The organism is Rhizobium leguminosarum, from assembly GCF_019798305.1.
Taxonomy (GTDB): Bacteria; Pseudomonadota; Alphaproteobacteria; order Rhizobiales; family Rhizobiaceae; genus Rhizobium; species Rhizobium leguminosarum_U.
In genome coordinates this window covers 225936-283606 of the sequence record NZ_JAAXDD010000011.1, presented here as the reverse complement: position 1 = coordinate 283606, position 57671 = coordinate 225936, and the positions used below count along the sequence as shown (strand labels likewise).

Annotated in this window: 50 protein-coding genes and 6 pseudogenes (1 of these 56 only partly in view); 25 read left to right on the top strand and 31 right to left on the bottom strand. The window is 59.1% G+C overall.

What is annotated here, in order from left to right; translation table 11 throughout:
• On the top strand, positions 1 to 399 hold part of the coding region annotated (locus HFO99_RS21250; protein ID WP_222335829.1) for a calcium-binding protein (this coding region is incomplete at its 5' end). The annotated region extends 538 nt beyond the left edge of the window; 399 of 937 annotated nt are visible.
• A 189-nt stretch (positions 400 to 588) separates the two neighbouring features.
• Here HFO99_RS21250 and HFO99_RS21245 read toward each other — a convergent pair.
• A pseudogene (locus tag HFO99_RS21245) lies at positions 589 to 822 on the bottom strand (ATP-binding protein); the annotation flags it as partial.
• Positions 823 to 1173: 351 nt separating this feature from the next.
• Positions 1174 to 1488 (bottom strand): hypothetical protein, encoded by a 315-nt coding sequence (locus HFO99_RS21240; RefSeq protein ID WP_222363395.1) that lies wholly within the window; start codon positions 1486 to 1488, stop codon positions 1174 to 1176.
• 551 nt (positions 1489 to 2039) lie between these two features.
• Between HFO99_RS21240 and HFO99_RS21235 the strand changes: the two genes are divergently transcribed.
• The 5 genes from HFO99_RS21235 to HFO99_RS21215 all read left to right on the top strand — a co-directional run bounded on the left by HFO99_RS21235 (position 2040) and on the right by HFO99_RS21215 (position 8282).
• Complete coding sequence (locus HFO99_RS21235; RefSeq protein ID WP_222363394.1) at positions 2040 to 3395, top strand: integrase family protein; 1356 nt, start codon at positions 2040 to 2042, stop codon at positions 3393 to 3395.
• On the top strand, positions 3389 to 4303 hold the full coding sequence (locus HFO99_RS21230; RefSeq protein WP_222363392.1) for a hypothetical protein: 915 nt from the start codon (positions 3389 to 3391) through the stop codon (positions 4301 to 4303). The genes HFO99_RS21235 and HFO99_RS21230 overlap by 7 nt, the downstream gene beginning before the upstream one ends.
• A gap of 166 nt (positions 4304 to 4469) precedes the next feature.
• Positions 4470 to 5129 (top strand): hypothetical protein, encoded by a 660-nt coding sequence (locus tag HFO99_RS21225; protein ID WP_222363390.1) that lies wholly within the window; start codon positions 4470 to 4472, stop codon positions 5127 to 5129.
• A 962-nt stretch (positions 5130 to 6091) separates the two neighbouring features.
• Positions 6092 to 6370 carry a hypothetical protein gene (locus tag HFO99_RS21220; protein WP_168264387.1) on the top strand — a complete coding sequence of 93 codons (279 nt, stop codon included), beginning with the start codon at positions 6092 to 6094 and terminating at the stop codon, positions 6368 to 6370.
• A gap of 64 nt (positions 6371 to 6434) precedes the next feature.
• A complete protein-coding gene (locus HFO99_RS21215; RefSeq protein WP_222363388.1) occupies positions 6435 to 8282 on the top strand; it encodes an AAA family ATPase in 1848 nt (615 codons plus the stop codon).
• An 11-nt stretch (positions 8283 to 8293) separates the two neighbouring features.
• Here HFO99_RS21215 and HFO99_RS21210 read toward each other — a convergent pair whose 3' ends face one another.
• The 6 genes from HFO99_RS21210 to HFO99_RS21190 form a co-directional block, all read right to left on the bottom strand.
• Positions 8294 to 8524: a helix-turn-helix transcriptional regulator gene (locus HFO99_RS21210; RefSeq protein ID WP_245315120.1), complete on the bottom strand. Its 231-nt coding sequence runs from the start codon at positions 8522 to 8524 to the stop codon at positions 8294 to 8296.
• 806 nt (positions 8525 to 9330) lie between these two features.
• On the bottom strand, positions 9331 to 10620 hold the full coding sequence (locus HFO99_RS21205) for a hypothetical protein (protein ID WP_222363417.1): 1290 nt from the start codon (positions 10618 to 10620) through the stop codon (positions 9331 to 9333).
• A gap of 19 nt (positions 10621 to 10639) precedes the next feature.
• The gene (locus HFO99_RS33815) at positions 10640 to 10936 is read right to left on the bottom strand and encodes an SPOR domain-containing protein (protein WP_315860492.1); all 297 of its coding nucleotides are present in this window, start codon (positions 10934 to 10936) and stop codon (positions 10640 to 10642) included.
• A 33-nt stretch (positions 10937 to 10969) separates the two neighbouring features.
• The gene (locus tag HFO99_RS21200; RefSeq protein ID WP_315860491.1) at positions 10970 to 11785 is read right to left on the bottom strand and encodes a hypothetical protein; all 816 of its coding nucleotides are present in this window, start codon (positions 11783 to 11785) and stop codon (positions 10970 to 10972) included.
• 361 nt (positions 11786 to 12146) lie between these two features.
• Complete coding sequence (locus HFO99_RS21195) at positions 12147 to 13301, bottom strand: sulfite oxidase (protein ID WP_222363386.1); 1155 nt, start codon at positions 13299 to 13301, stop codon at positions 12147 to 12149.
• Between the two features lie 760 nt (positions 13302 to 14061).
• Complete coding sequence (locus HFO99_RS21190) at positions 14062 to 14907, bottom strand: YybH family protein (RefSeq protein WP_222363385.1); 846 nt, start codon at positions 14905 to 14907, stop codon at positions 14062 to 14064.
• Between the two features lie 347 nt (positions 14908 to 15254).
• Between HFO99_RS21190 and HFO99_RS21185 the strand changes: the two genes are divergently transcribed.
• Positions 15255 to 15872 (top strand): cupin domain-containing protein, encoded by a 618-nt coding sequence (locus tag HFO99_RS21185; RefSeq protein WP_222309212.1) that lies wholly within the window; start codon positions 15255 to 15257, stop codon positions 15870 to 15872.
• A 369-nt stretch (positions 15873 to 16241) separates the two neighbouring features.
• Positions 16242 to 17342 carry a heparin lyase I family protein gene (locus tag HFO99_RS21180; RefSeq protein ID WP_222363383.1) on the top strand — a complete coding sequence of 367 codons (1101 nt, stop codon included), beginning with the start codon at positions 16242 to 16244 and terminating at the stop codon, positions 17340 to 17342.
• A gap of 255 nt (positions 17343 to 17597) precedes the next feature.
• Here HFO99_RS21180 and HFO99_RS21175 read toward each other — a convergent pair whose 3' ends face one another.
• Positions 17598 to 18980 carry a tetratricopeptide repeat protein gene (locus HFO99_RS21175; RefSeq protein ID WP_222363381.1) on the bottom strand — a complete coding sequence of 461 codons (1383 nt, stop codon included), beginning with the start codon at positions 18978 to 18980 and terminating at the stop codon, positions 17598 to 17600.
• An 82-nt stretch (positions 18981 to 19062) separates the two neighbouring features.
• Between HFO99_RS21175 and HFO99_RS21170 the strand changes: the two genes are divergently transcribed.
• Together HFO99_RS21170 and HFO99_RS21165 are read left to right on the top strand one after the other, a co-directional pair.
• On the top strand, positions 19063 to 19338 hold the full coding sequence (locus tag HFO99_RS21170; protein ID WP_105009423.1) for a DUF4242 domain-containing protein: 276 nt from the start codon (positions 19063 to 19065) through the stop codon (positions 19336 to 19338).
• Between the two features lie 298 nt (positions 19339 to 19636).
• Positions 19637 to 19930, top strand: a complete 294-nt coding sequence (locus HFO99_RS21165; protein WP_222309203.1) for a CrpP-related protein — start codon at positions 19637 to 19639, stop codon at positions 19928 to 19930.
• Positions 19931 to 20422: 492 nt separating this feature from the next.
• Here HFO99_RS21165 and HFO99_RS21160 read toward each other — a convergent pair whose 3' ends face one another.
• From HFO99_RS21160 to HFO99_RS21145, 4 genes are all read right to left on the bottom strand, one after another.
• Entirely contained in the window at positions 20423 to 20959 is a 537-nt protein-coding gene (locus HFO99_RS21160) for a hypothetical protein (RefSeq protein ID WP_222363379.1), read from the bottom strand.
• Positions 20960 to 21122: 163 nt separating this feature from the next.
• Positions 21123 to 26579: a DUF4011 domain-containing protein gene (locus HFO99_RS21155; protein ID WP_222363377.1), complete on the bottom strand. Its 5457-nt coding sequence runs from the start codon at positions 26577 to 26579 to the stop codon at positions 21123 to 21125.
• A gap of 279 nt (positions 26580 to 26858) precedes the next feature.
• Entirely contained in the window at positions 26859 to 27071 is a 213-nt protein-coding gene (locus HFO99_RS21150) for a hypothetical protein (protein WP_222363375.1), read from the bottom strand.
• Between the two features lie 498 nt (positions 27072 to 27569).
• Positions 27570 to 27821 (bottom strand): hypothetical protein, encoded by a 252-nt coding sequence (locus tag HFO99_RS21145; protein WP_222363374.1) that lies wholly within the window; start codon positions 27819 to 27821, stop codon positions 27570 to 27572.
• Positions 27822 to 28446: 625 nt separating this feature from the next.
• Between HFO99_RS21145 and HFO99_RS33530 the strand changes: the two are divergent.
• The 5 genes and pseudogenes from HFO99_RS33530 to HFO99_RS21125 form a co-directional block, all read left to right on the top strand.
• Positions 28447 to 28706, top strand: a pseudogene (locus HFO99_RS33530) (hypothetical protein); the annotation flags it as partial.
• Between the two features lie 15 nt (positions 28707 to 28721).
• Positions 28722 to 29354 (top strand): hypothetical protein, encoded by a 633-nt coding sequence (locus HFO99_RS21140; protein WP_222363372.1) that lies wholly within the window; start codon positions 28722 to 28724, stop codon positions 29352 to 29354.
• Between the two features lie 570 nt (positions 29355 to 29924).
• The gene (locus tag HFO99_RS21135) at positions 29925 to 30284 is read left to right on the top strand and encodes a hypothetical protein (protein ID WP_222363370.1); all 360 of its coding nucleotides are present in this window, start codon (positions 29925 to 29927) and stop codon (positions 30282 to 30284) included.
• A complete protein-coding gene (locus HFO99_RS21130) occupies positions 30238 to 30909 on the top strand; it encodes a nucleotidyl transferase AbiEii/AbiGii toxin family protein (RefSeq protein WP_222363369.1) in 672 nt (223 codons plus the stop codon). Before HFO99_RS21135 ends, HFO99_RS21130 begins: the two co-directional genes overlap by 47 nt.
• Positions 30910 to 31333: 424 nt before the next feature.
• Positions 31334 to 31546, top strand: a complete 213-nt coding sequence (locus HFO99_RS21125) for a hypothetical protein (protein ID WP_222363368.1) — start codon at positions 31334 to 31336, stop codon at positions 31544 to 31546.
• Between the two features lie 304 nt (positions 31547 to 31850).
• On the opposite strand, the pseudogene HFO99_RS33525 reads toward HFO99_RS21125, so the two are convergent.
• The 3 genes and pseudogenes from HFO99_RS33525 to HFO99_RS21115 all read right to left on the bottom strand — a co-directional run.
• Positions 31851 to 32033: pseudogene (locus HFO99_RS33525) on the bottom strand (exodeoxyribonuclease III); the annotation flags it as partial.
• Positions 32034 to 32200: 167 nt separating this feature from the next.
• Positions 32201 to 32731: a hydrolase gene (locus HFO99_RS21120; RefSeq protein WP_222363366.1), complete on the bottom strand. Its 531-nt coding sequence runs from the start codon at positions 32729 to 32731 to the stop codon at positions 32201 to 32203.
• Positions 32732 to 32736: 5 nt separating this feature from the next.
• Positions 32737 to 32957 (bottom strand): annotated as a pseudogene (locus tag HFO99_RS21115) (DUF3606 domain-containing protein).
• 234 nt (positions 32958 to 33191) lie between these two features.
• Here HFO99_RS21115 and HFO99_RS21110 point away from each other — a divergent pair.
• From HFO99_RS21110 to HFO99_RS21095, 4 genes are all read left to right on the top strand, one after another.
• A complete protein-coding gene (locus HFO99_RS21110; RefSeq protein ID WP_222363364.1) occupies positions 33192 to 33473 on the top strand; it encodes a hypothetical protein in 282 nt (93 codons plus the stop codon).
• Between the two features lie 154 nt (positions 33474 to 33627).
• The gene (locus HFO99_RS21105; RefSeq protein WP_222363362.1) at positions 33628 to 34242 is read left to right on the top strand and encodes a L,D-transpeptidase; all 615 of its coding nucleotides are present in this window, start codon (positions 33628 to 33630) and stop codon (positions 34240 to 34242) included.
• 58 nt (positions 34243 to 34300) lie between these two features.
• Positions 34301 to 34672, top strand: a complete 372-nt coding sequence (locus HFO99_RS21100) for a hypothetical protein (protein WP_222363419.1) — start codon at positions 34301 to 34303, stop codon at positions 34670 to 34672.
• A 147-nt stretch (positions 34673 to 34819) separates the two neighbouring features.
• A complete protein-coding gene (locus tag HFO99_RS21095; protein WP_261323251.1) occupies positions 34820 to 36847 on the top strand; it encodes an ATP-binding protein in 2028 nt (675 codons plus the stop codon).
• Between the two features lie 129 nt (positions 36848 to 36976).
• On the opposite strand, the gene HFO99_RS21090 is transcribed toward HFO99_RS21095, so the two are convergent.
• The 4 genes from HFO99_RS21090 to HFO99_RS21075 form a co-directional block, all read right to left on the bottom strand.
• Positions 36977 to 37213, bottom strand: coding sequence for a tautomerase family protein (locus HFO99_RS21090; protein WP_222363360.1), 237 nt, complete (start codon positions 37211 to 37213; stop codon positions 36977 to 36979).
• 37 nt (positions 37214 to 37250) lie between these two features.
• The gene (locus HFO99_RS21085; RefSeq protein WP_261323250.1) at positions 37251 to 37823 is read right to left on the bottom strand and encodes a DsbA family protein; all 573 of its coding nucleotides are present in this window, start codon (positions 37821 to 37823) and stop codon (positions 37251 to 37253) included.
• A 132-nt stretch (positions 37824 to 37955) separates the two neighbouring features.
• Positions 37956 to 38666, bottom strand: a complete 711-nt coding sequence (locus HFO99_RS21080) for an SDR family NAD(P)-dependent oxidoreductase (protein ID WP_025398041.1) — start codon at positions 38664 to 38666, stop codon at positions 37956 to 37958.
• Positions 38667 to 39402: 736 nt separating this feature from the next.
• Positions 39403 to 39621: a hypothetical protein gene (locus HFO99_RS21075; protein WP_222363358.1), complete on the bottom strand. Its 219-nt coding sequence runs from the start codon at positions 39619 to 39621 to the stop codon at positions 39403 to 39405.
• A 223-nt stretch (positions 39622 to 39844) separates the two neighbouring features.
• Here HFO99_RS21075 and HFO99_RS21070 point away from each other — a divergent pair, with 223 nt between their 5' ends.
• Both HFO99_RS21070 and HFO99_RS21065 read left to right on the top strand, forming a co-directional pair.
• Positions 39845 to 40882, top strand: a complete 1038-nt coding sequence (locus tag HFO99_RS21070) for an alpha/beta fold hydrolase (RefSeq protein ID WP_222363356.1) — start codon at positions 39845 to 39847, stop codon at positions 40880 to 40882.
• A gap of 184 nt (positions 40883 to 41066) precedes the next feature.
• A complete protein-coding gene (locus tag HFO99_RS21065; RefSeq protein WP_222363354.1) occupies positions 41067 to 42104 on the top strand; it encodes an LLM class flavin-dependent oxidoreductase in 1038 nt (345 codons plus the stop codon).
• A gap of 49 nt (positions 42105 to 42153) precedes the next feature.
• On the opposite strand, the gene HFO99_RS21060 is transcribed toward HFO99_RS21065, so the two are convergent.
• From HFO99_RS21060 to HFO99_RS21030, 7 genes are all read right to left on the bottom strand, one after another.
• Positions 42154 to 42615, bottom strand: a complete 462-nt coding sequence (locus HFO99_RS21060) for a YybH family protein (RefSeq protein ID WP_222363352.1) — start codon at positions 42613 to 42615, stop codon at positions 42154 to 42156.
• Between the two features lie 213 nt (positions 42616 to 42828).
• A complete protein-coding gene (locus HFO99_RS21055) occupies positions 42829 to 44055 on the bottom strand; it encodes a YbfB/YjiJ family MFS transporter (RefSeq protein ID WP_222363350.1) in 1227 nt (408 codons plus the stop codon).
• 153 nt (positions 44056 to 44208) lie between these two features.
• Entirely contained in the window at positions 44209 to 45294 is a 1086-nt protein-coding gene (locus HFO99_RS21050) for an NAD(P)H-dependent flavin oxidoreductase (protein ID WP_222363348.1), read from the bottom strand.
• 131 nt (positions 45295 to 45425) lie between these two features.
• A complete protein-coding gene (locus tag HFO99_RS21045; RefSeq protein WP_222363346.1) occupies positions 45426 to 46235 on the bottom strand; it encodes an SDR family NAD(P)-dependent oxidoreductase in 810 nt (269 codons plus the stop codon).
• Positions 46236 to 46272: 37 nt separating this feature from the next.
• Positions 46273 to 47559 (bottom strand): epoxide hydrolase family protein, encoded by a 1287-nt coding sequence (locus tag HFO99_RS21040; protein ID WP_222363344.1) that lies wholly within the window; start codon positions 47557 to 47559, stop codon positions 46273 to 46275.
• A gap of 333 nt (positions 47560 to 47892) precedes the next feature.
• Positions 47893 to 48825, bottom strand: a complete 933-nt coding sequence (locus HFO99_RS21035; RefSeq protein ID WP_222363343.1) for a LysR family transcriptional regulator — start codon at positions 48823 to 48825, stop codon at positions 47893 to 47895.
• 108 nt (positions 48826 to 48933) lie between these two features.
• Positions 48934 to 49614, bottom strand: a complete 681-nt coding sequence (locus HFO99_RS21030) for a response regulator transcription factor (RefSeq protein ID WP_222363342.1) — start codon at positions 49612 to 49614, stop codon at positions 48934 to 48936.
• A gap of 1083 nt (positions 49615 to 50697) precedes the next feature.
• Between HFO99_RS21030 and HFO99_RS21025 the strand changes: the two genes are divergently transcribed.
• From HFO99_RS21025 to HFO99_RS21010, 4 genes are all read left to right on the top strand, one after another.
• Positions 50698 to 53046, top strand: a complete 2349-nt coding sequence (locus HFO99_RS21025) for a PAS domain-containing sensor histidine kinase (protein ID WP_261323249.1) — start codon at positions 50698 to 50700, stop codon at positions 53044 to 53046.
• The gene (locus tag HFO99_RS21020) at positions 53043 to 53405 is read left to right on the top strand and encodes a response regulator (RefSeq protein ID WP_222363340.1); all 363 of its coding nucleotides are present in this window, start codon (positions 53043 to 53045) and stop codon (positions 53403 to 53405) included. The genes HFO99_RS21025 and HFO99_RS21020 overlap by 4 nt, the downstream gene beginning before the upstream one ends.
• Before the next feature lie 480 nt (positions 53406 to 53885).
• Positions 53886 to 54164 (top strand): hypothetical protein, encoded by a 279-nt coding sequence (locus tag HFO99_RS21015; protein WP_222363339.1) that lies wholly within the window; start codon positions 53886 to 53888, stop codon positions 54162 to 54164.
• A 195-nt stretch (positions 54165 to 54359) separates the two neighbouring features.
• Positions 54360 to 55646: an ABC transporter substrate-binding protein gene (locus HFO99_RS21010; RefSeq protein ID WP_222363337.1), complete on the top strand. Its 1287-nt coding sequence runs from the start codon at positions 54360 to 54362 to the stop codon at positions 55644 to 55646.
• A 78-nt stretch (positions 55647 to 55724) separates the two neighbouring features.
• Here HFO99_RS21010 and HFO99_RS21005 read toward each other — a convergent pair.
• The 4 genes and pseudogenes from HFO99_RS21005 to HFO99_RS20990 form a co-directional block, all read right to left on the bottom strand.
• Positions 55725 to 56028, bottom strand: a pseudogene (locus HFO99_RS21005) (glycosyl hydrolase family 5); the annotation flags it as partial.
• A gap of 20 nt (positions 56029 to 56048) precedes the next feature.
• A pseudogene (locus HFO99_RS21000) lies at positions 56049 to 56213 on the bottom strand (endonuclease/exonuclease/phosphatase family protein); the annotation flags it as partial.
• Between the two features lie 4 nt (positions 56214 to 56217).
• Positions 56218 to 56394 carry a DUF3606 domain-containing protein gene (locus tag HFO99_RS20995; protein ID WP_222363335.1) on the bottom strand — a complete coding sequence of 59 codons (177 nt, stop codon included), beginning with the start codon at positions 56392 to 56394 and terminating at the stop codon, positions 56218 to 56220.
• Between the two features lie 333 nt (positions 56395 to 56727).
• Entirely contained in the window at positions 56728 to 57669 is a 942-nt protein-coding gene (locus HFO99_RS20990) for an NmrA family NAD(P)-binding protein (RefSeq protein WP_222253716.1), read from the bottom strand.
• Positions 57670 to 57671: the final 2 nt, after the last annotated feature.

The window sequence follows — 57671 nt, the reverse complement described above, 5'->3', positions numbered from 1 at the left end:
GGCGCCGGCTCGGACGTCATCATTGGTGGTGCTGGAAGGGACATCATGAGCGGTGGCACCAGCTCGGATACGTTTACCTTCAAGACAGCGACGGAGACCGGGTCCGGCTGGAACCGCGACGTCATCACCGACTTCCAGCATGGCATCGATAAGATCAATCTCTCGGCGATCGATGCGAATGGCTCTGCGCAGGGCGATGCAGCCTTCCATTTCCAGGCGCAAGAGAATGCCTTGTTCGATAAGAAGGCTGGCGCGCTCGCTTGGCACTATCAAGACAATGCTGGATCCGATCACGATATTACCGTTGTCCAGGCCGACCTGAACGGCGACGGCGTTCATGACTTCGAGATTCAGCTGCAGGGCCTCGTCCACCTGGGCGCAGGCGATTTGATCCTGTAACTATCCCTGTTGCGGCGGCCGTCCGATCGCCGCAACAATCGTGCTAACAATCTGAAAATGTGTCGACGGCGGAGTAAAACCCGCCACGCGGCGCGCAAACTTCGACTACTTCAGCGCGTGGATGAGCAAGCTGGGAGGGCGTAGCCCGAGCGGCGACCCCATCCGCGCGCTGCGATTTTTCGACGGCTGTCAGCCGACCTTTCGGGTGCGGACTTGCGCGAGGCGATAACTGTCGCCGTTCATCTCGCGGATGTCGACGTGACGGGTGATGCGGTCCAGCAGAGCGCCGGTCAGGCGCTCGGATCCCAAGGTCCATTCCTCGAACGCAAGGTTGCTGGTGATCAGGTGGCACTCGTCGACGATTTGCGATATCAGTTCAAACGATAATCCGCACCGGTCTCGGACGCCCGTCCGGTGATTGGGCGTCTTTGATTTCTTTATGAATTTTATCCGCCGCCCCTCAATTTCTCCTCGATTGCGGCTCATTTGATCCTTAGATTGACGCTGACATCGAGCCGTGCGCAAATGCTCGCAACGCTCGCTGAGATTGCGGACAGCCTGAGAAATCAAGACGGACCTGATGCTCAAACAACCACGCTTTGGCGCTCGCAAAGAGCACGACAACACGTGGGCAATATTCGACCAGCCACCGACGAGATAGCTGAGCGGATCGGCCTCATCATGGCCTGCCTGAACAAGAGGTTCTGGGGCTCGTCTAGAGCCTTGAACAGATTGAGGACGCGCCGAAGCGAATCTTTTGATCGTTCCTGCCGGCTATTGCGCGCACTTCTGCAGCACACGCGTCGTAATCTCCATCTGCGCGGCATATTCCTTCACTGCCGCATACGCCACCTTTTGCTTGTCGCTGAGCTGCTTCATACTTTCCGCTTCCTCTCCGTCAAAATGGGGAATGGCGACACCATAGGCAGCGTCGGACCGCTTCATTCCTTCTGCGAAAGCCCGCAGACCAGGCAAGAATTTCGCCATCGGCGGAGCGATTGCCTGACAGACGCTGGGATCAGATGCGCGCGCTGAAATCGCCGAGCTTCCGGCCATCAACATAACAAGGACAAGTTTACCGATGCGCATGATAGATTCCCCCTCGGTGCCGCGTGCTGCCTAATTGCCTTTACAAGAATTTCCGCGGAAGTTGTAGTGCGGAAATGATGACTCCCTTCGTTTGCCTATTCCTGTTGGCTTCCGTCCTCGGCGGCTGCGCCTATTATTTTACCTAAACAGCGAACTGAAGGCCCACTTTGGCTGGAGAAGCGATTCTATGGCCAACCATTACACGCGGAAGGCCGACAAGCGGAAGCTCGCTATTTCGGGCGCTGCGAAACTGAACGAGAACAGCCCAACCCCTCAAACGAGATCCGATGAGGGGTTCACGCCTGAAAACAAAAACAAATACTTAAAAACAGATGGCGACCCCTGCAGGAATCGAACCTGCGACAACCTGCTTAGAAGGTCCCTGGCAGGCGGGCGGATCGTTTCAGACGGTTTCACTACGTTTCCAAGTCGCTGATTTTGTTGACTTATTCAGAACTGCGGAGCATTGATTCCGCTTTCGGCGCAGACGGTTGCGCGATTTTAAGGCGGGCGTTGACCAGTCCGTCGCCCAGTTTGAAGAGGAGGAGTCCTTGTCCAAGCGAGCATTGACGACGGAAAAAATCGATGCGCTGCCGCGGCGGAAGGGTGAGCGTTATGAAGTGGCCGACCCCGGATGCGACCGCCTGTGGCTTCGGGTCGGCGCACGCGACATCGTCTTCGTCCTGGCGGTGCGCGTGGAGGGGAAGCGCGACCCAACGCGGCTCAAGCTCGGCGTCTATGCCGAGACGACGCCCGGTTGCGACGGGTCTGCGTCGGCGGATGCGAAGCCGGGGCCGCTAACACGGCTGACGTTGGAGCAGGCCAGGGAGAAGGCCCGTCGCTGGAACGCCTGGATCAAGGCTGGCCTCGATCCGCGCGAGGAGGACGTCCGGCTGCTTCTGGAGGCCGCGACACGGGCCGAGGCGACATTCGGCAGAGGCGTCCAGGAATTTTGCGCGTACCTGCCTACGCGCGCGAAGAACAAGTCGGTCCCGGATCAGATCAAGACGTTGGAGCGCGAGTTGCTCGATCCCGAGCTCAATCCGTTCGTCGACGTCCCCATGGCCGAGATCGACGACGACGTCATCAAAAAGATCGTGATGGCGGTCCGAGACAGGCCCGCCCGGACCTCGGCCTTCAATCTCCTGAAGCTCATGTCGACCTTCTTCAATTGGATCTACGTCGAGAACAGACGGCGCTACCATCTCGGCCCGCTCAATCCGATGGCCAACGTCAGCGCCAGGCTCCTCGGGATCGGGCGGCGCGACCGAGAACGCTTCCTGAGCGAGCCGGAGCGCGCGGCCTTCATGAGAGCCGCCGTTGCTACGCCATATCCCTACGGCCCCGTCTATGTACTGATGATGAAGACGGCCCAGAGAGAGAACGAGGTGGCCGGCATGCGCCGGTCGGAGCTCGACATCGTCAACCGGCTGTGGACGATTCCCAAGGAAAGGTACAAGCAGGACCGCCCTCACGCCGTGCCGTTGACCGAGTCGACGGTCGCCGTCATCCAGGCGGTGCTGGACGAGCTGCCGGAAGGACATGGAGACTGTCTGTTCAGCAACGACAACGGTCAGACTTCGATCTCGAACTTCGGCCGCCCGGTGGCCGAGTTCAAGAAGGCGGTGCTCGAGGAAATGCGCAAGGTCGAACGGGGCGCCATGATGCCACCGTGGCAGCTCGAGGACACCCGCCGCACGGTACGAACCAACCTTCCGAAGCTCAAGGTACTGGACGAGCATTCGGAAGCGCTTCTCGGACATGTCAAGGTAGGGTTGAACAAGACATACAATCTCTACGAGTACCTGCCGGAACGAAGGGAGGCGCTCGAACGCTGGGATGCCGATATCGATCCGGACGGGCCGAAGACCGGCGGCCGGCGCTCCGGCGGGCGACGCCGATGCTGACGCGCGAGGAGCTCCATCGCCTGGTCTGGACGGCGCCGTCGACGAAGCTGGCCCGCGGACTGGCGGTCTCCGACAGCTACCTGAACAAGGTCTGCCGCACCCTCGCCGTCCCCCGCCCCCCTCGAGGGTACTGGCTGAAGCCGTCGGCGGATCGCGACGCGCCGACGCCGCTTCCCCCCGCGCCGCCCGGCACGCCGGCGGGCTGGCAAAAGGGCAGGCGGCGCGCCCTTCGCCATGCGTTCCGGTCGGGCGTGTCGGAAGCCGACGTCGCCACCCTCCTCGACCGCGCCGCCTGCTTCTTCGCCGCCGCCGACGTCGACGACGGCGGAACCTATCTGCGGCCACGCGACCGGTGGCTCGTCGACCTGACGACGACGCGCTCCGGGCTTCCCAAATGCGTGAACTTCGCCGGCGAACTGTTCCTGGCTCTCGCGGCACGTGGCCTGCGGGTCGGGATCGCCTCCCCGAGCGAGGTGTTCGTCCGCGTCGATGTGGAGCGACGGCAATCAGGCGCGGGACGCACCTACGACGCGCGCAACCGGACCTGGTCACCGCTGCGCCCGACCGTGGTCAACGTCGGAGGCTTCCCGGTCGGCCTGGCGATCGTCGAGACATGCATCGACAGGCAGATGCACTACGTCGGACGTGGACGGTTCGTGTCGGAGGAGGAGTACGCGATGCTCGGTCCGGTGGAACGCGCCGCTCATACGTTACGACGGCGCATGCACGTCGGAACCGGGCTCCTAAGGCTGATCGCCTACTCGCCGACAAGCAAGCACGACCTGAGACTGGAATGGACGGAAACGCCGAAGGCGCCGCTCCAGCGCCGCATTGAAAACATCATCGACGAGATCGAGGCCACGGCGTCACGAATTCTCGAGCCGGACGCCGGGGCATCGTCAGACTGACCTCGCGGGCGTCAGACCGGCTTCGGCACGTCATGTTCGACGCGCGGTCGAGCGTGCGCCGTGGCCGTGCCGGCTCCGCTCACGACAGGCGACCGATCATGCATCGCCGCCAATCGATCACCAGGCCCATGCCCTTCGAGGACGGGCTCAAACAGGAGGAAACACCATGACCACCGAACGTTGCAACGGACTGGGCTTGTCGGACCCGGCCAGGAGGTCGGCGGCGCCCGGCCCGAGGAGCTTCGCCGAGCATGAAGTCGCCTGTTTCTGGGCGGCGTGCGGAGAGACGCCCGATCCTTTCGGGTCTCTTTTCAAGATTCTGCTCTTGACTGGCGTTCGCCCCATCTGCGCCACCGGTGCGCGGTGCACCGACGTCGACTTCTCGGAGCGGATCTGGAAGCTCCCCGGCTGGCCCTATCCCTTGGCCATGCCGCTTGTCGCACAGACCGAGCGCCTGCTACGGAACGTATGCCGTGATCGCGCGCGACAGGACGAGCGGTTGTTTCGGCCTGGCCGAGGCGGTGCGATCTCGGCCGCCGCGCTGGCCAGGGCCCGCTTTTCGCTCGCCGAGACGATGGACGACATCTGCCGGCGAAACTTCGCGGGACGCACCATAGCGCCCTGGGGAATCCGCGCCCTGCGTTTCACGGTAAGATCCTGGCTGACCTACGACAGGGGCCGCGACTTCGCCGAACTGGTGCTAGGACAAACGAACGATAGAACTCGAAGGCTGTCGGAGTTCTGGTACAAAATCCCCGTCCGTCGCGACGGTCTCCAAGCATGGGAGACGGCCGTCATGGCCATGGTCGGAGGAGACGTGACGTGATGGGCCTCGACATCGTCTTCATCCGCATCTCGAGGCGCTGCCTTCGCGCACAGGCTCCCGACTCTACGAATGGGATCGGAAAGGCGGTCCATACCGAAGTCCTTCGATCGGGGAAAGGTATCTTGTCCGCCTGTAGATGAGCGCGCGATCGATTACGGCCGGTGCCGGCGATGCGATATCGATCCAATCGACGAGCGTCAGCAGACCATGCTTCGGGAGCGGTCTGCTGTAACAGATGCCAACGCTTATCTGGAATGCGCGCGCCGCGACGCTGTCGTTGAGGTCGCCGTCGGCGTCGTGCGAATCCAGGATGACGAACCGAGCACCGCTCCGCTCCAGTTCGACGATCGCAGCGTTTGCGCGCTCTGTTACACGACGGTCGCCCCTCGCAGGACGAAGAGCGCGCGGAGCTGGGCGCCCGTCTCTGGCTTGTGTTGTATGATGATCCGGTATCCGGCAAGCGGCTGCGGCGACAAATTCGGACCCTGTGTAGCGTGGTGGGATAGGCATGAATCCTAGCTTCAGGTTTCGGTCGCGTTAACATCGTGTCCGGGAAGAAATCGTCCGCCTGCGCTGCTAGGTCAGGCCATCGATTGGCACTGCCTTGGTTGGGAGCCACGTATGAAGCGCGCTTCTACGGCACTTCCAAGCAGCGCGAAGTTTGGTCGGTGACGACGAGGCGCAGCCCCGGCGATCGGTTGCTTAGGTGGGTGATCCTTCTCGCTCCGCCCCGCTAGACGCGGCGGCCCATTCGGATCCTTCTACTTGGATTGTTGAACAACCGCCCCTCGAATGAACATGGTGCTCACCATATGAGCATAACGCTCATGAGTCTCAATTGGAGCGGGAACAGGATGTCAATTCTACGATACGGCGAACCTGACAAGAATTCTTCATTGCGGTCCATATCGGCCCGCGCTCGCGCCTTGCGATCGCTGTCGGTGGACCTGCGAACGATCGTCATGTCCAAGGCGCTGCCGATCCTCGACGAAACGGAAGTGCCCATCGTGGAGGATTGGTTTGTCGACAAGCTGATGCTGCCGACGCTCGTCGGCCACATCCACTATCCTGGGCACTCCGATCCAAAGGCCTCGGGCGAATGGCGCTTCACGGCCCCGATCGAGCTGTTGTCTCTTGCCGGCGGGTGCGCGCTCGCCACCTCTCGATGGTATCGCCTCGGATCGCCGCTCCCTATCGCAAACGACACCCTGGCTGCCTGGAGCTTTCCCGATGAGCCGTGATCGACGTCTAAGCCGCCTTTCGCATCGCGGGCATGTAGTCGAATCCCTGAGCAAGGGCCCGGCAATGTTTCTGGCCTATTCATGCATCCGCCGAACACTGCGATCCCAGTTTCACCTGATGAAGGGCTACCCGTCGACGGTGATCTTGCTGGCCCCCGGTCTGAAGACTCTCGGCGTGCATAGAAGGGCCGCGGAGCTGCTGCTCGACGGACGCGCTCTGAGAGGCCGGACCTACGTCGAAGGCCGCGCCGTCGTGCATGCCATCGAGTCTCATAAGAACAGAGACGACGGCCGGCTCGCCGAGGAACTTGCAAACTGCAACGTCGTCCTGATTCTTGCTCGTCACCTTGACGTGGTACCCGCAGAGCTGGCCGCAACGGCAGACGCCACGCTCACGCTCGAACGGCCGGATGCACGAGTCATTCATGCGGCACGAGCGCTTCTGCGGCGCAAACCGATCAACGAGCAGGCAGCCGCCGCCTTGGCGGATTGCGACTTCCATGTCCTGGCACGTGCTCTCACGACGTATCGGTTGGGAATCCACGAGGCCGCTGCGCTGAGAAAGCGGTCTGGGGGAATTTCCGTTGGGGGCCCTTCACTAGATCACATCCCCGGCTACACGTCCTTGAAACCTTGGGCGCGTTCATTGACCGAGGACCTGGCAAGAGAACGCTCCGGCGAGATCGCGTGGCCGGACGTCGATCGCGGTCTTCTGATCTATGGCCCTCCTGGAACAGGAAAGACCTTCTTCGCCACGGCGCTTGCGCGGTCCTGCGGCCTTCCGCTGGTCACGGCGTCGGTGTCAAAATGGCAGTCGGCCGGCCATCTCGGCGATCTCCTTGCCGCGATGAAAGCGACCTTCGAAAAAGCCTGCTCTCAGCAGCCCTCGATCTTGTTCCTGGACGAGCTGGACTCGATCGGTGACCGGACCAGGTTCAGCGGGGAACACGGAGTCTACTCGACACAAGTCGTAAACTACCTGCTGGAATGTATCGACGGCGTCGAGGGACGAGACAAGATCGTCGTGGTCGCTGCGACCAATTTCCCGGAGGCGATAGACCCGGCGCTCCTTCGAAGCGGACGCATCGAACGTCACGTGCGACTCGATCTGCCGGATGCGAACGAGCGCGCCGACATGCTCCGCTTTCATCTAGGATTTGCCTGCATCTCGGACGAGCTGCGGTCATTGGCTGCCGATCTGGACGGATGGACGCCCGCCGATCTGGAACGATTGGCGCGAGACGCGAAGCGTCATGCCCGAGCCAAGGAGCGACCGACCAAATTAGCCGACGTCACCGATGCGCTTCCTGCGCTGCGAACGCTATCCGACGAAACCGTCGCGAGGGTATCGATACACGAAGCGGGTCACGCCGTCGTCACGCTGCTCCTCTGGTCGGACATGAAGGTGGCTCTATCTGTACGGAGGAACTACAGGCCGACCGCGTCGACCGAGCGGCTTGGCCACGCACGATTTTTCCACCCCGACCCCGAAGTGCATACTCGCGAATCCTTAGAAAATTTCATCTGCGTGGCCCTCGCGGGCGCGGCGGCCGAAGAGCTGGTACTGGGGGCGCACTCCAACGGTGCCGGGGGGAGACAGGGCAGCGATATCGAATACGCAACCCGTTTGGCGACCCTGATCGTGGCGTCCTATGGAATGGGCGAAAGTCTGCTGTTCGCGCTCGAGGAAACGAAGATCGAGGCGAACACGGCGCGTCGCCTGCCCTGTCCCATGCAATCCGAAATCAGCGGTATTATGCGAAAGCAGTTCGACCGGGCGAAAGCTCTTCTCTCCCAGCACGTCACGATCCTGAAATCGCTCACGGATAATTTGCTCGAGAAGGAGAGCCTCGCCGCCGACGAGGTCGCAACGCTCTTCCGGCGGGGTGCGTCGACCATTCTCGAGCGGTGAGACAGGCCGTCTCACCGATCTGGGCGTACCATGGCGACTGCCGGCCCGTGGCCGGCGTTGCCGTCGATGAAGACCACCCCTTGCCCCTCGAGGGCGTCCCTCACCTTTTCGATCGCGTCGACCAAGACGTTGGATTCACCCTTCTCTAATCGAACAATGATCTGACGGCTGACGCCCGCCAAGGCCGCCAGCTCGTCCTGGCTAAGTCCTGCCAGGGCGCGGGCCGCCCTGAGCGCGCTCATGATTTCCGACGTCGAATCCATACCCGGAGCAGGCGACAAATAGCGCGAATTGTCAACAATTAGGATAAAGGATTCGCGCCGGTGCGCGGAGCTCTCACGTGGGTCGTCGGCGCTTCAATTTCTCCCTCGGTCGTCCCTCGTTCACCCGTTTGCGGGACAGAGGATGTCCGTGCTCCGAGCGTTGTTCAGACGGAGGTTCGCCCGCGCTCTCGTTCCCTGATGGCGGTGCCTTCGTCGGGTGCTGCAGGCCTTTCTCAAAACGAGGCTCGTTCAAAGCGGATCTCCCACGTCCGTGCGCACCGACATTCTACACCCCGCCGTTGATATTGGCCAGCGATCACGGTGGAGGCGCTCGACCCCGAGCATCCATAAAGGCGTGGCAAGATAGTCGCGCGAGCCCCGCCCAGCGCCACGTCACGGCTCGTTGGCTACGAGGTTGTCACGCCTCTGGCAGCAATGGCAGGTCCCGCTCCGCTCCCCATCTGCGAGTACGCCTGGGCATTCGTCCGGCGGAATAGTGGGTGGGGATCAGATCGGAAATGCAGCCGCTCCGGCCCATGGCCGACAGGTTCGGGCAGAAGAGAGGAGCAAAGCATGCGGAGCGTGTCTTTCGAATTCCGATATGCCTGGCAGAACCGCATGTTTCGGGATTGCCGCCGAGCAGCAGGTTCTAGTCATGGCAGACCCACTCCGTTCGCTCTGGTGGCTTGAGTGAGCATCTTTGGACGCCAGCAGAACTATCGGTCCGCTTAATCCGCTTCGAGCACTCGGATTCAAAGATCCGGCCGAGATTTCGACGCGAATGTTTAAGGCCGGTTTGAGGCGGCATCGCAAAGGTGCCATTTCATCTGATAGCCGTAATCGTCCTTGTAACCATAACACCAGCCGAACGTGTCGAGGATGGCGCCAATTTCCTCCCGCCGCGCACATGCCGACTGCGTCTCAGGACTCTCGGGACTGGTGCTGCCGCGGCATTCGCCGTTCTCCACATGCCATTGGCTAATGATCCGGTCCGGCGCCTGGGCGCCTCTGTCCGTCGCAAGCACCTTGCTGTTTTCGGATTCGATCTGGCTCGTTGCCGGATTCCAGACGAGCGTAAACTCAGCCATCCCCGAAGAAGTCTTGCCTCTTTGACGGCTTCTTGCGAACCACTCGATGACGCCGGATACGTCACATTTTGCCGCGCATACCGCCGCCTCGGATCCGGGCTTGACGCTATAGATGCGCTCCGGCCATCGCTGCGCGAACGTCGCCTTGTCCTTCATGACGGCGTCGCGGTCGACGACCTTGCCGTAGAATGTCACCTGGTCCGCATATGCTTTGTGCATGAAGGCAAGCGCCGTCGAATCATCGCCTGACCACGCCTCATGGTATCGCCTCATAAACTCGAGGGCATTGTCGCCAGATGTGTGGGGCGCAGTCGCCGTGGCCTCGGCTGTTGCGCTCGGGCTGGAGACTGGCTTATCTCCCGGCTGAAAGAATGGGGCTGTCTGTGCCGTCACTGCATCCTTGGACGTGATGATGTTCCAGTCGCGCATCTCGGCCGTCGTCAGGTACCGCATGTCCGAACTTTCGATCGACAGGCTGAGCCTGAGCAGGTTCGGGCTCACTCCCATGTCGGACAGATAGCCGATGATCTCGCCGGTCATCGTCTGCACCGTGGCGACCGCGGTCTTGTTGTCGAGTGCTGCGTCGTCCGAGAACGAAGCCTGATGGACCCCGATCGAACCAGCTTCGGCCGAGCGCTTCACGCCGCCGAGAAATGCGAGGGCGCATGCCGAGGCGCACTGCGTCGATCGGATCTGAACGGTGTTTGCCGACAACGCACGGATGGCTCGTCCGATCTTGATTGCGGCCACGACGCTTCCGCCATTGGAGTCAAAGCTAATAACGGTCGGCTGATACTCGGAGTACACGGCGACGAGTTTCATCGGATCGTCAGAGGGTTCGAATTCGCCCTTGATCACCAGAAGCCGCCCTCCATCATCGAGAGATAGCCGTTCATAGGTGATCGCAGCGGCCGTATTCTGGGGGCCGGCGCCCACTAGCGCCAGGGCGATCAAGAGAATGGCGAGAAGTTCCGCAATTAGGCCCATCGGGCGTGGCTGGGAGCCGTCAATCACAACAGACTCTCCTAACGTAGGTGTTGCCGATGGTGACCATCGAGTCCTTCGCGATCAGCCCATGGCTCTTCAGGGCATTGGAAACATCCTTCGCCTCTTGCTCGGTATAGAGGTCGTGCAATGTGACGGCGAACCAGCCATTGGCAGCCAGGTGCACGCTCAATGGCACAGGCGACCCCTTCACGAATTCCTGGGCGTCTGGCAACGAATTGAAGCTTTTTACCTGAACATAACGTTGCTCGCCGGAGTCCTCGTCGAACTGGCTGACGTGAACCCACGAGTAATGCATGAAACCGACCAGCCCGGCGACGGAAACCTTGTATCAATCGCCGCGGATATCGAGAATGTCGACCGATGCGCCGTTTCCAGCATCCCCGATCGCCTTGGCGTCGGCGTCCGCGGAAAGCTTGACCGGAGCCCTGCCCTTGGGATGTCGGACAGTGCCATCTCTTGCGAGAGGAACCTCCAGCGAAGGATCGGCCTTCGCCTGGACGCCGCGTGGCACCGGGGCATCTCGCGCAACGTCGCGAGGTTCTATCTTTGCCGACAGATCAGGTGACTGCGAGCCGGTCGTGACCCGATACTTCGCCATCTCGCTTCCTGACAGGTACCGAATGTCGTTGCTGTCGTAGGAAAGCGAGAGCTGGAGAAGCGCTGGATCGACGCCCATCTCCGACATATAGCCAATGACCTCCGCAGTCGTCTCCTGTACGGCGGAGACGGCGTCGTTGATCTTCATGCCCTGCGTGTCGTTGAAGGATGACTTGTGGACGCCGATCGAGCCCGGCTGTGCGAGACGGCTGACGCCTCCGAGGAACGCGAGCGAACAGGCCGAGGCGCACTCTGCTTGTCGCACCTGAATTGTCGAGAGCCCGAGCGAGCGAATGAGGCGGCCCAGTTCGATAGCCTTGGCTACATTGCCGCCGGGACTATCAAAGCCGATGACGGACGGGTGTTCGCGCGCGACAATCTCCCTGAAGCGTGCGAGATCGTCGGTGTACTCGAACGCGCCGCTAATGGTGACGAAAGCCCACCCGGCGTCCGTGTGATGAGCGGCATATTCCAGCCCAGCATTTGCTTGACCTACCGCGGCCCCGAGGAACATCGCTACAGCAGCGACCGGAAACTTTAACGACATCTGATGCACCCCAACTCAGGAGATCAAATGCACAGTCCACTTCAGGTCGCAAGTCAGCTTTCAGTTAGTTGAATATAAAGGTAAATGGGCGACGATGATCATCGGCAAACTGGATGCTAACGAGGGCCACGATAACCACTTCCCGACGCGCTGGGCCAACGACAGCCGCCATCCCTGGGCTCACGCCGGACTTCCAACTAGGAATGCAACACGATGACTGTCTCGCGTCATCGGAGGACGAAATGACAATGCAGCAAGTCGAGCGTAGGACCACAGTCGTAGTGGTTTACCCAGCTCTATCGCGTCGGCAAAAAGACCGTGACGCCCTCCCCGTGAACCCGACCTAGTGGCAGCAACGTTCTCAAGAGATGCGGATTCGGCGTGTCACTTGGCCATTGCTTTCCCAGTATGTGTGCTTTTTGGCGATCAAGGGGTCGTCCATGGCAGGTTGGATCTGCCCGGTGCTACTGATCGCGCGTGAGGTCACAGTGTGTTCTCCAGGAGAGGGATTTGCCCAATCCAACGACCAAATTTTCCAAGCGTGATCGGCTTCCTCACTGTGATCAATGATCGCTGGTTTCCATGGCGTTTGATCGATTTGCACTTCGACCCGTTCGATTGGCGCGCCCCAGGCCGCGCCGATAATGCGGTAACCTGAGTCTGTCCGCGTGACTTTGGCAGGTGCGGACTTTATCAGGGCTCGGCCGACGGAAGTTTCAGCCCAAACCGTCTCCCCGTCGTGCTCTTCCTCCCGGATGGTGACATAGTCGCGGGCCATCAGCAGGCTCATAAAACGGGAGTCGCGAACCTCGATTTCCTTCAGCCACTTGACGTTGGCGATGCCGTACCAGCCCGGAGCGATCAGCCGCAGCGGGAAACCATTGGGCGCCGGCAGGGTCGCGCCGTTCATTTCATAGCAGAGTAGATTGTCGGGGCTCATTGCATCGGCGAGCGACATGCTACGAGCGAAGTTCTGTTGCATCTTGATGTCGCGAATTTCGATGTCGCCTCTGTCGGTACCGAAGAAGACAACCTCGATGCCATTATCAAGGACGCCGGCTTCCTGGAGGATCGGCGCAAGCGGCGTGCCTGCCCAGCGGGCATTGCCGATGCCGCCCGTGAAAAATGGGAACCCGTGGTTACCCGAGCATTCCACTGTAAAAACGACCTCCTGTCGCGGTCGCGCCTTGATGTCGGCAAGCGTCAGTTTTAACGGCTTCTTGACCAGGCCCCCGATATCGAGGGACCACGATTTCTCGTCAATCGTCGGTCGATTGAAATGCGCGATGCTGAAGAACTTGTCATTTGGAGTTGTGAAGCTATCCAAGTCTTCCCAGACAAGCTGCGTCTGGATAACGGCAGGATTGGGATTTTCCGTCGGCTGATCTAGCCACGGAATAACCTTCGCGCCCGTCTGCGTTGGAAAAGCGTTGACCCCCGAAGCGTACAGACCCGCGATTGCGGCGAGTACCGCACTTCCTTGAACGATAAATTCCCTGCGTTGAAGATCAAGCATGTTCTTCCCTCCCGGATGCCATCCGGAACGGGCTGCAATGCGCCTTGGGCCGTTAGTCTGAAGGACGGATATGCGCACGATGTCTACCCCACCCGGAGATGCCCCGGACGAAGTCAAGCGTCAGCTTCGCATATCAATTATGCAGCACCGGACGACTTCTACTTTGCCTCGTATATGCGCGATTGCGAAAATAGTCCAGAGTTGTGGACAGAGAATCCTGACGGAAACTCAGATTAATCGACCAGATGCTGCCGCTTCGCTGGGGCGTGCCGTGCTATCTAGCTCCCATACGGCCTGACGCGACATACGTTGGTGAATCTGGCCTGATCCAAACCTCCTTGGTGCTGCGTCCTCTCCGGCCTGAGGGCGACAATTTCGATTTGAGAAAGGATCTTCCGCTCCCTCGACAGGCAATAAGAGGCGTCCGCCTGTGCGAACGGGATGAGCCATCAAAAAATCGATTAACGACATCATGCACCATTTGTTGGACTGATCGAACCAACAATTGGATCATCTCGTTCGCCAAGCGGCGCTCCGGCATCACTGCTGTGTTTGGAATCATCCCGGTCGTTCGGCATATGGAGCGGCGAAAGAAGACGTCGGGAACGAGGAGCCGTGTCGCGAAGCGCGCAAGGCCGTCGACGCGGCGAAGGTAGGCGTCGAAGAGCGCGGGCCGGCGTCGTGGACGGACGGCGACCCGGATCTCAATCGGCATATACGTACGCATAGTGGTATCGGGAACACACGGGGGCGGCCGAAGCTATTTGCTGCTCGTGTCCGCCATGTCGGCGTGCCGATGGACGAGTTTCCATTCGCCGTTTTCACGACGGAAGACCTCCGTGACGCGTAGGGACATCGGAACCTCTCCTTCCCTGCCCTTCATGCGCACTTTGGCATGTTGAAGACCCGTCCAGAACGAGAGATCGCCACTCTCCGCCGATTGGATCACCTCGAAATGTCCAGAGCTGCCCTCCTTGAAAGAGGATGCACCCCTTTCGTTGGCGGCGTTCACGTTCATTGCTCCCGAAATCCAATCTCCGGACGGCGGGAAGAAGGTCGCCGGATCGTGCGACGTCGAGATATCGATCAAGGTGGCCGGGTTGCCGTTGACGTAGTCAAGGGAAACGCTTTCGCGGCGTTTCATGAACTCTTCGAAAGATTCGTCCAAGGCTGGCATGTCGTTCTCCTCCGTTTCGCCTGAAACGCGAGTGGCGAGGAGTTGTTCACCGACATCGCCGCGGAAACTACGAGTATGTTCCGAACTGCGGTCGAAAAATAGGTGCTGGGCGTCGTCAATGATCAGAAGCTCGGTCCTGACGCGCAGAGGCCTCAGGATGGCGTTGTCGACACCTGTGGCGACAAGTTCGAGCGGTCGACGGCGCCGCTGAAACGGCAGAGCGTGGGAAGCTGGAAGCCGTCGCCGAAAGTATGGCGCGTGTCCAGAAGATCCTCGACGTAGAAAAGCTTTCAACCCCGCCTTCCAGCAGATCCCGTATAACCACCTGCGCGTCGAAGCCGGGCCGTGGGTCTGGAAATGCCAGGCGGCGTCGTCGATGACGACGGAACGCAGACGACGACCGCGTGTCGCCGACGGGAGGCATTCCAAAGCTGTTCTCGCGCTATGGAGCGGTCCGGTACGGATCACTACTCAAATGCGCCGAAATGGGACATAGCTCTGCGACTCAAACGGTGGTAGAATAAGAAATACCAAATGCACCCGAAAGGGGAAGCCGCATTGATATGCGGGCGCGCTGGTGTTCGCCAACAACCGCGCCTTTGCCGCCCGTCACTGCTAAACGACATTCGACCAACGATATTTGCGCTTCTTGTGGCCATCGCCATGTCTTGCCAGCGCGAGACTGGCGGGCGCATCGCGTGCGATCGCCTGTTTACAAAGAAATCGCACTCGCCGCCGAGAGGCCTGCCAACGAAGCATCACCAGGAGGACCAACCATGAAGCTGCGTTCCCTCAGCGTACGCAATGTCGGCGCGCTTATGATTTCCCTATCTGCTTTCGGGCTGATGACATCAGCAACATTGTCCGAAGAAAACAAGTTCTTCATCAAGCCTGTGGTTGAGAAGAAGGTCAAAGAGCTGCCGTCCGGGCCATTATACTGGCGGCTGGAGAATTTCCCAACGCTGAAAGATGGTCAAGACGCGGCGGGTCCGACCTCGCTTGTGGCGGAAGTTGCGGACAAGATCTGGTTGTTCACGCTCGGGCCCAAGGGTGGGTCGACACCTGGCGGAACCAAGGTCGCCGAGATCGGCCCCCTTCCACCGGTCAAGGCGAGCGAGTATCTGCTGCGCGTCAATCACGCCGGTGGAGCGTCCGGCACCAAGTCGGCAATCCATACGCATCCGGGATCCGAGGCATTCTATGTGATGGGCGGCAAGCTCGGTCAGAAAACGCCCCACGGCGTGACCTATACCGAAGCCGGCATGACCATGACCGGACACGGGGCCGACACGCCGATGGAGGTATTCAACGCCGGCACAACCGATCTCGACGAGCTGGCCATCTTCGTGGTGGACGCCAATCGGCCGTTCTCCTCGCCGGCCAGCCTCGAGTGAGCGACGTGCGATGGCCAAGGCAGGTAGTCCCCCAGGCCTCTGTAGCAATTAGCCCGTGAGGCACCTTGAAAGCATCCCGTTCGAATGGGTGCCGAGAAGGTAGGCGGCGAGGTCTGATGCCGAGCCGCGGTGCGCGGTCGCCTCCACATCGAGAGCATTGGGAATCCTGACTTCCATCGCTTCTTATGGGCATTCAGCACGAAGTTGCTTAGGTCGCTGCCCGGCAAGAATGAAGCCAAGATCCGAGAAGCCATCAAGCGCCAGACGGACTTGAGAGGCGAACGATGTTTTCCGCATCTTGAAACAATCTTCAACTTTACAGCGAACGTGCTAGTAATCCTGAATCTCATTGATCCAGGGGGGAAGTAGATGAGATCGATCGTTCTCGCAGTACTGACGACCTTTGGCGGCGTAGCTTGCACTGCCAGCATGGACGACCACTTCGATGGCTCGAAAGTAGACGCCTCGAAATGGACGACCCAACAGGTTCTTTCGCGCCAGATTGAGTTCACCAAGCCTGGACGCTGCGGAAGTGCCGCTATCGACATCGTCACGACGGACGGCGACAAGGGGCTCGAATGCGAAGACGACTGTCAGAGAGCGGAGCTTCGGACCACCAAGAAGATCTGGCCGAGCTATGGCGACGAAGTCTGGTTTTCCTTTAGCTTCAAGATTACCGGCGACGTGCCCTCCGCCGGCAGTGCAAGATCCGTCATCGGACAATGGAAGGGACCGGGCGACAGCAGCCCGATGATCGCCCAGCGTTTTGACAACGGCGTCTTCCACATCACTGTCCAGGACAATAATATCCGAAGAGTGATCGCACAGGCGGAGGGAAATCCCGACGCCCTTCTCAGCGCGCAGAGCCTCCTCGGGAAACTGGAGTTCAACGACCGGAACGTGAACGCGATAAAGTCGCTGCAGTCGCTCGACTTGATCAACAGGAACTCACCGGAAGTCTCGAATCGGTTTTTCAGCCAGCACCTCGCGCAGAGCATGGGGCCGGACGCGAAAAACAGCGACGCCAAGGCGTTATCGCAGGCACTTGGCCTTCCAGGCGATGGGAACCTTGTCTCTCAGTTTCGGGCGCTGGCCTTCGTCGCCGAGCCAGAGAAGTACATCGGCCGGGCGAACATCGAGATCGTTCCGGCATCCAACCGCCCGCTGCCGGATCCGCGCAAGGGCTGGGTAGACATGATCTACCGTGTGAAGCCCGGTCGAACCGACAACCAATATGGACTTCGTCAGCCGGGCGAGATCGACGTTTGGGCGAACGGTCAGAAAATCGTATCCGTCAGGGGCAATATCGGCGCTACTATGCAGAAGAAGGACAACTTCCCCCTCGTCGGGCCTTATTTCAAGTTCGGCACATACAGGCTTCGAATCCCTGGCACTTTCCATTTCGAATTCGACGAGTTCTCTCAGTCTCCTACAAGGGCGGGTCTCGCCCAGCTCTGTGCTGCGCAGTGAATGTAGTTCGGGCCTCCGGAGGGGCTCGAGCAAGTGGCGGCTTGTTGCTGGTCAGACGCCGATAGTGTCTCACGGAAACGCATTTGGGCACGAAGCAGGCGCCCATCATGGCAATCCTCGACCACCTAAAGCGTCTTGGTCAACGTGCGACCTGCACGCATACCGAACCGGAGACCCGGAGCACTTGATCGTTGCAAGCGGGTCGAAAAAGAGGGGATACACTTGGCATGGATCGACAGCATCAAGGAGTAGTGATCAACCATCGATAATTTCGGCCGCCCTCCGGGCGTACCGGGCGGCCTGTTCGTCTTCACCCATTGCTGCAAGCAGAAGAGAAAGATTCTGATAGGTTTGAGCGTCAGCAGGACGGATTCTTATTGCTGTCAGATAATGCGATCGCGCATCTGAAAAAGAGCCTTTCTCATGAAGAAGTACCGCCAAATTATTGTGGGCTTCTGCGTACTCAGGAACCGCCCTTATGGCTGCACGATAGTGTTTCTCGGCCTCCTCTAAGTCTCGCACTTCGAGCAGCATGGCGTAGTTGTAGTGAGCTTCGGCGTAATTCGGTCTAGCCCGCACCGCTTGTATGTAGTGCGACTCAGCCTCTTTCACCTCGCCTTGGCTTTCGAGGAAGACCCCGAAATTGTTGTGCGCCTCGGCAAAGCCGGGTCGGAGCCGCAGGGACTCTCGAAAGTGATGTTCCGCCTCGTGCCGATCGCCCCAGGCGTCGAACAGACCGGCCAAACGCAGGAGGGCATCTACGTATTCCGGCCGGCACTTCAGAGCCTGCCTGTAATGCGTCTCCGCCTCCTCGGGTCGATCGGTTTCTTCGAGCAGGATAGCCAGGTTGTAATGGGCTTCAGGATATTGAGGCCAAAGACGAATGGCGTCTCGATAGTGCTTTTCGGCGGTTATTCGATCACCGCTGCGTTTTAAGATGACGCCGAGGTTGTTATGCGCTTCGGGGTAGTCAATTCGAAGCTCCAATGCTTTCTCGCAGCAATGCATCTCTTCTGCCAACTGCCGATCATCCGTACCGACGATGCCTGCTCCTTTCAAAAACCAGTCCTCGGCCGTCATCTGCTCTTCGGAGCGCGCAGCTAGCGCCCGTTGATCGACGGAAAGGACGCGATAGAGATGCCGTCTCGGAAGGTAGTCGCCCTTCAATTCGAAGACGTCGACCTCCTGGAAAAGGTAGACCGGCAGGTCGATGAGATCGAGGACAGTCTGCGTGACTAGGAGGGTGTCGGGCTCGGCGCACGATTCCACTCGCTTGGCGATATTCAACGCCCGGCCAATCCAGGCGTCGTCGTCGTACATTCGAGAGCACTCACCGAAATGGCAACCGACTCGGATTGGCAGGTCGTGAGCCGGGTCCGACATCAAGTGACGTCGTCGTTGCTTCCAGTATGCGATCAGCTTCAACGAGAAATGAACGGCTACATCAGCAGATTCGAATAGATAAAGATGCCCGTCGCCTGTAAAGTTCTCATGCCGCCGACCGTATTGGCTCGCGAGCGTCTGAGATAGGTATCGATATTCGGCAATCGTAGTTGTAACGGAGTCGCGCGAAACCCTGTTCCAGGCCGCTGAGTGTCGGACAAGATCTGTGAACACGGCGGCAAAGTAGATGTCCATTCGCAACTGCCGAATGTTCCAAGCGACCGAGGAGCTGGCTTAAACGCAACCCCTTGTCATCGCGCAACCAAGGACCATCATCATGCCACAGTACATGGTCGAAAGACACCTGCCAGGTATAACCCCCGATCAGCTTGGCGCAGCAGCCTCCCGCGCAAAAAACGTCACGGCGGAGATGACTAGCCAGGGCAAGCCCGTGCGCTATCTTCGGTCTACGTTCGTGCCGTCCGAGGAGCGTTCATTCTGCCTGTTTGACGCCTCGTCCGAGCAGGATGTGAAAGAGGCAAACGAACGCGCAGGGATACCCTTGATCCGGATCACCGAGGTGAAACATATCTCTGCCGACGACGTGATCTAGCGCCTCCGAATATCGCGAACTTAAGCCGAGGCTACACCTAGGCGGATGTTGCAAGCGCCCTTTCGCTTGGTCGGCGCGCGGTCTTGTCCAGCACGAACAGGCGCACCATCTCAGGACTGTCGACAGTAGAGCGGCATGGCCTTTTTCTCCTCCGGGCAGTCGCGTCAGCGCATTTCGTTCGTTCCCATAGCTTCCTGCGACCAGGCACGCCACTTTTGATCTTTCTAAAGTAATTCTACAGTATCCTCTTGCCTATAAAAGCTTCGATGGTAGCATGCTCGCCGCCGAGGGACCGATAATGACCATAGATGAACTCATGGAATTGCAGGAGGCGGGCTCCAGAGCACGTGTTCTTGGTTTGAAATCTTGCGAAAACCCATATCTTGCTCCTGCGAGAATGCCCACAGGCGACAGCTCGGCGCTTGCTGACTGGCTCGCGCGCCATGACGCCTGGAAGTTCGGATGGGAGACGGAAGATGCCAGCCGTGACGGTTCCATCTCCGATTATTTCCGCGAGCTCATCACCACGAAACGCAGGCCGCAGCGGCCTGATCGTTTGATCGGTGCCTCAATCGACAACGACCCAAACTAGCTGTCATAGAGATCCGCCAGCGAAAACCAACATCTCCCATACGCCCGCCCGCGGGGCGATCTCGACCGCGGCACTTGGCTAACCTTTAATCGCGACGGCCGCCTCAAACGGGAAACCGATCCCAAAACTCCGCGGGTGTCTTCCGCACGAGCGCCGGCCCTCTCACATAGTTATTTGCTTTCCCGTCGAATTCGACGAGCAGCCTCGCCAATCGTAGCCATCGTAAATGTTTCAACGATCGGTTTCCGAGTGAAGCTAGCATTGAACCACGCTTCACCCGCCGCAGATGCCAATTCCAATGGTAGCAGTGGCGACGTAGACGCAGAATCCAATTGCTAGGCATTCCTCGTCATCATCCGAAAACGCAGGGCGTACCGACAAGCTGGGCCAGCCGAGAGCCGGCGCCGCGCTAAATCAGGTCGATCCCTTATTTGGACTGATTGAACCATTTCTGGATTGTGGCTGACCGCCTCGCGGCACTTGTCGTTCTCCTTAAAAGCTCTCGGATGATCCATCGGAGTAGATGACCTTGGTAACGATCAGGGTCGCTTTAGCGGTTCCGGTGGAAACCGGCCCAGTGAGCTTGTCGTACGGCTCTCCCTGGATGAACGGATTGTCGTCCCAGAAATAAAAGGTCTCGCTCGCGGCGGTCTTGCCTGGCGGTATCTTGATATCGAGCTTGCTCTCGCCATCGACAATCTTGTCTCCGAAGGCGTCGGTGACGGTCAGCGTATGCGCGATCGCCACCACTGTTTTCTTGGAGGTGTTCTTGAATGTCGGAACCAGCTCCACTCGGCTGTTGAAAATCTGGCGCTCATAATCCTTGTTCTGGACCTGCATCTTCGCCGAGACCGATTCAACTGGAGCCTTCGAAGGCGGGTTGGGAGGTGCCGTCGGCCCGGTTGATGCTTCTGCAGGTCCAGGGACCGCGATCGCGTCGAAGCAGGTCAGCCGTTTTAAAGAATCACTCTCGACCTTGCATGAGCGCACATCGCTGATCAGGTCGGCATAGGAGGCGTTGGCCGTCAAACATAGGAAAAGCGAAATATAGAGTGCCCTCACAGCATTGCCTTTCTACGAGAACTTTAGAACTACGAATTTGGTCGGCAAAAGGCGACCGTCTTCCCCGCCGAGGGCCCCGCCGGGTCGTATGGACCATGCGTTCGAAAGGCGGGCCTCGGCACCGCGTGGACTATGTCACGCTTTCAACGACCGCCTTCCTGATCAGGCTGCCAAGCAGGATTTCCAGTTCGTCCCCCGCCTCAGCATCCAGGACAGCCTTCGCCAGTGGCGCGTTCTGGTTGACGAGACCTCTTTCGGGAGCGCTCGGATCCTTCACGATCGTGAACTGATAAGTTTCCAGGCCGCGATCGACATATCGAAGACGAACCTTGCTTCCGAGACGTGCGACGCCGCTTTTTGGACGCGGTGGCGGGACCCTGTCCGGCTTAGCCTTCGCCGGCGGTTCAACAGGAAGAACGAACGGCTTCGCCTCACTCCGTATTGCCGTCGAGGGCTGCGGGGGAGATGCAGGACGCGGAGTCTCCGGCGAGCGGACCGGCGCGGCGGCCCGTTCAGCGAGCCTGGTCTTCAACTGGTCAAGACGATTGCCGATTGCGGCGCGAAGTCTCTCCGCCTCCCGTCGCGGATTGTCGAACCAATCCGTCGACCAAACCCGGTGGATGTTCCACCCAAGGTTTTCGAGGATTTCCTGGCGATGACGGTCACGGTCTCGGGCCGAGCGGGACGAATGATAGGTCGCTCCGTCGCATTCGACGCCCATCAGGAAGCCGTGAGGCCATTGGGGATGGCGAACGCCGAGATCGATCGAGTAGCCGCCGGCCCCGACCTGCGGGACAGCCACGCACCCAATGGCTTCGATCTGTGCGGCCACGAACTCCTCGAGCGGAGAGTCGAACGCACCGTGTATCCCAATGCCCGCCTCCAGGGGCGCACCCGCACTATATTCGAGCCAACGCTTCAACATCCAGGCGCCGGCGTTCGTCGTCTCCTCGGCGGTGATGTCGGACGGCGACATCGAGGTAAACGTCTTGATCTGCTCCTTTGCTCGCGTGAAAAGGACGTTCAAGCGGCGGCGGCCCGTAGGTCCGGCAATCGGGCCGAAATGCTGCGCGACCTTGGCGCCTTCCGAAGGCGGACCATACACGGTCGATACGAATATCACGTCACGTTCGTCGCCCTGGACGTTTTCCAGGTTCTTCACGAAGAACTCCTCGAGGCGGTCGCGCTCGCGCAGCCAGCGATCCACGTAGTCTCCGGCAGCTCTGTCGCGGGCGATCTCGTACTGGAGCCGCTCGTTAATGTAATCGGCCTGGGCCTTGTTGACGGCGACGATACCGAGCGACCGGTCCGCATCATGACGCATGAACGAAAGGGCCGCCTCGACGACGGCATGGGCCTCTGTCGTGTTCACGCCGGCCTTGTAGATCCCACCCGTCTGGACGAGCGAGACGCCCATCTTCGGATTGTCTTCATTTGCGGAAGGAAAGACCGTCAGCCGATCCCGGTAGATCACGTTGTTCGAGAACTGGATCAGCGCGGAGTGTTTCGAACGATAATGCCAAGTAAGCATCCGACGCGGCCGGAACGCGCTGTTGGCCATCTCGAGAACGGACTCCTCGGTAACGGCGTCCGACTCTTCGTCGTCGGCAGTGTCGGCGATGCTCTTGTGGAAGAAATTCGTGGGCGGAAGCTGCTGCGTGTCGCCGACGATCATCGCCTGCCGGCTCCTGAACAGCGCACCGATCGCGTCTTCAGGAGGCATCTGCGAGGCTTCGTCGATGATGCAGACGTCGAACTCGATGGTGTTCTTCTGAATGTACTGCGCCACCGCCAGAGGCGACATCATCCAGCATGGCTTGAGGGCCTGTAGCGACCGCCCTGCCCGCCTCGTGATGTCTCTAACGGGCACGCGGATCTTCTTCTGGCCGGCGAGATGCTCCAGAAGTCCCATCTCCGTGAACTCGGCGACGCGCCCACGCGCATTGCCAGCCGGAGGCCGGGGGCCGATCGTCAACTGGTGGCGCAGCGCCTTCCGGGACAGTACCGTGATGTCGTCGTCCAGCGATTTTAGGCGCTCGCGAAGAGAGTCGAGCTGTCGACCGGAATAGTTCACCAGCTCGCGACCGTACCTTGCGTAGACCCGCGCCGCCGAAGCTCGTCGAAGCAAGGCCTCGGCGTGATTTGCCACGTCGGTGGTCCCTAGCTGCCGTGAAAGCAGATCGACGGAGGCCAGCATGCCCAGGCGATCGATTTCCGCTCGCGCCTTTGCGACGGCGATCCAGTGCTCGAGTGCCTCGGCGTCTGCGGCGGCTTCCGCGAGGTAGTCGCCAGCCTGCCTGAAAGTGAGATCGGCAATCTTCGCCGTCAGGTCCAGCGAACCCTCGGACGACGCACGCGCCAGAAGCTCCTGAACCTTCTCTGCGGCCGCATAGGTGTTGGCGGCACAGGAGAGCAGCTCCTGCAGGCGGCCCTGCCGCGCCGCCACAGCAAAGACGCCGCCGAAAGCGTATCTCTGAAGAGCGTCCGCAACTTCGACCAGATGGCCGATTGCTCGTCCGTCGGTCTTCCAGCCGGCGAATCGTTCTTCAAGGATATCGGCGAGCGGGCTTGCGTTAAGAACGCTGATCAAATGCTGCAGCTTGGCCACCTCGCCCGCGAGCCTCTGGACCTCGGCGGGAGTGACCGCGCCGGCCCGTTGAAACACCTGGCAAAGGCGCGTCAATTCAGCATCCGTCGACTTCATCTTCTCGAGGTCAGCGGTGAGCTTCTCGCGCGTACCTTCCAGACCTCGAAGCACCGTCTCCGGAGGAAGGTCTGGGAGGGAGGGAGTATCGACCAGAACCTGGACCGCTTCGCCCTTCAAGAATTCTCTGACCTCTTTGTTGCCGAACCCGCTGAAATCGGCTTCGATCTTCTCGTAAAATCCTGCGAGCTGGGCAAAACTTTCGAAATCTGTCCGGACGCTATCGAAATGCGACCCGAACACGCCGCTATTTCCGGCGCGGGCGTCGAACCGCGCCTCCTCATCGAGCTGGTTTCGCGCGGCGTCGAGTTGCGTGATGGCAGCTTGCCTGTCGAACTTGTCGGACTTCGCGAGAGAGCCATAAAATGCCTTTGCTTCCTTGTACTTCGAAGACAGGAAACTGAATGCGCCGGCACTCCGGATCGCGGCAAGAGGGCCATCGATGTCGGACGCACGCATGCCCGTTCTAAGCGTAAGGCTGCTTTCCAACTGACGACGCTGTTCACGAAGGGCAAGGCCCGCTGTCATCATCGTCTTCAATGTCGAAACGGCGTTGGCGTCCGCCAGCGCTGCCGATCTCATCTCAAGGATATTCCGTGGTACCGAGCGAGCCAGCTCGCCTATCTTCCGCAGGACGCCGATCGACCATCCCGCGGCAGGCGGGCACTGGGAAATGAAATCTCTCGCCATGGACAACGACCTGCCAAAATCGGCGATGGTCTGCTCGACGGCCGATATCTCGATAGCTCGTGCCGCGACGCCGAAAGACCGAATTCCCGTTGACCGGCAGATCTCGGTTATCCGAGCCAATATCGGAAGAGCGTCGTCTCGCAGCGGATCGACCAATGAGGAACCGAGGCTCGCTGCCGCTGACCGGGCGGTTTCGCAATCCGACAGAAATGCTCGCAGCTCGGCCGGCTTTTCGAACGTGGCGATCCTGGCCTCGCCCGCCGTCATCTCGCCAACGACAAGATTGCGAAGCGCTGCAGCCAGTCCTTCGATCGCCGAAATGTCCTCCATCGAAATCCGCTGTTCGAGGCCGCTTCGCCTCAAGTCGTCGGCCGTCGCCTCGAGAGCCCTGAAGGCGTCGGCAGTGCGCTGGGCAAGAGCAAGAATTGCCGAGCTCTTGAACTGGCTCGTGTCGAGATTCAGAGTGCCCTGCCAGTGAGTCCTTCCGGCAACCGGCGTCGAACTGATCCGTGAAAGCCACGAAACATTCGAGACGAGCTCTTCAATTTCGTGGAGCCGGAATTCGCGAGAAGGTACCGAATGTTCAGAAATCGCGACCGGCGACATGGCATCAAGCAGGTGCTGCGTCGCGATCGCTCGCCCAAGCACGCGGTGTACGGTTTCTCCCGTGTTCTCCCACTCGCTCGAAAGAATCGTGACATAGCGAGACAGCTTTTCGCGAACTTCGACGAAACGTTCGCGGCTCTCCTTGAGTTCTCTTGGCAGGTGCTCCCGAAGCCCCATGCGGTCGCGCACCGACCTCATGAATTCGTCCTTGGAGCTCTTGCCGGCAAGAAGCGGAAGGACGAACTCACCGAGACCCACCGCTTCGAGACGGCTTTGTACCACTTCCAGGGCAGCGGACTTTTCGGCGACGAAAAGGACCTTCTTGCCCTTGGCGAGAGCTGTCGCGATCGCGTTGACGATCGTGTCGGACTTCCCGGTGCCGGGCGGCCCCTCGACCGCGAGATTGCGGCCACGGGCGACGTCGACGAGGACACTGAACTGGCTGGCGTCCGCCTTCTTGACCAGGTGCGGGACTTCCGCCTCGACATCGGGCGCGTCGACCTCGTACTCCTCGGCGATTGCGCCGGCCTCCGAACTTTCGGATCCTACCAGGATGGATTCGACGATGCCGTTCTTGGAGAAATCCGACGCGCCTGGGTCGAGGTCCTCGTACATCGCCATGCGAGCTGCCGGAAAAACCGAGAAGGTGATCCGGCGTCGGACCTGCCACGGAAGCGTCGGATGCTTTATCTGCGCGATTTCATCGAAATATTCTTCGAGCGAGCCGCCCGTGAACAGCGGAAGCTCGATGTTGAATTCGCGCTTGAATTTCTCGCGGAGCACCAGATTGGTTTCGGCCTCTTCACCGGTGCCTTCCACGGAGAAGATCGGGCCGCCGGTACTCTTCTTTCTTTCCACGGCAACGGGAGCGAGAACGAGGGGCGAAAGGTAAACACGATCGTCGGCACGAGCAGGATCCTTCCACTCGAGAAAGCCGAACGCGCCGCGCAAGAGGTTCAGACCCGTCTCCTGCTGTGCGGTCCGCGCCTTGGTCATCAAGGCGTTCAACTTTCGTTCGAGGTCGGGCGCAAGGAGCAGCGTTTGCAGGTGATCGTCTTCATACCGATCGTCATCGACGTCGACACCTGGCAAGGGAAGCTCAAAGCTCGGATTGATGCCGTTGTTCCGGGCATGCTGAGCGAGAGATTCGTCCTTCCGCGTCACGCGCGTTGGCATACCAAGTCGTTCTCGGACGCGGTCCCGAAGTGCTCTTTCCGCTTTCCGCACGCGATCTGGATAGTCGAGAGCCTCAGCGTCCAGCGCTTTAGTTTCGGCCAAGTACTCCTCGTCCGTTCGTAGAGCGATCGAAACCTCCTCCACGAAAACCGGCGTGAGTTCGTCCTTGTTGTCTTCCTCCAGCGATGGGAGCGACCTGAATTTCAGCGAACTGTCGTTGTTGAGGCTATAGAACACGCGGTCCGGCAGTTCGTCGACCACACGGACCTGACTTGCCGACCTGGCGTCGAAGCTCATGTTCACGAGCGGATTCTTCGACGTCAGGTCGAGGAGCCTTGGCCGGATGTCTTCGATCTTGGCGGCGACAAGTTTAGAAAAGTCGCGAACGGAGGCATTAAAGGGGCCGTTCATGGAATCATAGTCCAATGCTGAGTTAAACTAGAAATGGTGTCCCACAGGCACAACTGGCGATCAAGATCCGAGCTTTAGAGATCGTTAATATCCACCGGAGATCGACGTACGGTTCCTTCTCGTCATCGCCATCCGCCGAACAAGGAAACCAATGCAGGTGGTGCCACGGCCGAAAGCCGGGCAGCAATCCTCTCCTCAATGAATTACCCCACTTTGCTGACTCCGCCTCATTTCGCACCCTTTGGAGATCTGGTCACCGGTCAAGGTCGGGAGCGCCGCTCAGGCTGAAGAGAGCATCCCACTGTATGGAAGACGGGCGATAATATGCCCCTCCTTCGCAATCCTGCCGGCGGTGATGCCCCGGCAAAGAAGACTCACGCCGCCTTGGTTGCGCTGACAGATGGCGTCAGGGCTGTCGATGATATTAAGGCCCGGAAGACCGGACACCAGGATGGTGACGCCATCTGGAATCGCTCCGATCGGTTGAATCACGACGATCCTGACGCCTGCGATCCATGCTCCGACGACTGCGATGACGACCGCGGCGGATATTGCGTAAAATATATTCTTCATTTGCTCAGGCCGCGGGTTTCGGTGCGCCGAAACGGAGGCCGCAATGCTTGCAGACGTTCGCCACCTGCAAAACGGTCTCCCCGCAATCGGGGCAGGACTTGGTTGGACGGTAATCGGCGACAAGTTGGCTCTGAACCGAGTTGGCCGACTGGTGTTGGAGGGAAGGCAGACAGGCGATCAAGATCAGACCGAAAATGCCAAGCAGGCAGCCGATCAGGAACCAACCGCCCCCCGTCCTGCCTTTTGATGACGCGATGATGCCGGTGATGACCCCGCAGATGAGCCAAGTTACAACTATGAACAACTGAGAAAGCCTCCTATTGGCCGCAACCAATGACGGCGCCGCTGTTGGTGATGGTGCAAGAATTCCCTTCGCTATCGACGCTATGCACCCCCCCGAAGAATCCGACCAGGTCTTCACGGAATATGAATTCCCCTCACTGTCATCGCTTCGTATTTCAGTGCCGCCGCCAGGAAGCCGACGCGTTGTTGTGTCGGTGGAATAGAGTTTCCCTCAGTGTCCGACGACCTGGCATGGTAGTCCCCGTTCGAATCCTGGTAGCTGTCGGTGCATACGCGATACGAGCCTTCGCCGATGCACTCGGCACGTGAACCACCGCAGGAGAAGACAAGGCTCGCCACTGCGACGACAATAATCTTTGTCCGCATTTCAATTCTCTAACTGTGAAAACCCCACTTGGCGGCCGACAGTTGTTCCCAACCATCACGCCGTCCCATCTCCAATCTGCTACATCAAGAATCAACTCTTAGTCGAGATATCAACTCAGCCCATTTTTGGACTTTTGACGAAAGTAGCAGCGAAATCGTCAGGCCCGGCCCGGCGCTACGATTCACCTACCGAGTTGTCCTTTCATTGGACGACCGACGGTTCGCGAGGAGTCGAATCCTGTTTTTGGCGGCGAGCATCCTCTCGCGCTTTAGATTTAGTCTCCAGGTGCGGTACCGCGCATGCGCCCAAGGTTTTGGACGACGTCGCCACGGTCGGCTGTCCGAAATCGGTCCGATGCGGGCGAGCGAACTGCAGGGATGGGAGGAACGCAGCACGGGACAGCGCCGCAGGCAGAGATCAGCGCCGCATCGAGGGACTTATCGCTCCCATGTGCGGAGCACCGCCGTTTTCCACGGACGAAATCAACCTACATGCCCTGCGGAAGACCTAACTGGTTGAAGAACGCGGCGTTCGTTGTGACGCGGCCTGGAGAAGGCCATCGAAGTCGATGACCTCAATGTAAGCCATGATATTGGGATTTGGATTCCATCCAAAATAGCTGAGCCCGTCCGGCGCCGCGTGTATCTGCGAGCCATGTTCACAGTCGATGACGTTGAAGAGTCGATTGAGAGGCTGCGCACGCGCGCGGCGCCCAACTTGTCGGCGATGTTATCCGGGACGAGGACGCCTACAAGCTCTGCTACATCCGCGGAGCCGAAGGTCTTCTGATCGGGCTGCCCAGGAACTCGGCAAGCAGCGAAGAGGGCCGGTCGCGCCTAGTTCATCTTGCGAATATCGTGCTAGTTGATGAGGAAGGGTGGTGATCCCATCTAGGCGTCATGCCGAAACACGAAAAGAACGAAGTCGAGCTGGTCAAGACGTGGGTGCTGCCACCGTCGGCAACCCAGGGATCTTCGATCCGCGCGAAGGGAATTCTGCTCGAACTACGTGCACGCCTCCCGGTCGCTTCGAAGAAGTCGCTCGACATCGAGCAAGGAGAACTCACGCTGTCGATGCCTGCAAGTGCCAAGGCAGAATTCCACGCCGTGGCGTCTGTTGTCGCCAGTACGCTGCAAGACATCGAAAGCCTGCCGATAATCCCGCGCGAGATCCAGGATATCCTGTCCATCAAGACGAGCGAGCGTCATCGCTGGCTGAAGGACGGCCGCCTGCCGAGTGCTGGGACGCGCACGGTGAAACTGCGCGGCCGCGCGCGGAAGATCACATTCCACGTCTTCGACCCGCGCGTCGTGGAAGACCTGCTCGATCGAGGCGCCGTCGAAGAATGGCGCGAGAAGGATGCGGCCGCGGCCGCGGAGAACCGACGGCGGGCGGCATATAAGGCGAAGCTGACGCGGTCATTGAAGAAGGTCAGGGGCGTCAAGGCGGATGCCGTCGCCGGGCCTGACGAGGCCGCTCGCGCGGAGCTGGCAGGCTGGGAGGAGTTCGGACGCGACGGATTGCTTCGCTAAGCATGAGGATTGCGGGGCCTAGCGGGTTCCACTGCAAAGCAATCTCCGGCCGCTCCGTATGGGATGCCTTGAAACGGACGCCGTGCTCGACTATCTTCAGGTCATCGGCGTTGCTGGTGAGTGTTCCACGAGAGCGTTCGCGACTGCCGAAGTCGCTTTTTTACTTTTGACCACGGATGTAATGGCTCTGGTGTGGAAAGCGATGTTTGAAAGGTCGGTGCGGTTTCGCCCCCAGCCACTAACCCAAATGTGGAATCGTCGGGACCATGTTCAGCGGCATCCTCTATAACGCGGGTTATTAGAGATATTGCTTATGCCGCAGATTTTTCGGAAGGCCCAAGACGCTTCGATTGCCTCTCCCCTTCCAGGGAGTAAACGTTGCAAGAATCCGTACCGCCCGAGCTTTGCCGTCGCTGCGGATGTGGAAGATCAACGCGGTAGATCGACTGCCAACCAACAGGCGCTGTGCCGGGTGACACGCGCGTCGAAGGAAACCTCGCGCAATTCTGCGAGTTTTGTGGCATCCGCGGGAAGCTTGAGAGTTACTCCTTGCTCTGATAAGTAGATCACATGAGTGATGATACGGTGAAAAGTCGGGCGATCTGGCGAGCGTTGACTACGGTGAACGCCCCGCTGCCGATTCATGTCGATGCCGACACCTTGCTGGAGTGCCTGAATCTCTCAACGACCGACCGTCGTTGGCGGCCACACGTGCGAGCCTTCTTCAGAGAAGTCGGCATCGAAGTCATCATGGACATGGTTGTGGAAGGCTCGACTACGTTCGATAGTCTATCAAAGGCGATTTCATTCTGGGACGTCGAAGAGGACTACGAAAATGCCCGATGGATACGGGAGATGGCTGCCATCCCAGTGGCAATATCTGATGGAACTCACGCTAAAGGCGCTCGACTCCGTCACGCCAGACGATGAGCCTGCGCCGAGCTGGACGTTCGGCGGTGGGACGTCGCTCGCTATCGATCTAGGGCATCGGATCAGCTACGATGTAGATGCCTTTCTCGATTCCGCGAGGGTCATCCAGAATCTTGTCCCAGTGCGCAACGCTGTTACTCGCGCGATCTGCTGGAATGAGGAAACGCGGCGTGCGGACTATCAGTACCCAGGGAAATATCTGAAGCTGATCGTCAAAGGGGTCGGTGAAATCGATTTTTTTGGCACGTCGCCTCTGGTGGAAGACTCCACGACGCTGTTCGAATTCCAAGGCCGAACGATCGTTCGCGAACTCCCCTCCGAAATCATCTGCAAGAAGATTTACTATCGCGGATCGATGTTCAAGGCCCGCGATGTTTTTGATCTCGCCGGAACCTATGTCACCTTGCCAGACGAGTTACTCACCGCCGCTTCGTCCCCGTTTCTGACCTCGGAAGTTTACGACCGCGTTCAGTTGCGGATCGAAGCCCGCACGAGAGCTTTCGAGGAGGAGATACTCGAAGAGGTAAACCCCACCGAGTTTGGCCGCAGTTACATGCCGGACGCATGCGAGCTGGCCCTAGAGGCTCTTGATTTCATGCGGAGCGGCCCCAAGCCTGGGGTGTGAGTCACCGGAAAAGTGAATCCCCATTTAAGTTAGTGGCTGGGGTTCGCCCCGGCCTTTTTTATTGCCGTTAACGCAGAGCGCTGCCAGTCGTTTGAGGGTTCCTTGGCTCCGCGTTTGGCGATCTTCGGCAGGGTCTGGATCGCGTTCATATGCGGTTCGGAGGCTTCAGGCGTTCACTGCTCCCCATCGTGCGAGCTGTCGAGACTTCGGCCTCGGACACTATCGCAGTCGGCCATTTCCCCCTGCCCGCCGTCCTCACCCGCAATCTCGATCCCGGTCATGAGTCCAAGCATTCTCCGGTGAAGCGCGAGCTCTGCGGTTTCAGTTGTCTACCTCCCTTCCTCGAACCGGATCTCGGCAAGCTTTTCGCGATTCACCGAACAAAAGATCCTCATAGTCGTTAGGCTCCCAAAAGGAGTTCCCCATGTCCAAGATCACAAACGGCCTCAATGACCGCCCGAAGGATTCCACCATCGCCCAGAGCGGTCCCGGCCTTCCGGACGATTCCGGCCACCCCATCGAGGTGACCGACCAAGATGCAGAACGCGTCCGCGCGAAGTTCGAGGACGACGCCCGAAAGAAGGTGAAGGCGGAAATCGACGAGCAGGTCGAAAAGCCCCAGCTCGGCACCGCGTGAGTTCGCCGACGCCCGGAGCGTTCACTTCCATTAGCGTATTCGCATTCGATCTGGATGATCGCGGACACCCGGTCCGGGCTTGGAAGACGGTGGGCGTGGAGGGCGATCCAGTCGTAGTCTTCCAGAGCGGGACGAATGGTGATTTCGACTAGAGCGGCGGTGTCATAATCCTATGAGCACGTGGCCAGTCGTTGACGAGTTCCTTCGGCCGGGTCGGGATCGAGGCGCCTCGCGCAGGCGGCCTAGCCGTCTCGAATCTTGCCTGGTGCCGTTCACCAGAGAACTGTCAGCGAGTCCGCCAGCTTCAGCCAGTGCTTTTTCCAATCTTCCTGTTCTTGTTGACGAGTTCGTCCTGAAGCTCGATCCACACAGGCGCGTGGTCACTGGTATGCTCCCAACCGCGAACGTGCTTGTCGACCTCCGCCTTCGTCAGCCGTGTGGCCGCCTCCGAACTCAGGAGAAAGTGATCGATGCGAAGGCCGGCGTCGAGGCGCTACGCTACGATCTGCAGCCCGCGCTGGATGGCTGTCTCGAAATCCAGTGATAAAAGACTCGTCTCCTGAACCGCCGATAGCGGCTGGCGCTCGAAATCGAGGGTAACCCAGGCAAGTGCCACCTGGAGTTTGCGGCGAGAAAGAGCCAAGGGCGCAGAGCTCAGGTCGCGTTCACTTTAGCTCGCCTTGCGTCAGCCTTTTGGCGGCTCGAGGAAAGCAGAGCGTCAAGCCGAACCGGCTGGAGTTCACGCGCATCGACGCCGACATCGAACTGACGGGGGACCGGCTTCAGCCTGCCGTGGGAGTGTCCGTGCAGATTGATCGAGCCCTTGCCCATCTTATTCCAGGTTCTAAACGCGTAGTGGCATAGCACCAGATGGTAGCCGTCCAAGGTCAACTCTTTGTAATGCTGGACGCTGCTCCAGCCCGATGCATCGGTCGTCGCCTCTGTATCGTTGTTGCCGACAATGAGATGTTTCCTGCCGTGCAGGCGGTCGAGGAGCGTGTCGCAATCGCCCGCCCGCGATGACATGAAGTCGCCCAAATGCCAAACTTCGTCGTCGATCCCGACGATCAGGTTCCAGTTCCTGATGAGGGCGACATCGTGGGTCACCATATCAGGGAAGGGTCGCCGATCGATGCGAAGGACGCGAGAGTCGCCGAAGTGGGTGTCGCCGGTGAAGAAGATCATGCTGATCACTTATCGTCGAATCTGTCTTCGACCTTCTTGCGGTTGTAGCCGAGCGCTTTGACGGTCTTCATGACGACGTCTTTAGACACGCCTTCCTTCGTCGCCTCATACTTCACTTCGTGTCCTGGCCGCCGACGACGCATGCGCGGTCCTGAGCGCGGCCTCGAGATGGTGTTTGCCATGTTCTGAAGTTCCTTTCGGTTTCGAGGAAGAAACTGAGCCTGATTTAGGAGGTTCCCTCGCATCTTCGCATGCGCGACGACGGGTTTAATCCACCTCCAAAAAGAAAGCCCCGCGTGAGACGGGGCTAGTAATTTTCGACAGAAGGAGTGGGTCGCACAGAGGCATCGCAGGGTGGCGGCGTCAAACTTGCCTCCGCACGGCCCGACCCTTTACTCTCACCGACCGAATTGGTTCCTGAGCCGGCGGATATGCCCAACAAGGTGGAACTACTCGGTTGGTGGCTTCTCGCGATCTCGGCGATGGCGGCATCGACGGCAACCTCGCGAAGGATCACGCCTTCCTTGCCGCAGATCGCGATGCCAAGTGGAATTCTTTGCCTTCTGGACAAAAGAGCCGTTGCGACCATTTCTTAAAGCCTCTCCCTGGCTGCTTCAATTGCAACAAAAAGGTCGGGGAATTCCCGGCCCTCGGTGTCCAATACCGAACCATCCATGTGCGTGATACGAAAGTACAGCGTCAGCAAGGCACACCTCCTTCACAGGTGCCCACTAACGCTTGATCTGCTTCAGAAGTTTCGGTCAAAACCGTACAGTCGGTCGAACGGTCGCACATGACATGACCGCGACGGTCGCGCATGACATGGAGACCACGGCCTTAGTGCCGCCACAGAATTCGGCCCAATCACGCTTGTACAACGAGCGGATAGCGACGAAATGAGATTACTGGTTCTTGTGGTCACGGCGGCGCTCTTGCTAACGGCCTTTGCGGCGAGAGCACAGGTTTACGGACCTTATGATGGGTATGACGATTATGGTGGCTATGGCTATGACGATCCATACAGCCCCTACCCACCGATCCCAGACTATGAGCCAGTTCCTCGCCATCGTGACTACCTCCCCGATCGCGGGCAACTGCTAAGACAAAGCGCGAGAGGCACGATCTTAATAGTCACCAGTCAGCATACGCTCTACTACACGACCCCATGGGGCGAGCAGTACGCGTATCCGATCGCCGTCGGTCGTGAAGGCAAGCAATGGTTCGGCTCCACGAGGGTCATATCCAAGAAGGAGCATCCTGAATGGAGGCCGACGGCGAGCATGCGCCAGAAGAACCCGAAGCTCCCGACAGTCGTAAGGCCCGGCCCCTCCAATCCACTCGGAACGCGGGCCATCTATCTTGCCGATGGACTGCTACGCATTCACGGCACCAACGACCCCTCATCCATCGGCACCAACGCATCGAGCGGGTGCTTTCGGATGTATCGTCAAGACGTCGAGGAACTTTACGAATTGGTCCAGCCCGGAACTCACGTCATCGTCCGACGATGAGCCTTGGCCGACAAGAACGCCCGCGACTGCGGTGGTCTGAAGCATTCGTCGCCCATCAATGCGCAACCTGGTCTGGAGACGCGGCGGTTGCGGCTGTGTAAGCCGAACCCTGCCCGCGGCAAGCGGGCGCCATTCATGCTGTGCGCCCGCGTGCCGGCTGTTCAACGGTTTCTACAAACGCCTGCAATTCACGCTCATCGAGAGTTTCGTTCTCAAGGAGAAGCCTTGCGGACCGATCCAGTATCTCTCGTCGCTGCCCGAGGAGCGCCACCGTTCCATCGAAGACATGGTCGACGATCCGGCGGATCTTCTCGCATCTGCCGTGTTAGGCCTAATAACGCGTCATTTGATCTTGGGCTTTCACGGCGTTCGCAGATCAAAACTCCTCGTTGATCCCGCCACGCCAAGCGGTCAACACAACGAGAACTAAGAGAGCAAAAAACTCTTCAGCCTTCATGACCGGAATGATATGTAGTTTTTTGCTGGAGCTTGAATAGTGGGGTGCACTTATCAGGTGAGGCAACTTAAAGGCGGTACATTTTCTTTCGATGGGGCAGCATTTCTGTCGAAACTAAGCTTGTCAGAGATATGCGAGAAAATTCCTGCAATCGTTTGGACAACGGACGAGGCCGGCTTGACTATTTGTGGCAACAGCCGCTTCAGAGCATTTTTCGGCTCAGAAGGTCATGCGTCCGATGGACTTAACGCATTGCATCCAGATGATGCGATCACACTGCCTGTTAAAATCCTGAACGCTCGTAGAGAAGGATTAGACGTAAAAACCGATGTGCGGCTTCGACGGTTGAGCGGTGAGTATTGCTGGTTTGCGTTGTCGGCCTCGACGTGGGGCGACGGTACCGCTCTCAAATATTGTTGGGTTGCTGTCGAACGCAACAAGCGTGTTGGCGACAATTTCATCATGCAAAGGGTCGACAATTCATGGCAGGCCGGCCATCTCATTGCCAGTGAGACCGAGATACTCGAAATGGTCGCGAGAGGGACGGCGACAGCGGAGGTTTTCGACAAGGTCTGCCGTCTCGTCGAGGAACTAATCGACGATTGCTTTTGCTGCATTCTGGAGCTGTCGCTGGATCGCCGACATTTCCGTTTTGGTGCAGCACCTAGGCTGCCGGGTGAATTCAAGGGTGTTTTCGATGGAAGTGAGGTCGCCGCCGGACTCGGACCTTGTGGCCTTGCTGCAACCAGCCGGCGTCCCGTGGAGGTTGTCGACTGTGCTTCTGACGCGCTGGCAGGATCCGCCGAGGGGAGGCTCATGCTCCTCAACGGCTTCAATGTCTGCCACGCCAAGCCAATACTTTCTCCGTATGGAAACACGGCCGGTGTCTTCACCATATATCGTCAGCGATATGCCGCCTTCTCACTATTTGAGCAACAGGTGGTCGATCGAGCGACAAACATCATCGGTATCTCGATCGATAGAACCCGTCACGAAGAAGCTTTGGTGAGGCGGGAGACCCAGGTTCGCAGGAGTCAAGCTCAGCTTCTTGCTGCCCAACGCATCAGCTCGACAGGAAGCTTCACGTTCGACATCCAGAAAAATGAATGCGTTTGGTCTGAAGAACTGTACCGGATATTCGATATCGACCCGTCCCTCGAACCCGACATCCACGACGTTCGGAAGCGAGTCTATCGCGACGATCTCGAAAAGTTCAACGGGGAATTACAGCGCGCGCTTTCTGGGCAAAGCATTGACGTCACATTCAGGATCGTGACTTCACACGCCGCTCTCAAATTCCTAAGAGGGTTGGCAAAGATTTCCTATCACGTCGGTGATAATCCGGTTTTGGTGGGGACCGTTCAGGACATTACTGATTTCAAAAACGCACAGGAAGCACTTCAGCGCGGAGAGGAAGCTCTAGTCAAAGCCCGCGAAGACTTGGCCTACGTCTCGCGCGTCATGACGATGAGCGCGCTGACAGCATCGATCGCACATGAGGTCAGCCAGCCATTGGCTGGGATTCTCACCAACGCCAATGCATGTCTGCGCCTGCTGGCCCTCAGCCCCCCCAATATTCAAGCCGCCTCCGAAACTGCGCGAAGGACCATTCGCGATACGATGCGCGCTACGGAGATAATCAAGCGGCTCCGGGCAATGTTCGCGCGCCAACCGTCTACAATGGAGTATACCGACCTAAACGACCTTGCCCGCGAGGTCATCATTTTGTCTGCAAGAGATATGCATCAGAAATCGATCAGTGTGACCGCTCAACTAGAGCCAAAAGCACTTCTGATCATGGGGGATCGCGTCCAGTTGCAACAAGTCATCCTAAACATGCTGTTGAACGCGAGGGACGCAATGGGCGATATCGAAAGCCGACCAAGAATGCTGACCGTGAGCACCCACGTGGACACTGAAGAATCGGCAGTCTTGTCGATTACCGATGTGGGCATAGGATTTCCGCTGGAGAATGCTGACCAGATGTTCGAAGCTTTCTTCACCACAAAGCAGGACGGCATGGGAATCGGTCTCGCTATCAGCCGCTCGATCATCGAAAACCACGGTGGCATAATGTGGGCCGAACCGAACGACGGGCCGGGTGCGACCGTCGCGTTTTCGATACCACTTCGGAGCGCACCCCAATGAGGTTCCAGTTCGATAGGATTACCACCCCGGCCAAACGGTGTTTTCACACCACGCGCCATGCCTGGCGGACAAACGCACAAGCCGCAGGTGGTCACCGGCGGCCCGCAGGTTTTGTGGATTGATCTGAGGTCACACGTTTCCCTCAGCCTTCTTCTTCCGATACCGAACTGTCGGAAGGCCGCCCCAGCCCCAGTTGTCCAGGTCGATTTCCTCGATCACCACATAAGTCGATTCCAGTGGCTTGTTGAGGACGTCGAGCATGACCTGACTGACGCCGGCGATGATTGCGGCTTTCTCTTCGGCGGTAACCGAGCTGCGATCAGGTGCCGTGCCTTCACGGGTTATCTGTACGGTCACTATGGGCATTTCGTAATCTCCTCGTTCAAAGATCTCGACCGATCTGCTAGGCGGCCATTGCCGCAAGGTGCTTCTCAAGTTCATCGACATGCGCATATCCAGCGCCGACCCTTCGAAGAGTTCCACCCTTCTTAAGGAACAGCGTGGGGAAGCTCGAAACGCCCATGGCACGAGACGTCGCGAAGTCTGTCGCGGCCTCATCGATGGTGCTCCGCTTCTTGTAGGTCTCGAGAAATTCGTCAACGCTGACGGGATGACCAAGTTCCTCAAGAGCGCGGGATCCGACTTCCGCCAAGACCAGGCCGATCGTAGTGTCGAACGCATCGACGTAGAAGGCGTGTTGGAATGCACGGAAGACCTTCAGAAGATCCGCTTCCGGACGGAGGATCCGGGCGGTCACTACCGCACGGCATACGGGCTCGGTGTCATAGACGAAGCCGGTTCTTGCAAGCAGGCCTTCTCGGTTGAACGATACGCCGCTGGCTTTCTCGACCTTCGCCCAATGATGTAGTCTGAACTGCTTGCCCGCGTCGTCAAGAACGTCGGTCGCGCCCGCCCGGAGTCCACCGAGGACGATCTTCAACGAGGCGTCCGGACGCCGCTCGAGCAGCAGCTCCATTTGCTTGCCGAACCCATAACACCACGAGCACATGGGATCTGCGGCTAGTACAAGTTCCATTTTCTTTCCTTTCACTCGCTTGCAGGGCGCGGGGCGTAGCCACGCCACGAGCCCGCGTCCTGTCGAGGCCTACTAGCGGCCGGCGTTCTGGCCACCATCGACGTGTAGGATCTCTCCCGTGACGAAGCTTGCGCTCTCGAGGTAGATCACGGCGTCGACGATGTCGCTGATCTCGCCCATGTGCCCGACCGGATGCAGAGCGGACAGGAACTCGTGAGTCTCGGGAGCGTGCATCGGGGTCTTGATGACGCCAGGAGACACGGCGTTTACGCGGACGCCCGTCTTGGCGAACTCGATGGCCAGTTCCTTCGTGACGGCGTTCAGACCGCCCTTGGTGAGCGAAGCGAGGGCCGTCGGAACGCTCGACACCGGCTGGTCTACGAGGCTCGTCGTGATGCTGACGATGTGTCCGGAACCTTGCTTGAGCATTTCCCTCGCAGCCCGCTGCGTGATGTGGAAGAAGCCCGAAACGTTCACGCCGAAGTTCAGGTCGTAGTCTTCCTGCGTGAAGTCGACGAAGGGCTTTGCGGTGAATACGCCCGCGTTGTTGACCAACGTGTCTATCCGGCCGAAGCGTTGAATCGCCTCGCGCACGACGCGCTCTGCGGTCTCGGAATTGGAGATGTCGCCCGCCACGGCATGCACGCCGTCGTCCGACCCCTGTTTGATCGAACGGGAGGTGGCGACGACGCGATAGTTCCGCTCACGATAGGCGCGGACCAGACCCGCGCCGATGCCCTGAGACGCACCGGTGATGATGGCGACCTTCTGCTGATTGCTCATGATATTACATCCTTTCAATTGCAGCGGTCCTTGTCCGGGCCGCCCTACGCCCTCGGCGTCGGTGCAATTGATTTAAGCGCTCACGATCATCGGGAGAATTACTGAGAAGCGGTATTCACTCCACCGTTTTTCGGGATAATCTCTTGTCGCTCGTACCGATCGGCGCTCACCCAAGATTCCGATCGTATCCGAGGACGGACGTTTCGGGCGTTTCGTCGGACGATATCGGTTCTGAACCCCCTCGGTAGCATCAGGCTGCCGCCGGGATCGTGCCAGAAAGTTCTATGAAAGCCTGGGCTGGCGGCGGACATGGACCGCGCCACGGCCGACGACTATCGCATCGTCCAGTTAACCCAGCCCGGCTCCGGAAGCACTGTATTGTTCGGCCAGGACATCACCAGTGCGCCCGGCTCCACCCAAGGTATGCATTTCGTGGTGTCCGACGTCCTTGCCGCGCGCGACGCCCTGATAGGGCGCGGGGCGATGGGTGCTCGCGTCCGGCCATTCAGATCGGCGGGAGAAGGCGACGGAGGTTTTCCCTATCTGTTACTCCACTCTGGAACCACCGTAGCAGGCGCCTGGCCGTGTCCTCGGTTTCGGCGCCTTGTGTCTCGCATCGTCGGCTTTCGCAGTACTCCCTGACCAGGCCGCGTATCATCGCTACATCCTCCGGCCACAGTAGCGCCCCGCACATGTCAACCTCCCGATTCATCGGTTTTGCCCTTGGTTCAGGATATCAAATCGAGTCCCTCGAATTGCAGACCGCCCAAGCGGGGGAGCAGGTCGCCGTAGACTTCCCTGCGGGGGAGCCCGTCGACTGAACGGGCACCCAGACCCGGACCGGTGCCGTCGATTGCCTCATCGAAACCAACGCGCCGACAAGACCCGCCATCGCGAGAAGGAATACGACGCCGGGAAAAATGGTGCCCTTCGGCTCGTCGTCTTTGTAACTCATCGTCATCTCCTGAAGCGTTGTCGGCACACCGCCGCGGTCAGGAAATCAATATGTCGAACCGTAAACCGTGGCTGTTGCACCTAGGTATCGACGATACCTTCGTATGCCCGACACCTTAGTCCACTAGCGGATCCGACCCGCCAGTCTCAAACTTCGCTGGCCAACGCCACTCTCGAGGATCTCGAGCGGCAGCCATTCATCGTCTATGACCGGAGAAGCAGTCATGCCCAATCTTGAAACTGGAAACCTCACACGTCGGTCCCTCGGCGGGGTCGCTCTTGGGCTGACGGTCGCCGGAATCCTTGCAGGACGCACCGCGGGAGCGGATCAGGGGAAAAAAGCCGTTCGCCAGAACAGCCATGGTCTGGTCGCCGACGGACGCATCGACGCCGGAGACCTCAATGTAGGATACGCCGACCTAGGTCCCCCCAATGGGTCACCAGTCATCCTTTTTCATGGCTGGCCCTACGACATCAACGCCTTCGCCGAGGTGGCCCCGTTGCTGGCCGACCAGGGTCATCGCGTGATCGTACCGCATCTGCGCGGATACGGCAGCACGACGTTCCTGTCCGACAGCACCATGCGCAACGGCCAGCAATCGGCTCTTGCCGTCGACGCTGTCAAGTTGATGGATGCTCTGAAGATCGACAAGGCCACCCTGGCGGGGTTCGACTGGGGTGCGCGCACCGCCGATATCGTCGCCGCGCTGTGGCCGGAACGATGCAAAGGCCTAGTGTCCGTCAGCGGCTATTTGATCGGAAACCAGACTGCTGGAAAGGCGCCCCTGCCGCCCTCCGCGGAGCTTCAGTGGTGGTACCAGTTCTACTTCGCGACGGACCGCGGCCGCGACGGCTATGAAAAATACACGAACGACTTCGCCAAGCTAATCTGGCAGCTCGCCTCCCCGCATTGGAAGTTCGACGACCCGACGTTCGAACGGAGCGCCGCAGCGTTTGCCAATCCCGACCACGTCGCGATCGTCGTCCATAACTATCGCTGGCGGCTTGGTCTGACGGAAGGCGAGACGCGGTTCGACGAGTTCGAAACCAAGCTCGCTTCCGCTCCCGAAATCCACGTTCCCACGATCACGATGGAAGGTGACGCAAACGGAGCCCCCCATCCGGATCCGAAGGCCTACGCCGGGAAGTTCAAAGGGAAGTACGAACACCGTCTGGTAACTGGCGGAGTTGGCCACAACCTCCCGCAGGAAGCCCCCGAGACCTTCGCCAAGGCGGTACGGGATGTCGATTCCTGGGCTTGAAAGATCAGGAATGATCAACCAACGCTCTGTCGCCGCTGCACGATTATCGAATATTTCGATGATATCCATCATAAAAAACAGGCTGGCGCCGCGCTCGCCAGCCGTGTGATGGGTGGCGTGTTTTCGTCAGCGTCGCTCGACTACGCAGGCGCCTTTGCTTTCGTCGCCTCAAAAGGATTGATCATTGGAAATCGGTATCGATAGTTTCGCAATGCTCCTGACCGACCCGGCGACAGGTCGGTTTCAGTCGGCCCTCGATCGCATGGAGAGCGTGCTCGCCGAAGTCGAGTTGGCGGATCAAGTCGGACTCGATGTCTTCGGAATGGGTGAACATCACCGAGAGAACGCGCTTGATTCCGCGCCTGCGGTGATCCTTGCCGCTGCTGCCGCGCGCACGAAGTCTATCAGGCTGACGAGCGCCGTCGCCGTCCTGAGCGCCGCCGACCCCGTGCGGCTCTTCCAGGAGTTCGCCACACTGGATCTGATTTCCCGCGGACGCGCGGAAATCGTGGTTGGTCGCGGCTCCTCCGTGGAGGCCTACCCATTGTTCGGATTCGACCTGCGGGACTACAATGCGCTCTTTGCGGAGAAGCTGGACCTGTTGCTGAAGATCAGAGCGCAGCCCAACATTAAGTGGACGGGCCGTTTCCGCCCTGCGATCAATGGCGAGGGTGTTTTTCCCCGCCCGCACCAGCCAGTCTTGCCCATCTGGCTGGGCGTCGGCGGGACGCCCGAATCCTTCGTCCGCGCCGGAACGCTCGGACTACCACTGATGGTCGCCATCATCGGCGGAAGTTTCGAGCGTTTCCTGCCCTTGGTCGAACTCTATCGTCGCGCATGGCTCGCCGCCGGTCATCCGGCAAAGAACCAGAGGATCGGCGTGCACGCTCTTGGCTTTGTTGGGGACACCGACAACGCTGCCAAGGAAGCGTTCTTCCCCGGCTGGTTCCAGATGTTCACGGACGCCGGAAGGGAGCGCGGCTGGCCGCCACCGACGCAAACTCAGTTCGAGCATATGTGCGGGCCGGACGGCGCGTTTCTGGTCGGCAGCCCGCAAACTGTGGCTGCGAAGATATCGCATGTTAACAGGTCGTTAGGAGGGATCTCTCGCATCACCTTCCAGATGAGCACCGCCGCCCTCGAAGCGAAAGCGATGCGACGTTCGATCGAACTGCTGGGAACCGGCGTTGCGCCTTTGGCGCGGGGTGAACTTCGCAACTAGCGGGAGCACCTCTGCTGTGGGCGCCGGCAGCGGCCGACGCCCATTCGCTTTATCCGAAGATCAATCTTTGGTAGTCAGCCAGCATTTTCGGATCCTCGACCGACCCGTGATGGTGTAGCTGTCGCCAGCCGCCGTCTCTGCGCACGAACCACCGGGGCGTCCGGAAGGCGACGTCCAGCGTCTCCTCTGCCGTCCTGCACACACCGCGTTCGCGACCGACGAACAGATGCCAGTCGTCGGCGCCCTGGCTCGTGAAGTCGTGGAAGGTCACGTGAACCTTCGCCTGACCTTTGAAGAGCTTCGAATACCCGTCGACGATCTGGTCCCATCCGCGGCGGATGCCACCGATAGGGTTGTCCATGCTGGGCTCCGAACCGCCGAGCCAGACCTCTTCCAACCCCGCCAGATCGCCAGCGTTGAAGGCCCGGTAGAATTCGATCAACGCATCCAGGGAGCTTCCATCGCCCCGCTTTCTCTCGCCGCCGTTCACTTCTGTGAGATGCCGGTTCATTGGTATTCTCCTCGTACGTTGCTCGAAGGTTGCCTGACTTAACGTTGCGAGAGCATGTAACCCTCGTCGGGCTGGCCAGACCTGATACTGCCCGTCTTCACCCCCGGCAGCATGCTGAAGAGAGAGACCAGGGCTTCTATTGTACGATAGTGTCGTCGGTATCTTTACAGATGCGCGGGCGATCGCATCGGGGAGATCGAGGCGCGTGACCCTTCAAGTTTGACGGGCCGGCCGTCCTACCCTTCTGGCGCTCCGCTCGCCCGGAAAAAGCAGGATCATGAGCACGTATATCGTCGCGCCCGCCACCAGTGCGATACTGGCAACGGCGAGAGCAAGATCGAACCCCGCATCGACGTCGGCCACGCGACCCATGATCGCTCCGACAGTCGGCGGCCCCAGGATCTGCCCGATGGCGAACACCGCCGTCAGCAGCCCCATGTAGCGAGAGTGGTGGCTCGATCTGATCCGTCTTACTTCATTCATCGCGAAGAAGCTGATCGCGGTAAACGGCAGGCCGACGAGGATGCTGCTAATGGCAAGACCGAAAGCGCCGTGCCATACGACTGACAGTGCAACTCCCACCGCCTGCACTAAGTACGCGCCGGTAAGATGAAGCCTTACGTCGGCGCCGTGCTTCACGCGTGCCGCCAGCAACGATCCGACGACAGCCGCCAGTCCGAGAAGTGGCCAGAAGACCGTGAGGAGAGGCGAGCCAGGGATGCTGTTCTTCGCGATCACCGGGAGATACGTTGCCGTGACGATGTAGCCGAAGCCCGCCAGCCCGTAGGCGATCGCGAACAAAGGCATTTCCGATTTCGGCACCTTGCCGGAGGCGCTTGTCGGTGCACCGACCGAATAGGCGTCGGACGGTTTCGAGCTCTTCCCGAAGGTTTTCCAGATAATCCCGCTGATGATGGCGGAGATCGCCGCGAATACCAGCCAGGCCGAGCTGCCGGACAGCCCGAGCACGGTCATCCCGCTGGCGGTCAGTCCGGATACTGCGATGCCCGCGCCGGGCCCGGTGAATATGGCGCTTCCGATCGAGCTGCCGGTTCCCGAAAGCTGGGCAAGACACCATCCGGAGGTGAAGACGAATCCGACCGCGGAAGCCACGCCCGCCAGGAACCGAAGAGCGACCCAGGCCTCGGCATAGGGTGCAGACATGAGAGCCGTGAGCAGGATTGTGGAAACCAGTGTCAGGCGGATGACGAAGGTGTGGTCCCATCTTCTGGGTACTGCCATCGCAGCCACAGCACCGACCAAGTAGCCGACGTAGTTCGCGGTGGCGAGTTCTCCGGCTCGCGAAAGGTCGAGCACGCCGTCGTGCAGCATCATCGGCAGGATCGGAGTGAAGGCGAACCGACCAACGCCCATGGCGATGGCGAGCGACGCTGATCCTGCGAGCACGACCACATAGGGACTCGGGCTGTGTTTAGACATCACGCTGTCCTTCGTTTAGTTGGAAATTATAACGACACGACTGAGAGAGGCGCGCGCCATCGAGCCTCGACATAGTGGTGGCCGACGTATGCGTGAACGGTTGGCCGGCGGCAGGCTGTCCGCCGCAATCCGCAACGATCGGCGAAGATGCCGTTACGTGGTACTGCGGCGTGCGATGACGTCCAACGCCGATTGATAGAGCTCGCGCGTCAGTTCCTCGGCCCCAACCCTTAAGGCGAGACCGGCGGCCTGACCCGACCAGAGGTTCGTGAAATCGTATCGCGACTCCGCCTCGGCCATCGCTCTGATAGGAACGAGAGCTCCTCCGGCAGTTGGAAATGCCGGCACGCTTTGCGAAATCGGTCCTAGCTCGCGCATCAGGCGGTTCACGACGCCCCTCGCCGGACGGCCGGTGAAAACATTCGTTATTGCGGTGCTATCGTCTCGCGCGGAAGCTAGCGCCTCGGCCTGAACTGCGGGAATCCTCGCCTCCGGGCAAAACAGGTATGCCGTCCCAACCTGGACGGCGGAAGCGCCGAGCATCAAAGCGGCGGCGACCCCTCGCCCGTCAGCGATGCCGCCGGCTGCGATGACAGGAACCCGCATGGCGTCGACCACCTGAGGCACAAGCGCCATGGTTCCGACCTGCGTTGTCATGTCCTGCGTCAAAAAGTTTCCACGATGTCCACCGGCTTCGAAACCCATGGCGATGACTGCGTCGACACCGTTGGCCTCGAGCCAGACGGCCTCGGACACGGTCGTCGCGGATGATATGATTTTTGCGCCTGTTGCCTTCACTCGCTGGACCAGTGCCTTTTCGGGCAGCCCGAAATGAAAGCTCACGACCTCGGGCTTCAACTCCTCCACCACCGTGCAAAACGAAGAGTCGAAAGGTGCGCGCCCTGCCGCCGCGATCGGCGCGGCGGGGTCGAGTCCTGCCTCTACGAAATAGGGCGCAAGCAAAGCTCTCCATCGCATCTGGGCAGCCGGGTCGCCCGGCGGTGAAACATGCGAGAAGAAGTTGACGTTGACCGGAGCTTTTGTCGCCGTTCTAATTTCGGTCAATGCATGGCGCAGCGCCTCGACGTTTAACTGTGCGCTTGGGAGAGAACCCAGACCGCCTGCCTTGGCCGCGGCGACGACCATGTCTACCGTCGTCGCGCCGGCCATCGGCGCCTGGATGATGGGAAGCTCGACTCCGAACAGGTCGAGAATTCGGCGATCCGGCCAGCGGGTCACGTGGACTCCTTATCGTGCATGACGTTGCTGGACCGGCGTCGGCCCGCTCATGAGGCGTACGCGCGGGAACCGATTCAATAGATCGCTGTTGGACATTCTCTGATCTCGCTTGTGTGTTGTCGTGCGGCTTATCAGGACGCCAGCGCCGGAACCCCGTAGCGAGCGGCCGGAACATTGCGCGAAAGGTTCGGCATCAGTTTCTGGCGAGCTGCCTCGTAGGCGTTCCAGTCACCAATGTCAGGCACCGAAGGAAGTGTGATCAGCTCGCCCATGTCGAGGCCGGCGAGCGCTGCATCGACAGCGTCTTCCGCCTTCATGACGATCTGGTCGGGCAGACGGTCCAACGAACCTCCCGAAGCTTCCCAGAACGGAGTTTCGACCGCGCCGGGGAGGACTGCCTGGATGCGGATGTTCTTCTCGGCAAGTTCCTTCTGCAGCGAGAACGTCAGGGCGATGACGAATGCTTTCGTCGCGCCGTAAACGCCGTTCAGAATTTCGGGCGCGATGCCCAATGCGGAGGCCATGTTGACAATCGTGCCGTGCTCGCGAGCGACGAAGGACGGCGCGACGGCGTAGACCAGACGGGTCAAGGCTGTGACGTTGATCGCGATCATTCTCTCCATCGCCTCTACGTCGGACATGAGCAACGGCTCGACCGCGCCGACGCCGGCGTTGTTGACAAGCATGGTAATCGAGGTGTCGCCTCGAAGGATTCCTTCGACCTTCAGAAGGTCATCGCGCTGGCCAAGGTCGGCGCGGACGGTTTTCACAATCCGACCGGTCGAACTCGCGATGTCCTTGCTAATCCTGGCGAGCGCATCCTGGCTGCGCGCCACCAGTATCAGGTCATAACCGCGGCGGGCGAGCCTATCGGCATAGAGCGCTCCGATACCCGACGATCCGCCAGTGATCAGCGCAGTGCCTCTCGGAAAGTTTGTCATTGTGGTTCTCCTTGATTGAGGTGCGTTCGGAATGCCGTCAGCGAAGCGTCCTGAACGCCGCACGCAGCTCCGATGAGAAAAGGCCTGGTTGCTCCCAGGCGGCGAAGTGGCCGCCCTTGTCGACTTTGTTGTAGTAGATGAGGTTGTGGTACGCCTTCTCGGCCCAGCTTATGGGCGCCTGATAGATCTCGCCGGGGAACACGGTGATCGCAGCCGGAATCTTGATGTCGACCGCGTTGAAGTTGTTGGCGTTGTTTTCCCAGTACAGGCGCGCGCCCGAGGTGGCGGTTCCGGTGAACCAGTAGAGCGAGATGTCATCGAGCATCTCGTCCTTTGTCAGGGACTTCTCCGGATCGCCTCCGCTATATGTCCAGTCCGCAAACTTGTCGTAGTACCAGGCGGCGAGACCGACGGGCGAATCGGTCAACGCATAGCCCAGCGTCTGCGGCCGCGTCACCATCATCAGGGCGTATCCCGCTCCCTTCGTGTAGAGAGTGTTCATCTGCTCATATGCGGCCTTCTCGTCTGCGGTGAGCCCGGCCGGGGCAGGTTCGCCATTGGCAAGCGCCTTGGCGATATCAGGAGGAACCGTTGCCGGCATGTTGGTGTGGATGCCGAGCAGTCCCTCCGGCGCTTGCGCCGCCATCTTGTCGGATACCACGGCACCCCAGTCGCCGCCCTGCGAGACATAGCGGTTGTAGCCAAGCCGCTTCATCAGCACATGCCAAGCGCGGCCAATGCGGTCCGGCCCCCAGCCGGTCTCGGTCGGAACTTCGGAAAAGCCGTAACCCGGCATGGAAGGAATGACGACGTGGAAGGCATCCTCGGCGGTGCCGCCATGCGCCGTCGGTTCGGTGAGAGGCCCGATCGTCTTGACGAGTTCCAGCACGGAACCCGGCCAGCCATGCGTCATGATCAGTGGCAGCGCGTTTTCGTGCTTGGACTTGACGTGGATGAAGTGGATGTCGAGACCGTCGATCTTGGTCATGAACTGCGCGTGCGCGTTCAGCTTCTTCTCGCCGCTCCGCCAATCGTATTCGGTACCCCAGTAGTCGACGAGTGGCTTCAATTTGAGAAGTTGCGCGCCTTGCGAACGATCAGGAACCGTTTCCTTGCCAGGCCAGCGAGTCGCGCGAATCCTGCGTCGGAGCTCGTCGACCTCCTTCTGTGGGATCGCGCACTTGAAGGGGCGGATCGCATCTCCTCCTGTCGCCGCCCAAACGGGTTTGGGGAGAATGCCGAGGGCCGCGGTCGCGGCCGTTACTGCTAGCAGTTCGCGCCGCGTCGGCGATTGTGCGGTCCTCGTATCAACTTCTGCTGACATGACGTCCTCTGTTTGGATGGAATGATTGGAGTTCGTCATAGAGATCGTCCGGAAAGGCTGCCGATGGTATTGTGCAAAGGTATTGGTGATACCTATGGATCAGTTTGACCAAGCGCCCGAAGGATCGCCATCTTCGACAAATGCGGCGCCGAAGCCGGCCTCGTCCTTCTTGGGGTCACTCCGCCCGGTCCCGCCGGCCCAGTAATCTTCGGGTCGAAAGTGACGGCTGCGGCACCTTATTGCGCACAAGGATTGCACCTAGTCGTCTCGAACATCGAGCTGGCGCACGAGGCGAGCGCGCCACACCCATCCGCAATTCGGCATGATCAATGATTAAGCGAGGCTGCCGGATTCTGCCGCGATACGTTTCAGTTCCGACCGGAGACGCGGCACCGCGAAGTCAATTAATGTTCGGACTTTCGGAACAGTGGCACGGCCCCGAGGGGTCAGGATATGAACTGCCAACGCCGGCGGTTCGGCATGGGGAAGAATGATCCGCAGCCGGCCGTCGCGGACGTAGTCGGCGACGTGATAGGAATAAAGCCGCGTCACACCCATTCCCTCCGCTGCGGACGCTGCGGCCGCTCGGACGCTGTTCACGAGATAACGAGGTGCGAAGTGGACGGTTCTCGGGACGGAAGAACCCTCGGCTGGCGCAAAGCTCCAAGATTCGAGACCAAAATTCGAGAAGGCGATGAGGTCGTGTTTGGCGAGATCGGAAAGCTCATCGATCGCGGGATGGGTTTCTAGGTATTCGGGGGCAGCCACCACCACGCGCCTGACGTCGCCGCCGATGCGGGTGGCGATGTGGGTCGAGTCCGCGAGGTTGCCGATCCGAAGAGCCGCATCCACGCCTTCGTCGACCAGATTCACGAAGCGATCAAGCATCAGAAGCCGAACCGAGACGCCTGGATACTCGCGGAGAAAGCTGTCGAGAATCGGCCGAAGCACTTCCTCGCCAAGAATAGGCGGTGCGGAGATGGTCACCGTCCCCCGAGGAGAGGATCGCTCCGAACCGGCGATCATGTCGGCCTCCTCCAGATCTACCAACACCCTCCGGCAGGCTTCGACGTAGCGCTGGCCGGCCTCGCTTAGTTTCAGGCTCCGTGTCGTACGATGAAGAAGTTCCACGCCGACATGCTGCTCGAGCAGCCCCAAGGCGCGGCTGATCGCCGTTGGAGACCGCTTCAGTCTGCGAGCAGCACCTGCCAGGCTTCCTTCTTCGACCGCCGTGACGAAGACCTTCATTGCGTCGATACGATCCATCAGGGCTCTCTCCAAGCTTTTCACGGACCTCCGCCGGAGCGACCTTGAGCCATGAGACTTAATGATCGGACTGCTTTTAGCGAGGAAGCTATCGTGGACATGAGGTCCCTAGTGGATTTCGGGGTCGTCCTCAATACCAAGCCGTGCGGCCATGTTCACAAGCTCCGCAAGTGACCGAGCGGCCATCTTTCGCATGACCTGGCCGCGATGCGCCTTGACCGTAATCTCGCTGATATTGAGTTCGAAGGCGACTTGTTTGTTCAAAAGACCCTTGACCACGCGCCTCATCACGTCGCGCTCGCGCCCCGTGAGAGAACCGTAACAACGCTGCAGTCGACGTAACTCTTCGCCTTCGCGCAAAAGAGCCTCGCTTCGTGAGAGCGCGGATCGTATGGCTTCCAAAAGCGCGGCGGGGTCGATCGGTTTCGTGAGAAAATCCAATGCGCCGCCTTTAAGAGCTCTGACAGTCATAGGAACGTCTGCGAACCCGGAAACGAATATTATTGGCATCCTTTTCCCGCTGACACTGATCATGCTCTGGAGGTCGAGACCATTCAAACCGGGCATGTTGACATCGAGAACGAGGCAACTCGGCACCGATGTGGGAGGCGCGTCAAGGAAGGACTGCGCCGACTCGAACAAAAGTGGCTGCCAGCCTGCTGAGGTGATCAACAGCTCGAGAGACTCTCTGACCGAGACATCGTCGTCGACTACAAAGACCGTCGGTAACCCGATTGCGTCAAAAGATTTGGCACTAGCATCAATCATTGCTGAAGTTATCCGGTACATGTGCTTCCTCCGCGAAGAAGGCGCCAAAGTCGTCGTGCTAAAAAACGTAACTCCACCGGAACGCAATGTCGACGATAGCGCTTTTACAACCAGGTCTTCGGCGAGCCGCCGAGCGAGAATGCACCGGACTTCCTGGAAGTCCATTGTACAATGGTATCGACGGTCAGACCTGAAGGCAAAATGGATGATCGACCACGCCATCCGGAGTTGCAAACATTTCCGTCTCATCGGCCCGTCTTTACTGGGAGATCAAGCTCGAGTTCTTTGTGGTCAAGAACGTCAAGATACCCGCGCCATCAGCGTCCTTCCAGATGAGATCTGTGCGGCGCCGAGAAGTTGGACGGTATCCGAAGCTGATCGATTTCAACAAGTCGACAAAGGACGGGCGCTTACCGTAGGAACAGGGGAAGGTGTTCTGCGACGAGCGCTTCGTTTGTGGATGAGCGTTTATGGCCTCTCGGTCGCTAAAGTGAAGCTGCCCTCGATGTCGGTTTCGCGCGCTGCCGACGCAGGCTTTTTAACCCATTGCCAACACCATAGTACAATATGCCGACCGCCGCGCACGGTGCATTGTCGTGCGCGACGGGCAAGTGAGCCCAGCGTATTGCGATCGATGATCGTAGTGATACTCCAGCAAAATCGGGCAGTCCTTGTCGAGATGGTATTTCTTAACGAACGAGCTATTTGAAGACATCCGCTTAGCGGGTTTCGGTCCGAGGCGGCCCAGACACGTCAGCGGGTGCTACAAAAAATTGGTTCCGCTCGTCTGCCCCGACTTAACTCGACCCCGCCCGCCTCACCTTGGCTGCGAGAGGATCGGCACGGACTCGATACGCGAAACCAGTCTGCTCGACTTCGAAGCCATGATTACGTTCGGCGGCGAAACCACCGGGGTCAGACGGACGCAGCCGCTCGTTGCCACCGACGACATGATACAGAAAAGCCCGTTTCACATTCGACCGGCTCACTTGCTAGACCGGTTGAGCAACAGGCGTACTTCAAGGGGGCAGCGGCCGGACGCTGCTGGCTGACATGTCCGACTTGCTTCAATCGGCGTCGGAGAACGAAATACTCCGACGCTGCATGGACAATCTGCTGACGATCACAACTCTTCCAGAAATCTGGAGAGGAGAGAGTGCCCTTGACATCTGCAATTCCCTCTTGAACGTTCTGGCCGAGATAGTCGATGTTGATTTTCTTTTCCTAAGAATAATACCGCAGAACGGCCAGCCGAAAGTCGAAATCGCTCGAATCCACCCCGACGGAGGCCTCAGCCATACCGCGGAACTAGGCGGCTTTCTGTCCCAGCTATTGGGCGACGTGGTCTCCGAATGGCCGCAGACTGCGAAGCTACGGTGTGACAACGCCGACTACGTTACCGTTCAACAGCCCCTCGGCATCCATCGTTGCATCGGCGTGCTCGTAGCGGGGACCCGCAAGTCTTCCTTTCCGAGCGAGCAGGACAGACTCATTCTTCATGTTGCCGCGAATCAGGCCGCCGGCGCTCTGAACGAAGTACTTCGGCTTGGTGAGGACGCTTCAGGAGCGGCCGTAAAGGCGCACAACAGGATTGTTGACGCGATCCCGGTAATGGCGTGGTCCACGCTTCCAGATGGTAGTGCGGATTTCTTCAACGAGCACTTCCTGTCATACCTCGGAGTTACGACCGAGCAAGCGTCCGGATGGGGATGGGCCGCGGCCCTTCATCCCGATGACGCGGAAAGTCTGAAGGCGGTGTGGATTGAAATGTTGGCATCGGGACGAGCAGGCGAGGCCGAGGCCCGCCTACGCCGATGGGACGGGGAATACAGGTGGTTCCTCTTCCGCGCGAATCCTCTTTTCACGGACGATGCTTCCATTGTTCGGTGGTACGGAACCAATACCGACATTGACGATCGCAAGCGTGCTGAAGAGGACTTGCGGCGCAGCGCGGCGTTCCTGGCACAGGGCCAACGGCTGACAGAAACAGGAAGCGTATGGTGGAGGCCAGCGACGGAGGAAATCCTCTGGTCCGACGAGGCCTACCGCGTGGCGGGCTATCCCACCACACAAACTCCCACCGTTGATTTGATGCTCGGCCGTTGCTATCCAGAAGATCTGCCGCTGGTAAGCAGTCTAGTCATGCGGGCCATGCAGGATGGCGAGGACATGGAACTTGAGCATCGGCTGCTCATGCCCGACGGGAAAGTGAAATACGTTCACGTCGTCCTGCAGAACATTGGATCGGATCGGGCCGATCCAGAGTTCATCGGCGCCGTTTCCGACATAACCGACCGGAAGATCGCCGAGGAGCGGCTCCGGCGAAGCGAGGTCCTGTTGGCAGAAGGGCAGCGGATTAGTCGTACGGGGACGTTTTCGTGGAAAGTCGATACTGACGAAATTACCTTCTCCGAGGAACTCAATAGGATATTCGGATTCGAACCCGAGACGGTGGTCGACTTCAACAAGATCACGGAGAGGGTTTTTGAAGAGGATCTTCCCCTACTGTCCAAAAAGATGGCCGACGTTCGGCAGGGAGCAGACAATCCGGACTACGAAATCAGGCTGTTTGTAGACGGCCAAGTCAAATATGTCAGGGTGGTCGGTCGAATTGTTCGACTTTTGGACGACACCACCGAATGTATAGGAGCAATCCAGGACGTTTCGGCACAGCGTGTGGCCGAGCTTGCGCGGGACAAGCTGCGCACCGAACTGGCGCAACTCGCGAGGGTCATGAGCCTGGGCAGGATGGCAGCGTCCATTGCGCACGAAGTCAACCAGCCACTGTCTGGAATTATTACTAATGCCAACACATCTCTTCGCATGCTGTCCACGACTCCGCCCAACATCCAAGGAGCGATTGAGACGGCGAGACGAACTATTCGCGACGCCAACCGTGCCGCTGAAGTGATTGCGCGGCTGAGGAGATTATTCAGACGAGGCGTTACCGCCGTTGAACCGGTAGACCTCAACGACGCGGCTCGGGAGGTCATCAGCCTTCTTTCGAACGATCTGCAACGCGGACGGATCTCTCTAGATGTGAAACTTTCGGCGGCACTGCCCCTTGTCGCAGGAGACCGGGTACAACTTCAGCAGGTCATAATGAACTTCCTACGCAATTCGATCGATGCCATGGCCGGCGTCCATGAAGCATCGCGAAACATCGTCGTGCGCACAGCACCAGTGGGCATTAAAGAGGTGCACTTAACAGTGGAGGACACCGGCGCAGGTCTCGGAACCAGCGACATTGCAAGGCTGTTCGACGAGTTCCATACGACAAAACTCGATGGCATTGGGATCGGCCTCTCCGTCAGCCGTTCAATCGTCGAAGGGCACGGCGGGGAAATCTGGGCCGAGCCGAATCCTGCCGGTGGCGCAATCTTCGGATTTTCAATACCGATTCAGGACTCGAGCGATAACCGCGCTGCCGTTGCCGAGGCAGATCATCGATGAAGAAAGCACTCATTTCGATCGTTGACGACGACGAGTCCGTCAGGGAGGCGCTCCCTGACTTGATACGGATATTTGGCTTCGAGGTACGAGCGTTCTCTTCCGCCATCGAGTTCCTGGAATCCGAATGGATGTCGAAAACCGATTGCCTGATACTCGACATCGCAATGCCAGGGATGTCTGGACCTGAACTCCAGGAAGAATTGCTCAGACGTGGTGAAAATATTCCAGTCATATTCATCACGGCGCATAAGGATGAAAATGAACGACTGCCGCTTCTTCAAGGCGGAGCGGTTGCCTGTTTATTCAAGCCATTCAGCGATGTGGCGCTTCAGGAAGCTTTGCAGAAGGTGTTCAGCTAAGGCCTTTCCTCTGCCGTGCGTCAGGTTTGCTGAAATTGATGGGTCATCAGAAGGACTGTAAGCCCACGGTGAAAGACGTCTTGCGATGATGGGCTGCTGACTGCCAGTCCAGTGGGAACACTATCACGTCCGTAGAGCGGCGCCGCCGGCGCCGCAGCAGAAGATTGCCGTGCAGAGGTGCTTGAAATCCCTCAGATCGGAACGTACGCATGACTCGCGAGACCTCCGACGTCTGGTTTTACCCTGTATGTCTGAACGGAAGGATCTCCGAGATTTCAGTTCTCTCCGAATTCGAGTTCTTCGCAACTGTTCCAAAGCCGCAGGCGTCGCCAGACAATCATGGCAGAAACGACCCTGCTGGACCGGCGATTTAACGTTCAAACAGCCGAATTCACCTTTTGGTGGTGAAGCCAATCCCTTTTGCCAGATGTGCGCATCGGGAATTTTGCATCAATCTTGCCATTCGACCGGAGGGACGAAATGGCGAGCAATTATCGTTTGAAAGCGAGTGATACCAGTTGGGCCATAATCGATAATGCAACTGATGCACCGGCCCGACTGGATGGCATACCACTCGCAATAATGGAGGCTGCGGAAGCCCGGCACATGCTTCGTATACTTGATGGCATTGATCAGATCCGGACGACCTCGAAGTGGTGGGCGAATCTCGCCAAAAAGCGGGCGAAGATGATAACCTCGTCGGGCGCTGTGCAGGCGGTGGAATTCAAGCCGTTGCGGCCGTCGAGCAATTGGACTTGAGACAATGAAATCACATCGCTGCGCATAAAAGCGCATGGCCATACTTCCCAGCCTCTGGATGTGGCCATCAACGTCCTATTGCTCCGGCAATCCACATTTACTTTCACCGAATTTTTTTGCGTAATCTGTTTGCCAAAGTGCCCGATAACGCCGTTGGGAGGATGGCAGCGGGCAATTGGGACAAGGAGGATTAGCATGCAGGTCAATCGCCGTTCATTTCTGATGGGTTCAGCCGGTGCGGCCGCCGGCCTCGCTCTCGGCGCCGGAAGCGCCATTCCGGCCTTTGCCGAAGGCGCACAACTGCGCGCCATGTGGTGGGGATCCAACGACCGCGCCAAGCGCACGCTCGAGGTTGCCAAGCTCTATCAGTCGAAAACGCCTGGCGTCACTATCGTCGGAGAATCGCTGTCGGGCGACGGCTACTGGACGAAGCTCGCAACGCAGATGGCTGGCCACTCGATCGCCGACATCTTCCAACTCGAGCCGGGAACGATCTCAGACTATTCGAAGCGCGGCGCCTGCCTGCCGCTCGATGAATTCGTCCCGTCCACGCTGGACGTTCAGTCCTTCGGCGCCGACATGCTGAAACTGACCACCATCGACGGCAAACTCTATGGTGTTGGCCTCGGCCTCAACTCCTTCTCGATGTTCTTCGACACCGTCGAATTCGAAAAGGCAGGCATCCCGTTGCCGACGCCCGATCTCACCTGGGATGAGTACGCCAAGCTCGCCGTCGAACTCGCCAAATCTTCCGGTAAGGGCGGCGGCCCCTATGCGGCGCGCTACGCCTATGTGTTCGATGCCTGGCTGCGCCAGCGCGGCAAAAGCCTCTTTGCGAGGGAGAGCGTTGGGCTGGGCTTCACGGCCGACGATGCCGGGGAATGGTTCGACTACTGGGAGAAACTGCGCAAGGCGGGCGGCACCGTTGCTGCCGACGTGCAATCGCTCGATCAGAACACGATCGACAAGAATTGTTTTGGTCTTGGCAAATCGGCGATCGGCATGGCCTATTCCAACCAGATGATCGGTTATCAGCTAATCATCAAGAACAAGATCGGCATTACAACGCTGCCGCGCGAGAAGAAAGGCGGCCCGTCCGGCCACTATTATCGTCCGGCACTGATCTGGAGCATCGGCGCCACGACCGAGCATCCCGAGGCGGCGGCCAAATTCATTAGCTTCTTTGTCAACGATCCCGAAGCCGGCAAGATTCTGGGTGTCGAACGCGGTGTGCCAATGTCGCCCGCCGTGCGCGAAGCCATCCTGCCGCAGCTCAACCCGACGGAGCAGGAAACGGTCAAATACGTGAACCTGCTCAAGGATCAGGTCGGCGAGTATCCGCCGCCGGTGCCGATGGGAGCAAGCGAGTTCGACCAGCGCGTGCTGCGCCCGATTTGTGACGAACTCGCCTTCGAACGGATTTCGCCCGCCGATGCGGCGACCCGGCTCATCGAAGAGGGTAAGGCAACGATCAAGGGATGATCGGTCGCCCGACATGAGGAGAGGCCCGCAACACCCCGGCGGGCTCTCTGTTTTTCAGGCCTCTGTTTTTCCGGACTATCAGTTGCTGCCCAGGTTTTCGACCACGCGCCAATCCGGCCGGCCAAGATCGAACGGCCATCCTTGCACATCCCGGTCGTTGAAATAGACGACTTCCTGCAGATTCGGGAAGGCGCTCTGCTTCAATGTGGCAGTTTCGATCCACGGCCTGATATAAATGTCGCCGCCTTCATAGCCGAGCTCCGCCACCCAGATCGGCTTTCCGTAACCGGCGACGAGATCCGAGATCATAGCCCTGCTTCAGCGCTTCCGAAAACGTCCGGTGCTCCTTGTAGGCAAGCTCGTCGTAGCGCTGCAGGCCGAAACACAACTTCTGGCCCTGCAGACTGCCCCGTAGCCGACCGCCTCGATCGCTTTGATCGGGAACTTCTCCTGCGGGGCCTTCAGCTCCTGAAGGCAGACGACGTCCGGCCTGGCTTCATCCAGCCATCTCAACAAGACTTCGAGCCGGCCGTTGACGCCGTTGACGTTGTACGTGGCGAGCTTCACCGCCTCAGTGTCGGCTGATTTCCGCCTCGACCTTCTTGCGAGAGTTCCCCGCACTGTTCACGGCCTTCTTGACTGTTTCTTTCGAGACGCCTTCCTTTTTCGCCTCGTAGCGAACCTCGTGATCCTGTCCGCCAGCGACCTTCGCGCGATCCTGAGCGCGACCTCGGGGAGTGGATGCCATCTTCATATCTCCTGATGATATCAATCACCCTGAAACGGGGGCCGATTCAAGAAGTTCCCGTGCGACCTCCTCGCCCGGTTCAAGATAGACCCAGTTCGGGGAGAGGCTCCCGCATTGCGGCCTTTGCCAACCGAGGGGCGTCAAGTACAAACAAGATGTACGCGGTGTTTTCCTCGCACATTACCAAGCGCGGTAGGCTGTTCCGACAGCTACCGCGCGAACATTGACGGCAACAAAGCGCCATTGCGGTCATATAGCTACCGGAATTTAATAATTTGCGGCAGCATCCAGTAAGAACTGAAAATTGCTCAAAAAAACCAGCATGACATCCAGCTAGTCCCTGGCGATCCACATGGGAAACGTCTCTCGTTGGTCTCCCGCTCTGACAGCCTCCAGGTAACGCGGCTTCCAAACGTCACCAATGAACATCTCCATCGTGGTGGGCAATTTCGGGCGATCCTCGTGCTCCCCATGGAACCTTACGATGCCATTGTTCAAAGCGTCAGCACTCAGGGTGTCGTCCTGCCATTTCTCCGGCGTCCCGAACCGCGCCAGAAATTCAGCTTCCACGTCTTTGCGGGTCGTCTCGATGTATCGGTACTCCACCGGCCTCTCGATCTCCTTGCCAATGATCACGGCCAGTTCGTTCATCGAGACATCTTCCGAGCCGACTTCGAGATAGACGCGGTGTCTGCCCGTCGGATTGGTCAGTTCCTTCGCTGCCAGCCATGCGATGTCATCAGTCGCCACCCAGGGCATCTTCAAATCAGGTTTGCAGGACCAGGCAATTCGACCGTATTTGGCAACCGGTGCCGTCCACGCCAGCACATCTTCCATGAACCATGCGGCGCGCAGGTGGACCAAATTGATATTGCCGAGTTCGTTGAGCTTTTGGTCCAGATCGTGGAAGCACTCGAAATGGCCCGTCTTCCCCTTCACGTCCGAACCCATGGCCGTCAGACTTACGGCCAGTTTGACGGAGGATTTTTCGAGCGCATCGACAAAGCGCTGGGCAACAGCGGGGTAGTGTCCCTCGATGTTGTTCCAATCGGTCTTCACCATGAGAAAGGCGGCATCCGCATCCTGGAAAAATTGGTCAAGGTCTCCCGCTCCTGTATCAAAGCTTCCCAGGAATGGCTCTGCTCCGAGCTCGATCAGTGCGTCGAGCGCTGGGCCACCTCTCGACAACGCTCTGACCTGATGCCCGGCGCTCAGAAGGGTCCGGGTCAGCTTGGCGCCAACTCGTCCCGTTGCGCCGACGACAGAAATTCGCATAA

Coding starts and splice junctions, on each gene's coding strand:
- HFO99_RS21240 (WP_222363395.1), bottom strand. CDS start 1,488: ATGCGCATCGGTAAACTTGTCCTTGTTATGTTGATGGCCGGAAGCTCG.
- HFO99_RS21230 (WP_222363392.1), top strand. CDS start 3,389: ATGCTGACGCGCGAGGAGCTCCATCGCCTGGTCTGGACGGCGCCGTCG.
- HFO99_RS21225 (WP_222363390.1), top strand. CDS start 4,470: ATGACCACCGAACGTTGCAACGGACTGGGCTTGTCGGACCCGGCCAGG.
- HFO99_RS21220 (WP_168264387.1), top strand. CDS start 6,092: ATGTCCAAGGCGCTGCCGATCCTCGACGAAACGGAAGTGCCCATCGTG.
- HFO99_RS21215 (WP_222363388.1), top strand. CDS start 6,435: ATGTTTCTGGCCTATTCATGCATCCGCCGAACACTGCGATCCCAGTTT.
- HFO99_RS21210 (WP_245315120.1), bottom strand. CDS start 8,524: ATGAGCGCGCTCAGGGCGGCCCGCGCCCTGGCAGGACTTAGCCAGGAC.
- HFO99_RS21205 (WP_222363417.1), bottom strand. CDS start 10,620: ATGGGCCTAATTGCGGAACTTCTCGCCATTCTCTTGATCGCCCTGGCG.
- HFO99_RS33815 (WP_315860492.1), bottom strand. CDS start 10,936: ATGCATTACTCGTGGGTTCACGTCAGCCAGTTCGACGAGGACTCCGGC.
- HFO99_RS21200 (WP_315860491.1), bottom strand. CDS start 11,785: ATGTCGTTAAAGTTTCCGGTCGCTGCTGTAGCGATGTTCCTCGGGGCC.
- HFO99_RS21195 (WP_222363386.1), bottom strand. CDS start 13,301: ATGCTTGATCTTCAACGCAGGGAATTTATCGTTCAAGGAAGTGCGGTA.
- HFO99_RS21185 (WP_222309212.1), top strand. CDS start 15,255: ATGAAGCTGCGTTCCCTCAGCGTACGCAATGTCGGCGCGCTTATGATT.
- HFO99_RS21180 (WP_222363383.1), top strand. CDS start 16,242: ATGAGATCGATCGTTCTCGCAGTACTGACGACCTTTGGCGGCGTAGCT.
- HFO99_RS21175 (WP_222363381.1), bottom strand. CDS start 18,980: ATGGACATCTACTTTGCCGCCGTGTTCACAGATCTTGTCCGACACTCA.
- HFO99_RS21170 (WP_105009423.1), top strand. CDS start 19,063: ATGCCACAGTACATGGTCGAAAGACACCTGCCAGGTATAACCCCCGAT.
- HFO99_RS21165 (WP_222309203.1), top strand. CDS start 19,637: ATGACCATAGATGAACTCATGGAATTGCAGGAGGCGGGCTCCAGAGCA.
- HFO99_RS21155 (WP_222363377.1), bottom strand. CDS start 26,579: ATGAACGGCCCCTTTAATGCCTCCGTTCGCGACTTTTCTAAACTTGTC.
- HFO99_RS21145 (WP_222363374.1), bottom strand. CDS start 27,821: ATGCGGACAAAGATTATTGTCGTCGCAGTGGCGAGCCTTGTCTTCTCC.
- HFO99_RS21140 (WP_222363372.1), top strand. CDS start 28,722: ATGCCGAAACACGAAAAGAACGAAGTCGAGCTGGTCAAGACGTGGGTG.
- HFO99_RS21135 (WP_222363370.1), top strand. CDS start 29,925: ATGAGTGATGATACGGTGAAAAGTCGGGCGATCTGGCGAGCGTTGACT.
- HFO99_RS21130 (WP_222363369.1), top strand. CDS start 30,238: ATGGAACTCACGCTAAAGGCGCTCGACTCCGTCACGCCAGACGATGAG.
- HFO99_RS21125 (WP_222363368.1), top strand. CDS start 31,334: ATGTCCAAGATCACAAACGGCCTCAATGACCGCCCGAAGGATTCCACC.
- HFO99_RS21120 (WP_222363366.1), bottom strand. CDS start 32,731: ATGATCTTCTTCACCGGCGACACCCACTTCGGCGACTCTCGCGTCCTT.
- HFO99_RS21105 (WP_222363362.1), top strand. CDS start 33,628: ATGAGATTACTGGTTCTTGTGGTCACGGCGGCGCTCTTGCTAACGGCC.
- HFO99_RS21100 (WP_222363419.1), top strand. CDS start 34,301: ATGCGCAACCTGGTCTGGAGACGCGGCGGTTGCGGCTGTGTAAGCCGA.
- HFO99_RS21090 (WP_222363360.1), bottom strand. CDS start 37,213: ATGCCCATAGTGACCGTACAGATAACCCGTGAAGGCACGGCACCTGAT.
- HFO99_RS21085 (WP_261323250.1), bottom strand. CDS start 37,823: ATGGAGCTGCTGCTCGAGCGGCGTCCGGACGCCTCGTTGAAGATCGTC.
- HFO99_RS21080 (WP_025398041.1), bottom strand. CDS start 38,666: ATGAGCAATCAGCAGAAGGTCGCCATCATCACCGGTGCGTCTCAGGGC.
- HFO99_RS21075 (WP_222363358.1), bottom strand. CDS start 39,621: ATGAGTTACAAAGACGACGAGCCGAAGGGCACCATTTTTCCCGGCGTC.
- HFO99_RS21070 (WP_222363356.1), top strand. CDS start 39,845: ATGCCCAATCTTGAAACTGGAAACCTCACACGTCGGTCCCTCGGCGGG.
- HFO99_RS21060 (WP_222363352.1), bottom strand. CDS start 42,615: ATGAACCGGCATCTCACAGAAGTGAACGGCGGCGAGAGAAAGCGGGGC.
- HFO99_RS21055 (WP_222363350.1), bottom strand. CDS start 44,055: ATGTCTAAACACAGCCCGAGTCCCTATGTGGTCGTGCTCGCAGGATCA.
- HFO99_RS21045 (WP_222363346.1), bottom strand. CDS start 46,235: ATGACAAACTTTCCGAGAGGCACTGCGCTGATCACTGGCGGATCGTCG.
- HFO99_RS21040 (WP_222363344.1), bottom strand. CDS start 47,559: ATGTCAGCAGAAGTTGATACGAGGACCGCACAATCGCCGACGCGGCGC.
- HFO99_RS21035 (WP_222363343.1), bottom strand. CDS start 48,825: ATGGATCGTATCGACGCAATGAAGGTCTTCGTCACGGCGGTCGAAGAA.
- HFO99_RS21030 (WP_222363342.1), bottom strand. CDS start 49,614: ATGTACCGGATAACTTCAGCAATGATTGATGCTAGTGCCAAATCTTTT.
- HFO99_RS21025 (WP_261323249.1), top strand. CDS start 50,698: ATGGACAATCTGCTGACGATCACAACTCTTCCAGAAATCTGGAGAGGA.
- HFO99_RS21020 (WP_222363340.1), top strand. CDS start 53,043: ATGAAGAAAGCACTCATTTCGATCGTTGACGACGACGAGTCCGTCAGG.
- HFO99_RS21015 (WP_222363339.1), top strand. CDS start 53,886: ATGGCGAGCAATTATCGTTTGAAAGCGAGTGATACCAGTTGGGCCATA.
- HFO99_RS21010 (WP_222363337.1), top strand. CDS start 54,360: ATGCAGGTCAATCGCCGTTCATTTCTGATGGGTTCAGCCGGTGCGGCC.
- HFO99_RS20995 (WP_222363335.1), bottom strand. CDS start 56,394: ATGGCATCCACTCCCCGAGGTCGCGCTCAGGATCGCGCGAAGGTCGCT.
- HFO99_RS20990 (WP_222253716.1), bottom strand. CDS start 57,669: ATGCGAATTTCTGTCGTCGGCGCAACGGGACGAGTTGGCGCCAAGCTG.